This is a genomic window from Pseudomonas sp. PS01270, assembly GCF_029959775.1.
GTDB classification, from domain to species: domain Bacteria; phylum Pseudomonadota; class Gammaproteobacteria; order Pseudomonadales; family Pseudomonadaceae; genus Aquipseudomonas; species Aquipseudomonas atacamensis.
Genome location: NZ_JASCPT010000032.1, coordinates 1 through 46,099 on the forward strand (window position 1 = coordinate 1; position 46,099 = coordinate 46,099).

Below are 46,099 nucleotides of genomic sequence, written 5' to 3' on the forward strand. Positions count from 1 at the left end.
TTTGGGTGGGGGGGGGGGGGGGATTTTTCGGCCCCCGCCCCAGTCTTTTGTCCATCGCGGCGAACTACGCCATCTCGCCATTGGGCGAGAAGCGTTGCGCATACTCCTTCGGGCTTACGCCAATCCGCCGCACGAAGGCTTTTCTCAGGACATCCACGCTGTGGTAACCACTCCGACGCGCGACCTCTTCCATGGACCGTCCACCCAGTTCAATCGAGCGACAGGCAGCTTCTATTCGTACGTCCTCGACATACTTCGCCGGCGTGGTCTGCAACTCTCGTTGGAACAAGCGGATTAACGTCCTGACGCTGGTGGAGAACCTGTCCGCGAGTATTTCTACTGTCAGGTCCGAGTGCAGGTGCTCCGCAATCCACAGACACAACTCATCCAGATTGGAACCAGGAACATGCTGTGATTGAAGAGCAACGCTGAACTGCGCCTGCCCGCCAGGACGCCGCAGAAAGAGGACGAGATTTTTCGCGATCTCCATAGCCACTTCATCGCCCAAATCTTCGCTGACCAACGCAAGCGCAAGATCGATGCCGGCAGAAATACCGGCTGACGTGTATACGTTGCCGTCCTTGACCCAGATCGGATTAGGATCAACCTGCACCTGGGGGTAGCTATCGGCCAGGCTTCGCGCCATACGCCAATGAGTCGTCGCCCTGCGACCATCCAAAAGTCCTGTCTCAGCCAGAGCGAACGCCCCAACACAGATCGAACACACCCGCCGAACACTCGCGGACTTCGTTCTTATCCAATCAATAGCGGACTGGTCTACCTGCTCTCGAGCTTTCCAGCCCGACGTCACGATCAACGTGTCAATTGCTTCGTTGTCACTACGTTCTTGGTCAAGCGTCTTGTGTGCCATCAGCGCGATGCCCGTGCTGCTCTCCAGGTGCTCGTTGGCGCCTGCAGAGACCAGCTCGAGTAGATAGGGTGCGGTGTCACCGCGATGCAACCGATTAGCAAAGGCAAACACCTCAGCTGGGCCGGTCACATCGAGCGAGTCCACTGGAGGCAACCCCAAAATTACCACTCGCTTTTGCTTGGCACTGATAAGCGGATGGCTTGCTTTCGTTGACTTGCTCACGGCTATCTCCCCACACATACGAGATAAGCATATTGGCACAAAAAGACCGAAAATAGTCAATTACGCCAAGCAAAAATACCTAGACTGAATTTCGACCCGATTCAACGCTGAGGAAGCAATCATGAGTACACCAATCATCATCGGCGGCTTCAGTGCTCCAGACTCTGAACTCGCCCGTAAAGCGTCTGCCCTCGTCGAGCGCGTCCACACAAAGGCGCTTCTGCACCACGTGCACCGGACATGGTGGTTTGCCGAATTCCTGGGCCAACAACGTGGCATGAAATACGACCGTGAGACGGTTTACCTCGCCGCGCTTTTACACGATTTGGGACTGACAAACGAATTCTCTGCCGACCAACGCTTTGAAGTCGACGGCGCAGATGCCGCTAGCCGCTTCCTGCTTGAGAACGGTTATTCAAAGTCGAAAACTGAACTCGTGTGGGATGCAATCGCGCTTCACTCGAGTGCTGGCATCGCCGACCGCAAACAGCCGGAGATTGCCCTCATTTACCTCGGTGCCCATGTCGACGTTATGGGGCTGAACATTGAGCAGATCACGCCTTCGCTGATCGAAGATACGCTCGCGCTCTACCCTCGTATCGGGATGAAGGCCGCCTTTACCGAGGCAGTTGCCGAAGTCGCCCGGAAAAAACCTTTTACTGCCATCGGCACCGGGCTCGCTGACGTCGGACGTCGCCACATCCATGGATTCGATTGCCCGAACGTGTGCGACCTGATTGATAACGCCCCCTTCGACAGCTGACAAACGACGTTGCGCAGCAGCACGCTCTACGACACTTCAGTCTTGATAAGACCTGGCGCAGTGTCCTCCGCCGAGCAGCGTGCGTATCACCAACACCGGAGAATTTATCATGCAGCAACGTAAGTATCTCGTCACTGGGGCCACCGGAAAAACAGGCGTGCATACCATTCGCTATCTCCTCAACGGAGGGCACGCGGTTCGAGCTTTCGTTCACAAAAAAGACGGACGTAGCGAAGCACTAAAGAATGAGGGCGCCGAAATATTTGTTGGCGATCTCTTGGAGCATGACGACATCGTTCGGGCGATGGATGGGATCACAGGTGCTTATTTGTGTTACCCCGTTCGGCCAGGTTATATCCAGGCGACTGCCTACTTTGCAGATGCTGCTAAACGGGCAGGCGTCGAGGTCGTCGTGGAAATGTCGCAGATTTCTGCGCGTGAAGACTCGTTAAGCCTCGCAGCCCGCGACCATTGGATTGCCGAGCGGATTATCGACTGGTCTGGTGTGCCGACCGTCCATATCCGTCCGACGTTCTTTGCTGAATGGCTGATTTTCCCCTGGGTCCTTGATCAGATCGTTAAACAAGACAAGATCACGCTGCCATATGGTGGAGGAAGACACGCGCCGATTGCCGCTGAAGATCAAGCTCGATTTATCGCCACCGTTCTCACGCAGCCTTCTGGTCATATTGGAAAGACCTACCCACTTTATGGCCCGGTCGAACTGGACCACGAAGAGATTGCCGATGAAATAAGCAGCGTTATGGGCCGAACTATCACCTACAGCCCATCGACCATTGAAGAATATAGCGAGCACTTGGAGACCTATAACCTGCCGGACTTTTTGATCCAGCATTTCCTTGCCGTTGCTATCGACTACCAGAACGGAATTTTTGCCGGTGAAGATGGAGTGATTGGCCAGGTGACCGGGCAGCCTCCTCAAACAATAAGCGATTTTGTTCGTGCTAATAAAAAAGCGTTCGAGCCGTGAAGTTTTTTGGCGCATGCGTTGGGTGTTTGTTGTCTTCGCATGCGCCATTTTTAACTCCTGGAATGACGGTGTGCCGGCGTCCTCCGATTGGCTGCTAGCGTTACTTCACTTCCTGCAGCCAAACTCAATCAGGCAAGCGTGAATATATTCAATAAGGCTTTTTCCGACGAAAAATTTGTTAAACACAATTCTCCACAGAGGCACCTGCAATGAAAATCAGCGGCAATACTATATTTATTACAGGAGCAACTTCTGGCATTGGACGCGGGCTTGCCGAGGCCTTTCACAACAAAGGAAACAAGGTAATTATCGGCGGCCGCCGCAAGGCCCTGCTGGATGAAATCACCCAGGCCAATCTTGGTATGGATTCGGTAGAAATCGACGTGAGCAACCCGGCGCAGATCGCCAGCGTCGCGGCGGATCTCATCCATAAATACCCGAAACTTAATGTCGTCATCAATAACGCCGGCATCATGCCGTTTGACGATGTGACCGGCCCGCTTGACGACGCCCAAGCCACTTACCTGGTCGACACGAACCTGCTGGCACCGGTACGTATCAGTGGCGCGTTCATCGAACACCTGAAACGCCAGCCACTGGCGTACATCATCAATAATAGTTCCACGGCTGCTTTTATTCCGATGGCAATGTTCGCGCTCTATTCCGCGACCAAAGCCGCCATCCACTCTTATTCGCTTTCCCAACGCTTCGCGTTGCGCAACACCAGCGTGCACGTCCTGGAAATTGCGCCACCTTGGGTTGACACCGACCTCGTTTATAAAAGCGGTGACGAACGCGCCTTGCAACTGGAGCCCTTCATCGAGCAGACGATGGCGTTGCTAGAGACTGCGACAACCGAGGTCGTCGTTGATGCGGGCCGCCAACTGCGTAATAGCGCAGGCCCGGGCGAACACGATGTCGTGAACTATCTCAACCAAATGTTCATTGACCATCCACTTCCGAAACCTTGACCTCGGGTCGGCAGGCCATCAAGACATCGATGGCCTGCTGATTGCACCAACGTCAACATTCCACGCGGGAAATTTTACCTTGAGTCTTTTTAACGATTTCAAACTGGGCAACCTGGTTCTGAAGAACCGCTTTGTCATGGGCCCGATGACACGCTCCCGTGCTTTTCAAGACATCGCCACTGAACAAACGGCGCTGTACTACACCCAACGCGCCACAGCTGGCCTGATAGTTACCGAAGGTACGCCTATCTCGCGAGAGGGCCAGGGCTATCTGTTCAACCCAGGCATTTACACGCCAGAGCAAATTGCTGGCTGGAAACTCGCCACTGATTCGGTGCACAGCGTCGGCGGCAAAATTTTCGCCCAGTTGTGGCATGTGGGTCGCGTCTCCCACACCTCGCTTCAAATCGACGGCGCCGCCCCTGTCAGCGCAACCGGCAAGGCTGCAAATGGCGCTACGGCCTACGCCTACACCGAGAATGGTGAGCCAGGTTTTATGCCGACGTCCACGCCCCGTCCCTTGGCGACCGACGAAGTACGCCGCGTGGTCGACGATTTCGCCCAGGCCGCGGCCAATGCCATAGAGGCCGGCTTCGACGGTGTTGAGCTGCATGGCGCCAACGGCTATCTGCTCGAGCAGTTCCTCAACCCGCTGGTCAACGACCGCACCGATCATTACGGCGCGCAGAACCTGGAGAACCGCCTGCGTTTTGTTTTCGAAGTGGTGGACGCTGTGTGCGAGCGCATCGGCGCAGATCGTGTGGGCATCCGTATTTCGCCTTACGGCCAGTTGATGGACATGCCGCTCTACCCGGAAATCGACGAGACCTACATGGCCCTCTGCACAGGTCTGGGCAAACGAAATATTGCCTACGTGCACGTCATGGATCAAACACACTTTTTCCTGGCAGCCGAGAACTCGATAGCCCGCGAGGATGCACTGAAAGCACTCCTGCGCAGCTGCCGCAAAGGCCTGAACACGACCGCACTGATCCTGGCTGGAGACATGACACTGGAGCGCGCCCGCGAATTGGTCGAAGCCGATCTGATTGACCTGCCGGCGTTCGGCCAACCCTTTATCTCCAATCCCGACCTGGTGGCGCGACTGCAAAATGGCTGGCCGCTGACGCCGCCGGATCGCGGCACCTACTATCAGGGCGAAGCCGAAGGCTACATCGACTACCCGCCGTACGCGGGATAGGTTTGCCGCTTGGATGATTGAAATCCCCAGACCAGAGTGGGCGGTGAAAACCTACTCACTTTAGCTGGGGACATTGCGTATCGCGTTAATGGATAGGTGAGCCCAATGTCTGAACAAACCCTGGCTGTACACTCCCCTTACGATGGCACTGTCATTGGCAAAGTGGAAGTCTCTACCCTGGCAGATGTCGAGCAGGCGCTGGCCGTCGCGCATAGTATTTTCCGCGACCGTAACCAGTGGCTGTCAAAACCAAAGCGCATAGAAATCCTGCACCGCGCCGCCGAGTTAATCAGTGCGCGCAAGGTACAGATTGCGATCCAGGCCGCTAACGAAGGCGGCAAGCCGTTGAAGGACTCCATCACTGAAGTAGAGCGCGGCATCGACGGCATCCTCAACTGCATCGAAGTACTTCGCACTGAAGCCGGTCATGTTGTCCCCATGGGCTTAAACGCTACTTCCGCAAATCGTGTGGCGTTCACCCAATACGAACCTATCGGCGTGGTCGCCGCGGTCTCGGCGTTCAACCATCCCTTCAATTTGATTGTGCACCAGGTGATTCCGGCCATTGCTGTCAGCGCGCCAGTGATCGTAAAACCCGCAGCCAACACTCCGCTCAGTTGCCAGACCCTGCTCGATATTTTGGCTGAAGCTGGCCTGCCAAAAGGCTGGGCTCAAATGGTGCTGCCGACTGATAACGCTATTACCGGCAAGTTGGTTTCTGACCTGCGAGTAGGTTTCTTTAGCTTCATTGGGTCCGCCGCCGTCGGTTGGATGCTGCGTTCGACCCTTGCCCCTGGCACTCGTTGTGCACTGGAGCACGGCGGCGTGGCGCCGGTGATCGTCGCTGCCGACGCTGACCTTGACGACGCCCTGCCACGTATCGCCCGCGGTGGTTTCTGGCACGCTGGACAGGCATGTGTCAGCGTTCAACGTGTTTTCTGTCACCGCAGCATCGCCACACAGGTCGCGGTGCGTCTAGGCCATATAGGTAATGCTTTGATGGTCGGTGATCCAGCTAGCATCCATACCGACGTCGGTCCACTGATCGCCGAGCGCGAAGTTGAGCGAGTTGGCCAATGGGTCGATGAAGCCATAGCCGGTGGTGCACGTCTGATCTCAGGCGGTAGTTCGCTGAGTCACAACTGCTATGCGCCCACGGTGCTGTTAAATCCGCCGATCAACTCGAATGTGATGCAGAAAGAAGTGTTCGGGCCAGTCATCGCGGTGTACGCCTACGATGATCTGGCAGATGTAATTAAGTTGGCTAACGCCCTGCCATTTGCCTTTCAGGCCGCAGTGTTCACCCAAGATTTGGAAACCGCCATGCAGTGTTACCAGAACCTTGACGCCACTGCCGTCATGATCAATGAGAACACCCTGTTCCGAGTGGACTGGATGCCGTTCGCCGGAGCACGGTTGTCCGGTCATGGCGTAGGCGGGATCCCGCACACCATGAAGGAAATGCAAGTCGAGAAGATGATGGTCTGGCGCTCTCGGGCCGTACCCGGTTGAAAGCATGATGGTTGGCCAGACACGCTTCTGGCCGAGACTACCACCGCATAAACCGTCCATAGAAGCGAGGTACTCGCCATGAACCAAAGACTGAACAGAATCAAGGGGATTTTGGCTGCAGAAGCCAAGGCTATCAGCAGTGTTGAGATCGACGATCGTTATGACCAAGCCATTGAACTGATGAAAACCTGTGAGGGAAAACTGATCATCACTGGCATCGGCAAAGCGGGGTTTATCGCTAAGAAATTCGCGGCGACACTTTGTTCAACGGGAACCCCTGCCGTCTACATTCATCCCGCAGAGGCCGCTCATGGTGATCTCGGCGTCATCGAGGAAAACGACCTGGTTTTTGTGTTTTCTACCAGTGGCAAAACTCGAGAAGTCATCGAACTGATCAAGTTCAGCCGGCACCTTACTTCCGGGAAAGTGATCGCTATCACCTCTCATCCAGAAAGTGAGCTCAGGGACAACGCTGATCTGGTTCTCGATATGGGAATTATCGAAGAGCCTTGTTACTTAGGCCTGACTCCTAGCGCGAGCATCGCGGTCATGAGCGCGATTAGTGACGCGATTACGCTAACGCTGATGGAGGAAAAAGGAATCACGCGCCGCGATTATGGTATTCGCCATCATGGTGGTTACCTAGGCCATAAGGCCAGGCTGGACAATGAATAAAAACTTAAAGCGACCGTAACCAATGAATCGTAGCAATCTGTACGGTATCGATTTTAATTTGTTAGTCATTTTTGAAACGCTCTTTCACGAGCGAAGTATGGCTGGTACTGCAGAAAAGCTGTCGCTAAAACAACCGGCTGTCAATGCAGCGCTGAAGCGCTTACGAACTCTGCTTGACGACCCCTTGTTTGAGTACATTGGACGGAAGATGGAGCCCACAGCCAAGGCAATACGCGCGGCACATATGCTTACCCCTGCGTTGGATTCAGTCTGTACTGCAGTGAGTGCGATGAGCAACGTTAAGCCAATGATCAGCCCTGCTAAGTTTCACATCGGTATCAATCTTGACATTGCACCCGCTCCGCTCTTTACGTTGACCAAGAGAATCACGTCAGCGATGCCTAGTGTAGGGTTAGTCGTACGGTATACAAGTGCCGAACAAATGTCTGAGATGTTATTGTCTGGCGACATTTCAGTGGGGGTAGGCCACGCGCCCAATTTGGCGCCTGAACTACAGAAAACCGCACTCGGAAAAACTGCTATCTGTCTTGTTTGGCGCCGTGTAGATGAGTCTGATCCGGCCGAGGTCTGGCTTCGAAGTGAACTATTGAAATGTTTCAACGAGAAAACCTAAAACCCCATAGCCCTTACGAGATCAGAAAAGGAACGGATGGACAATGTCGATCTCAAGATCGATCACAGCACTGCACACGTTTATTCGCTCGTTCGCCATGATTGGCTGACCATCGGTAACATTGTCTTGTGGCGTGGGTGAAAGCACGACTCCTATTGTGTTTCAGCTAGTAGGAGCGCAATTTTCCGAGGACAGGCTACTGAATTTTAGCCACGTGTTTCAGCAAAGTACCGAATGGCATCGCCGTCGCCCCGACCTCGCATCCTGAGGCAGCGCGTGCCTAACCAAATCCCGCGCGAGGGAGTGTCTGATGAACGCTGTTATAGAGCTGTACGGCGCCCAAACCGGCAACAGCCTGAGGGCTGCAATCGCCTTGGAAGAAGCAGGTGTGCCGTACACGGCACGCCTATTGAATCTGCGGGCACATGAGCACCGCGACCCGGCGTACCTGGCGCTCAATCCCGCTGGAAAAGTCCCGACGCTGGTTGATAACACATCAGTACCGGCACGGATCATCAATCAATCAAACGCAATCATTCAATTCGCCGACGCTAGTGCTCCCGGCCGGCTAGCACCCGCACAACTTGGATCGGAACGTGATCGGGTTTTTGATCGGTATTTCTTTTTCGTGACTGACGTCATTGCGCCTAGCCACTCAGCTTTCTTCTTGCGCCAAACTGGACTTGACGATGCAGCGGCAAAGATCGAGCGGCTTGTCATCGAGCAACTGGTCTATTCGGAAAGTTTTCTTACCGACACCTTCATGGCTGGCGATCATTTCTCCATGGCGGATATCTCAGCGTTCACCATTGCTGCATCAGTACGTGACAAATTGAACTGGGCAACGCTGCCTCGCTTATCGCGGTGGTTCAATACAGTCGATGCTAGACCTGCCGTACAACGGGGAATAAGAGCTTTCGAGAATCCGTAGTCGCAATCTTGGGGAGCACTCCGACAACCAGCCTCTCGGCCCACGTGCAAATTCTAAATTTGGCAGGCTATCGCGGGGTTCGCAGCAGGATTGTCGCGCGAGATACTGCTGAGCTATCTGCCCGCGTTCTTTACAGGCTGCGTACTTTGCTTGATCGCTGCTATTGGCATATTGACGGTCAGACAGAAGGAAAAGAAGCTGCATTAGTCCAGAACGCGTGATGAATCATGCCTATGACTCCGAGGGAACTATAGGCTTGGACGGAGGCTGTCGTTCACGGAAGCAGAATGTGTGGAAGTTTAGGGTGACCGGTCGGAAGTCGTCCGGATCGACGTCGCCATAGACCCCAGCATATTGGCCGATGATTTTCTCGAGCCTGCTCGGTTCATGCCTCAGAAGGTAGGTTTGGGGGAATTGCTTGTCGGTGCTGGAGGCCGATATCAGCCGGACTCCGTCGGCTCGGTGCCTTTGCCTAAATGGTGGGAATACTCCATTGGGCTCAAACCAAAGCGGCGCGTAAATACCCTCCTAAGCACGTCGACGCTGTGGTAACCGTTTCGGCGACTGATGTCGTGCATCGATTTCTCGCCAAGCGCAAGCGAACGGCAGACCGCCTCCAGCCGGACGTTTTCGACGTATTTTGCAGGCGTGGTCTGCAATTCTCGCTGAAACATTCGTATCAACGTTCTGACGCTGGTTGAAACTCTGGCTGCCATTATCTCGACTGTGAGATCCATATGCAGATGCTCACTGATCCAGAGGCATAATTCGCTCAGACTTGAATTGTGCGCCTGCTGTGACTGAAGCGCGAAGCTAAATTGCGCCTGTCCGCCCGGACGATGCAAGTACAGAACCAAATTCTTCGCTATCTCCATGGCGAAGTCATTTCCAAGATCTTCACTTACCAGCGATAGCGCGAGGTCGATTCCGGACGATATGCCAGCCGACGTGTAGACATTGGCGTCTTTCACCCAAATGGGAGACGGATCGACCTGTACCTTGGGATAGCGCTCCGCCAAGCGTCGTGCCACGCTCCAATGAGTCGTCGCCCTGCGGCGGTCCAGAAGACCCGCGGCAGCCAACGCGAACGCCCCAACACATATAGAGCACACGCGCCGCACAGTCTTCGAGCGCGTTCGAAGCCACTCTATGGCTTCCTGGTCGATCTGTTCGAACGACCTGGATCCCATTGTCACAAGCAAGGTGTCAATGGGTTTGTTCGCACGCCGCTCTTGCTCGAGTGTGCTATGCCCTCTGAGTGCAATACCTGTTTCGCTCTCGAGGTGCACATCAGCAGCAGAGCTAACTAGTTCGAGTAAGTAAGGGGCAAGTCCACCGCGGTCCAGTTGATTCGCCCACGCGAATACTTCCGCTGGGCCGATCACGTCGAGCGCGTCTACCGGTGGCAAACCCAATATGACAATCCGCCTCTGCCTCACGTCTGCAGGCGGAGCGGCTGGTTTCGTCAATTTTTTCATTGGAGGTGGCCCCGTGCGTCCGGGCTTAGAGTGAACATTTGTGGCAGAAATAGTCTTGGATCTGTCACTTGTGCTCCGTCCGAACAGCATAGACTGAAATTCGCTGACCCTCGCATGCTTCGGCGAGCCTGCCATTCGTGAACTCGTAGATAGGCGCGGAGAACGGAAATGTTTGGCACTGGACACCTGTCACCACTCGAAAATTCCGAGGCAGTCGCAACAGCTATTCGCCAATTTATGCAACATCTGGGGACATAGCTCTAAGGAGATGCCTGAAGGGCTGTTCGCCCTATGACCGTCGCTTGTGGGCCAAGTGGACAGGCCGGTTGCTGCAGAGGCTTGTGGCATGAGTGGGAGTCAAGCGCACGAAAACGAACCTTAACCAATCGGGGTAAGACGGAACGAGCGAACCGAGCATTCGCTTTGCAGTGTCAGTGCTAACTATTTGTTTAGGAGGTAACGATGCGCTTCTTTCCGAAGGTAGTTGCTGCGCACAAGATTGATCCCGATAAGCGAGCGAGTGCAGTTGATTTCGTCAACCGAGTCAATTGGCTGTTCGAGACATGGGATCTCGAGGAAATGATCAGTTCATTTACTGCTGATGCGAAGGTCATTCATTTCAAGGGTGAAGTAAGCGGCGAATCCAACATCCGCCATTTTCTCACTGAGATCTATCCTTATCTGGTTCCAGGAATCAGTCGTTGCGGCTCGGGTCACATTGTTGATGAAGAGGAAAATGGACTCGTCGCAGTCCGATATCACAACCTTCTTGTACGCTACGCGGTACCGGAAGACGCTCCGAAAATGAGCGACGGCGAACTGACCGAGAGCGATTATCTACCGATGATCTGGATGTATTCGCCAATGCTTGATCGACTTCGCGAGACCGAAAACGGTTGGAGGATCGCCGAGCGCTACATCGGCGGCTCAACGACGAATCGCCGACTGACGCCGCCAGATATCTCCGCCGCTGCAATACGACCTTTCCTACCTGGTACTTAAGGAAAACCAAGAGCTGGCTGCTCGGGCTGGCCAGCACTGGACATCCCGAGCAAGGGCATTCGATCCTTCTGTTTCACTCCCCCCTGGAGTTTTGAATATGAAGATCAAGAATTCAGTCGTGTTCGTGACGGGAGCGAGTCGTGGGCTCGGCCTGGCATTTTCCCGCGAGGCACTCGCTCGCGGTGCTAAAAAGGTCTATGCAGGGATCCGCAATCCCGAAGACTTCGCCGAACCCGGCCTCGTTCCAGTCAAGCTCGACGTCACCGATCCAGAGTCCGTCATCGCGGCGGCAAGGATCGCATCCGATGTGACTCTGCTGGTGAACAATGCCGGGATTGCGGAGGTCACCGAGTCGCCGTTTTCCGAAGGCGCAGATGATCAAACGCGGCGAATCTTCGAAACGAATTTTTATGGCCTTATGCGAACGACTCGTGCGTTTCAGGCTTCCCTTCCCAGCAATGGCACGGGCGGCATCATAAATGTATTGTCCGATGTCACCTGGAGAAGCGTGCCAATACTTGCACCGTATTCAGCATCGAAGGCAGCGGCATGGAGCTATACCAACAACATCAGGGTGCATCTTAAAGAAAGAAGCATCCAGGTGGTCGGTTTGCATGTTGGCTTCGTGGATACCGACCTCACGAAGGATTTCGACGTGCCGAAGGCAAACCCGATGGACGTAGTCCGCCAAGCCTACGACGCCCTTGAGGCGGGCGAAAGTGAGGTTCTGGCGGATGAAGGTACTCGTGCATTGAAGCAAACGCTTTCGTCCAAGGTTCCAGCGTACATCGATCCTGAAATTCTCTAGTCGAGGGACGCATGAACTGAATCTCGCTCGCGATTCAGGCACTTTTCGATCAAATTCAGCTCATTAAAACTTTGAACCAGTCTCGCGCCATGTGCTGGTTGCACGTGCCGATAGTGAATGCTTCAGAAATGTCATTGAGGGCCCTGTCACCTAAGAGCATCAGAGGAATGAGGCACTGGGTGATTCGGAGACTCGATGGCTCAAGCTGAGCATCGTATAAGCGAGTGATCTGCCGACTCGCCTTCCTTATTGCGGAACAATTGCACTGATCGATACCTAGCGATTGGCTAGCCGGCAGCACCTCTATATTGACTCTCTGCTACTGATGATTGTTTAAGCATTTGCGTACTGGTTACGCATAGACATCTCGGTATTTTTCAATGAAAGCCTGCATGGACAGCGCGGGCGCGCCGGCACCCTTTCCACTACGTCATTCACAGCCGAGAAAACCCCCTCTTAGTAGTCCTGAGCGACTTCAACCAGATTCCGTACCAAGGCTGGCGGAAACTTGGAATCCTGCGTCAGGCCCGCTGTGCACCGGGGATCAAAAGCGTTCGAGAATCTATAACGCTGCCAGTTGAACTGTTGGACTCCGGGTTTTCTCCTGAGTAACGCATGGGTTTCGATCTTCGCAGCCGCCATCGACGAATGTGTTTCTTGAGATCGGCCGGTGGTGCTTGGCAGAGGCACGTGACCAGCAGTGAGAGTCGTGGGCCGCGTGTGGAGTGACGATTCGGTATGCCTAGAAGGCCAGAACAGATCCGCCTCAAAATTTGGCACAAATCATCCAGAAACAGTCAATTCTTACCTATGGAAAACACATAGAGTTGGTTTCGGCTGGTTCCCACTGGTGAATGCAAATATCCGGTATCCGTACCCTTCCCCAGCAGCGGCCGCCAGGGGAATCAGCCATACAGACCGACCTGTCGGGTTGGTTGAGAAGTGATCCAAATACGCTCACGGAGGAGGCTTTCGGGTCAGCCTAGCTCGGTGTGATACATCGCTTCACATGACGACAATAATTTAAATAAAACGCTCGCCATTGACCGTGACTAGGCTGGGTAGAAGTTCAAACCGAGGTAACGCGAGCGATGCCTTTTGCGGCAAGCACTCCGCTCAAAATCACCCGGTTGCGAAAAGAAGCAGCCAGTCCCGTCCGTAGCTGTATCGGGCGCAGGCTAGGAGCCGGCAGGCCGCTAGTTCTCCTGTTGTTCAGCGATGTTGAATACCTCGGTCGAATGAAGATTGACGAGTGATTCCTTGGAGCTTGAAACGCACGGTACGCGAGGCGAGAGCCGCTAAAAAGCTGTGGAACTCTTCGTTCGACAGCCCTCACTTTCTTGCAATCGTAGTGGCGATGAGTGCCACAAAAAAGGAGTACCTATGATTTCCGGATGGCTCTCGAGCGTTCTCGCCCGTCGTAACATTCACTACGGCTGGGCCATGATCGCGGTCACATTCCTAACCGCCCTGATCAGTGCTGCATCGGTAGGTGCTCCGGGTGTCTTCATCGTGCCGATGCAGATGGAGTTCGGCTGGAACACCGTGGAGATCTCCTCCGCCCTCTCGATCCGTTTCGTGCTCTTCGGGCTGATGGCTCCTTTTGCTGCTGCACTGATGAACCGATATGGCTTGCGCCATGTCACCCTCACTGCATTGACGATCATTGTGGTCAGCCTGCTGCTGTCGCTAGGAATGACGAAGGTTTGGCAACTCGTAGTCTTGTGGGGCGTCGCCGTCGGCATCGGTGCTGGCATGACCGCGTTGACGCTCAGCGCCACAGTCGCCTCGCGCTGGTTCAGTGCTCGTCGAGGCCTCGTCGTTGGCGTCCTCACCGCCAGTACGGCAACAGGACAGCTTATTTTTATGCCGATTCTCGCAAGCATCACCGACCAATGGGGGTGGCGTTGGGCTCTCGGCTTGATGTGCGTGATGTTGGTGATTGCCGCATTGGCGGTGCTGCTGGTAATGCGCGATCGTCCGAGTGACATGGGCTTGAGGCCCTACGGGGATGTCGGCACGGACCCGATCGCTGTACCGACATCAAGCAGTGCATCGATCATCGCCGCTTCAATCGGCGCCCTGCGCGACGCCGCAAAAACCAAGGTGTTCTGGATCCTGTTCGGAACATTCTTCATCTGTGGGGCGACAACCAACGGCCTGGTGCAAGTTCACTTGATCCCGATGTGCGGTGACTTTGGCATTTCGCAGGTGAAGGCTGCTGGCTTACTCGCCGCCATGGGCGTATTCGACCTTGTCGGTACCGTCGCGTCTGGCTGGCTGTCCGATCGCTTCGACAACCGCCACTTGCTGTTTTGGTACTACAGCCTTCGTGGTTTGTCGCTGATCGTGCTGCCTTTCACTGACTTCTCGATCTATGGCCTTTCATTGTTCGCTGTGTTTTACGGCCTTGACTGGATTGCGACCGTTCCTCCAACCGTGCGTCTTGCGGCCTCCCGTTTTGGTGCGGAGCGCGCGGGACTTGTGTTCGGGTGGATTTTTGCCGGGCATCAAATCGGTGCAGCCGCCGCTGCATTTGGGGCCGGTTGGTCACGGGTGACACTCCTGAGCTACCTGCCGGCGTTCTTCACAGGCGGCGCGCTTTGCCTGATTGCCGCGGTAGCCATCATGACCATCCGACAGCAGGAAAAGAAAGTCGCATCGACAGTCCAAGCTGCGAGTTGAGCAAAACGAGATAGGTCAATTCATGCGGTTGGTGGCTCCTTTCGCACCAACCGTTAGGGTTTCGAATTCTGAGGTTTTTCGTTAAATGCTTAGCTCAAGGAGGAGCACACACACTGAAATTCGGCAGCACATTCATCTTCAAATAGGCACCTGCACATGAATACGCTTTTAACTCGCCGCAACGTAATCGCAGGCATGGGTGTGCTCGGCCTGGGCATTCTCGCAAGCTTCAATAGCTCCGCTTCGACCTTTAAAAACGGCTGGGATTTGAGAGGTCAGGCTCGCGGACGTTCGTTCACCTTGAACGACACGAAAGGCAATCAAAAGACGCTGTCGAGCTATAAGGGCTCGGTCGCAATGATTTTTTTTGGTTTTACCCAATGCCCAGCCGTCTGCCCCATCACACTGTCCAAGGCGGCAAAAATCAAAAAACTTTTAGGTCCTGATGGCGACCGACTGAGGGTCGTCTTTATTACGTTAGATCCGGAACGCGATACGCCAGCCGTCCTGGACGCCTACGTAAAAACTTTCGATCCAACGTTTGAAGCACTGTATGGAAGCCTAGAAGCCACGGCGGCAACAGCTGCGGAGTTTGGCGTTATCTATGAAAAAGTCCCCCTCGGCGAGACCTACACCATTTCTCACACCGCGATGAGCTATGTCTATGACTCCAAGGGGACGCTGTGCCTTGGGTTGAGTCAGTCGCTCACGGAACAGGAATGCGCGGAAGATCTACTCACTGTCATGAAGGTCAGCTAATGAAATCTCAATCCAACAAAAAATCGCTCATCAAACCTCTGGGGCGAATCGCGCTACTTTTTTCTCTGTTGGGGATGGCCTGGCAAGCGAGCGCCCAGACCAAAATTGAAGACGCATGGATTCGGGCAACCGTGCCCGGGCAGCAATCGACCGGCGCGTTCTTAAAGGTCACGTCCAGTACGGACAGTAAACTGGTTAACGTCCAATCGCCGGCAGCAAAAATGGTCCAGATTCACCGAACGACCATGCAAAACGAAGTGATGCACATGGACCCCGTTGATTCGGTCGCTTTACCAGCTGGCAAAACCGTCGTCTTTGACCCAAGCGGCTACCACGTGATGTTCATAGGGTTATCCGCCCAAGTGAAAGACGGTGACAAAGTGCCTCTGACACTGATAGTGGAAGACGCTACCGGCAAGAAGGAATCAGTCAAGCTGGACGTCGATGCACGAGCACTGAACGCGTCTGACAGCGACGATATGAAGTAACCCCTCCCCCTCCCACTCGACGAAATTTGATCCTGGCAGTTAGGACGATTGCCAGGATCTGCGGCACAAAACCTTGTCATAAAGTAAAAACTGGACACTTACTGCGAATACTCAGCGTTAGTCGAAGCCCGTCTCACGCCCACGCCGCAGAGAGCGCTTTACGCCCCCCTTCAGCATCTAGGGCACAGTAGAGCAGCAACGCCAGCGAGTTTTCAGCAACAGCCCAAGGTTTTACTGCATCGATTAAGCGTTCTAACGCTACAGAAACGGCTGCACGATAAGTCAATGCGCGAGCTCCAAACCCTGTTAACCAGTTAAGAATGTCTAGGGGTAATCATGACCACACCACGAATCTCCGCCTGCGTGTTTGATGCCTACGGGACTCTTTTCGACGTACATTCGGCGGTCGCAAGACATGCCGATGAGCTGGGTCAGCACGCTCGCGAAATATCGATCCTATGGCGCACCAAGCAACTGGAGTATTCGTGGGTGCATACCCTGATGCGGCGCCATACAGATTTCTGGACGTTAACCGAGGCAGCACTCGACTATGCCCTGGCTTTTTACAATGTGAAAAATGAGCGGCTAAAACAGACGTTACTAACAAGCTACCTGACGCTGGACGCCTACGCTGAAGTCCCGGCGGCGTTGCACAGCCTTCGCGAAGCAGGCGTACGAACAGCGATCCTTTCGAATGGATCTCCCCGGATGCTGGAAAGCGCGGTTCGGTCTGCGGGTCTGGATAGTCTGCTTGATGAGTGCCTTTCCATTGAGCAGGTGCAAATCTACAAACCGGATCCGGCAGCCTATGAGATTGCGGTAGCAGCATTGAATGTGTCGTCGACCAAAGAGATCGCCTTTTTCTCATCCAACGCATGGGACGCCGTAGGGGCTCATGCGTTCGGTTTCCACGCGTTTTGGCTTAATCGATCCAGGCAGCCCGAGGAGTATGGGTTGTACGAGAAAGCAACGAAGCTCGAATCGTTGAACGGTGTAGCTTCATGTGTGACTGCACAGATCCGCTAACTGGCACGAAGGGGCCCCGGAGGAATCTGTCGGTGATCGTTGCGCCCGGGGTCGCCCTGGAAGGCAGCGCAATAATTCAGTCGTTCGATACGGCGCGCTCGATATCACCGACCACCACGGCAGCCAGTCCCTGCCGCAACGAGCTTACTTGTTCCGCGCCGTTCAATCGCTCAAATTGCCGTTGAGCCTCTTCCCAGAGCGGCGCCGTTCTTTCAAACAAGTCTCGCCCCGCCTCGGTTAATTCAACCAGGCGACTCCTGGCATCGGATGGCGAAGGACTGATCGAGATCAATCCATCGCGCTCCAACAGGCCGGTCATTTTCCCCATCGCCGTGCGTTCGATGTCGAGCCGCTCAGCAAGGGTATTGATTGCAGCACTTCCCAACTCATTAAGCGCTGCCAAGGCAAGGTACTGAGTAATGCGAAGCCCCGAAGGCTCGAGTTGCGCATCATAGAAACGGGTGATCTGCCGGCTCGCCTTCCGTATGGCGGAACAGTTGCAATGGTCGATCCCTAGGGGTTGTTTCACCGGCAGCATCTCTACTTCCTCTTCACTACTGTTTGATTTTTGGTGCCTTGGCTATTCAAGTCACACATACACGTCGCGGTACTTTTCCACGAAGGCCTGCACCGACAGAGCAGGCGTTCCAGTAACCTTCTCTACTATGTCGTTCACACCTGCGAAGACGCCTTCACGGTAGTTCTGAGCAACCTCGACCAAGTGCTGTACGAGAGCTGGTGGAAACTTGTACTCATGCTCCATCTTATGCTCGAACGCCTCAATTGATGTCGGTGCGTACTGGATTTCCGCGCCAAGCACTTCACTCATAGCGGCGGCTATTTCGGTATGGTTCATTTCGACCGGGCCATGAAGGTTGTAGATCTTTCCTTCGTGCCCCGTTGGGTTGGCCAGAATGTGGGCAATCACCCGGCCTTGGTCATCAGTAGCGATAGGCGCGTGACGGCCATTTTCAAAGGGGAACTCGATTTTTTTCGTAGCCCAGATTTCTTTTGCAAAGTGAGGATACGCCAGCCAGTCCGCAAAAAAAGTCGGGCGAAGGTGCGTCGTCGGTACGCCTGACCAGTCGAAAACGCGCTCCGAGATCCAGTGATCTTGCGCCAGGTGACTTTTGGAATCGCGGCGCGCGGAGATCTGCGACATGTTCACGATTGCCGTTACCCCAGCCTCCTTCGCTGCCTGGGCAAAATAGGCCGCACCTTCGACGATTCCAGGTGCCAGTGGATAAAGGAAATAGGCCGAGCGAATTCCTTCCATTGCCGCACGAATAGCATCGATGTCGGTGAAATCGCCGATTGCAATTTCAACTCCGCGCTTGCGCAAAGCCGCAGCCCTTTCGTCGTCCGAACGCACGTAAGCGCGGACGCTTTTGCCCAATTTAAGCAGCTCATCAATTGCCGCTGCGCCAGTCCGCCCGGTTGCACCACTTACAAGAATATCCGCTGCGCTCATGTTCGTAATCCTCTCAATTGGTTAGAGCAGATGCCCCTTAATTCACGATAGGAGCATATGCCCCTATGTGGAATTAAATATAGGAGCGTACGCTCCTATTGTCAATCGATGCTCATGACCGTTCAGCGGGTCGACCCGCTTAGGCGTCCACACGATACTCTCGCTGACCGGACGCGAAGCCTTGCATTACAAGGTGTAGACGCATATTGAGTGGCCGCTCGAATAGGTCTGCGGGCAGCAGGCGACAGCGCACGAAATCATGGATGTCAGTTAGGCAGTGCAAACGATGAGTGTCGATATCGACTCCAATTATGTCGATATCGACAATGGTTGAGACAACCCTCCCCCCGTATTCTCAGTCTCATGCGGGTAGCGCCAAAGCCCGCAGGTAGCTGTCGCAAAATCGGGGCGCAGACCCAGCGAGGTTCTCGGACCATTTTGCTTCGGCAGGACAGTAAAAAATCAATGCTACTTTCAGCACTTTGCTGAATTGCAATAAGTAGTAGTTGCAACACCGTGACGAAAACGTCCAGGAGTCAAGAATGAAGATTGTGTCTAGCTCAACAAGCGCACTCGATGTCTCAGTCGGATCCGTGGAATGGGGAGAATCCACCAAAGGCATTCTCCGTGAGAGCGAACAAGTTCAGCTCATCGAAAATTTGAAGTACATCTTTAGCCAAGAGAAGCTCGATGCAGAACGCCACCGACTTGGCCTTCTGAATCCAAAGTACATTTCCATCGATGACCTTTTACCGCCTGACACCAAAATGGTCAGAGAGTCCCTCGCCTATGTTCAGGACTTGTATAAGCCGACTTTGATGCGACACTGCTGGCGTACCTACTACTTCGGATCAATGATCGCGTTGCACGATGGCATCGAATTTGACCGTGAACTCGGTTTCGCCTCGGCCATGCTTCACGACCTCGGCTTAACACCCACAGCTGACCCGCGGCCGTGTGACTGTTGCTTCGCCGTCAACGGTGGCGTGCACGCACGAGACTTCCTGTTAGGCCAGGGCTTCGCGCGCGAGCATGCCGATACGGTGGCGCACGCCATTGCCGTGCACCTTAATTATCACGTTCCAGCTGAGGAACATGGCGCAGAGGCATTCTTGGTTACGCGCGGCGCTATCTGTGATGTCTTCGGCACCGGTGTGTCACGAATGTCTCAACAATCAGTAAAAGATGTGCTTGCCAAGTACTCCCGCGACGAACTCTACAGCGTCTTCAGCGCGACAGCATTTGAACACCTGGTCGGCACGCGATTTGAAGTTTCGTTCAAGGCCGTGACAAGTGGGCTGGTGGAAACAATTCCGCACGCACTTGATTTACCGCCTTTCGTTTAATCTGCTTACAGAATGTCCAGGCTGCGACTTACTTAGTTAGTAGTTCCCAGTCTGGCTTCTGCCCTTCCAAAATATCTTATAAGCCAACTGATGTTGTGGTGACATGGATCAGTGTTCCAAATACAAACGCGTTGGAGGCTTACAAAGAAAAGCTCTGTGGATACTTGTCGAGCATGCGATGAAACGGAGCGGAACGAGATCGTCAGCAGTCGGCTAAGGGAGAATACTGTAGCGAGTCACCTACCCAGACCTTCACGTGCGTGGCTTAGCAGGGACGAGATGTCAGGAGCTCATCGCGCGGGGGGCATCGATCGCCGGAGACGGCTTACCAATTAAGTAGATAGTTTAAAGCTGCCGACCTCCGTACGAGAGCCAGCAACGGCCGCACCGCCATTATTGGGCGGTCAAGGGGTCTCTTCAACGAACGACGTGCCGCCACCTGGGGGCTGAAGCCCATATCCAACGGCATGCAAAATGCGGCGACCACCACTGTCAGTCGCCGCTCTGAAATCAAGCCTCGGCCTGGTCAGGAATGTCGCTCACTACCTCAGTCAGCTCCAGCGTGTCGATATTGTAGAAGAAGCCGTAGATCTCGACGTTCGCTGGCACCCCCGGATTTGCTCGAACAACTCCAACATCGTATTTGAGCGAGGTCTCGAAATCCGAAATGCAGATGCTGTCATGGTCAAACGCCGAGGAAATATCGCTGCCGTGCTCATGTTTGAACGCGTCAATGATGCCTTCATTGGTGAACGACGTCGCACCGCAGAATGAGTGGTGCACAACCACAACCCTTTTGATGCCGAAGAGATGGACCATCGTCGCAATTGACTGCACACCTGCGACGGCACGACCACCAGCGACAGACACGGGGAATAATGTCGTCGTATGTCCTACCCGATTTCCAGCTTCATCGAGAACGTTTTCGCCCGGGTAGACCTCGCCAAAATGCTTGGCAACAACGGCCGGTATTTCCGAAGCACGTGGATCGAAGCAGTGGATGACGATGGTATTGAGACTCACCGCCTTGGCGAAGAGCGGGCGGAACTCCGCTTCGTTGTACCAAGGCTGTGCTTTGAACGAGAAATCATTGAAGTTGGGCATTTTGTGTCTCCAGCGCTCTTGAATATTTTGTGACTGGGCCAAGCCAGTCAGCAAAAAGTACACAGATCTGTCTACCTTTTCAAGAAAAAAGTAGACAGATCTGTGTACCCTTGGTAGGGTGCAGGCTGGAGAATTTCTATGACGAATTTTGCTTCTAGTTTCAAAGACCTTCGCTTTGAGGACATTGCATCTCTCAAGCCCCGGGATCGTATATTAAAGACGGCAATCGTCCTCTTTAATGAACGCGGTGTGCACACTGTCGGAATTGATCGAATTATTGCTGAGAGTGGTGTGTCGAAGAGAACTTTTTATAACTACTTCCCTTCTAAAGCGGATCTTATTGCCGCCTATTTGGATTTTTGGCACTGGCTGCGATTTACGAACCTTGACAAGTACGCTGCGCGAGTTTGCGGCGATCCAAAAGCCGAGCTGCTGGCAATTTTTGATTTCCTTGAGTATTGGTTTTCCGAACAAGATTTCAGAGGCTGTGCATTTGCCCGAGGCCTGAATGACTTTAATGATGACGCATCGCAAATTCTGCGCGCCAAAGTTAGTGTGCACTTCGATGAATGGGCCAACTTCATTATGAAGCGGTTATCCCAGCTCGTGGAACCTGAAAAGGCGGACATCATCCTCCCGCAGCTTCTAAGCCTAATTACCGGAACAACCGTAGTTGCCCACGCCTCAGGCAACGTAAAAATCGCGCAACTGAATAAGAACATAGCTGAAGCACTCTTAAGTGGTCGAGTAATCTAATCTCGAAGATTAATTAGTGCATAATAGCCAACTCGAAAGCGCAATATAAACTGACTCATAGTCGCGGTAATATTTAAAATCTCGGATACGGACCGCCTACCATCCTGCAAGGGCGTGGTTTAATTTTACCTAACCAACGGTAAGCTGAACGAAACGATGAGAATAAAGTACACAGGCTCAGTACCTATGGTTAGGTCCGAACCGAGGTTAAGATGCAATATTTAATACCATAAACGTAGTGCTGAATTTATAAACCATCTCAAATGGAGCATTGTGGTAATGGAAATAGAAAATATCCTGAAGCTTTTAAGTCCTGTGGGTGTAATAGCAGGTGTTGCAAAGATCATCTACGAACACTCCTCCAGCAGCAAACACAAATTAAGGGACGACTACCGCTTTGCTAAGGATTTTCTTAAAGACATGGAACACCCTGACGGCCTTCACCATCTTGCCGTTCAGCGAGGCTATTATGCATTGGCGGGTACAACATCCATAAACGTGACTGACATTGCTTATCTTATCTCTCTGGAAAACCCAGACAAGTCGTTGAAAGATTACGCTCTAGCAAGGAATTATGTTGAGTTCAATGCGAAACTGAATCGAGTGGTCTACAGACCTAAGGTAAAAAGTAAATTTTCCAGAAGGTGGCGACAGACTGCGCATTTTAGCGCCTATTTTATATTCGCTTATTTATCCATATCACCACTCATTCTCCCTAGCTACTATAATCTCGGCTCACACTTCATGTGGTTGGCAATAGCCACTTTCCCTGTGTTTGGTTTTTTTGCGTTCCAAACACTGCGCAGTTTTATCAGAATTCAAAGAGGTGAAGCTTTGGTCAATGAGCAGAAAAAACACACCACACTGATTATTATAGAAAAAAAATAAGCGCAGCTATAATCGACTTCTGGGCTGGTGGCCACTTGCTGAGATAAGCGTTAATCAAAGTATCGTCCGCGCAGATCTTCGGCAAGACTAACGCCAGTGACTAACAGCGGATTGACAGGACGGCGCAAAGACAGTCCAGCAGATGATTTAAGGGAGCATCGACATAAATGAGGATGAAGTCAGGGACGGCAAGCGACAAGAAATACCTGATCATCACCAAGTACAGTACAAGACAGAATGACCAAGAAACCCAATAGACGGCTCGTCCCGAACCGATGGGATTCTCCACCAGTCGTTTCCAGTCCGTATCCGACATGAAGCTATACAGCTTTTTCCGCCAGTCCCGTCGGCTGTTATCTGCCAGGTTGTTGAACCTCAAGCTGGAGACAGTGCTGACCAAGATACTCAGGAACAACAACACAGCGACACCAAGCTGGAGAACCTTCATAGAAGCGTCTGGAATGGCGTTGGGTAATACGGGGGCTTTAAGCGCAGCTACGACGCCTGCTACGGCAAAATCTCGCCAAAGCGCCGAAACCAAGTCCCGGGTTGCGGTTTGGGTTTTGTTGACCTCTTCTTGCAAGCCTTTTCGGAGATCTCCCAGGCTCTTGACGGCCTCTTTACTTTGTTCTTGAAGATGGAAAGCGAAAGCTTCCTTCGCGCCGGCAAAACTATTAGGCAAAACATCATTGGTCCCGGACGGCCAGGTTTCCGCAGCGCTCCAGTTGATGCCGACATGGTTATTTAGCAGCTGAAACTTCGTTTCTGCCTCGCGAGGCGTGGCATAGACCCACTCACAGACATCATGGATCAGTTCAAAATTGATCTTGTCCCAGCACGTGTGTTTTTCGATAGGAATCGGTAGGGATCGCCCTCCACGAAAGAATACCTGGGCATCTTCCCCTTCGGACCTGATTTCCGTCGGCAGACAATAAATCAATTTTTGAACGGCGACGCTCGACCACGTTCGAAACGACTCGCTTGACTCCTTGGGCTTGTCATTGAGCAACCAGGCATCGATGTATTGCGGAGTGAATCGTTGCGTGAAATCACGCACCAGCTTGCCAGGCTTTTCGGGGGCTTGTTTGAATTCGGATAATGCCCACTCACGCCCAAACGGTTTCACGGAAAACAGAAAAGTTGAAAACTCAGAAAAATCGCCAGTGACCTCGATGCACTTTTGATTTTTGAGGCTTTGACCGCTGACCGAAAGCCCTTCCAGCCAACCTTTGAAACCCTTCTGACTGAAGAAAAGACACCGATCATCCTGGGTGGTCTTTTCTAGGACGATCGTCAGGCTCTCGCCTTCAATATCATCCCATGCCACGTTGGCAATCCGGAGCCGACCTGCAACCTCGGCGAATAATTCCAGCTCACCCAACCCGAGGTCTTCGACCTGACTGGCTATCGCCTTTAGCTCGACAACCAGCTCCGGAGCGTGATGAGTCACATTATCGATGCGGACGCTCTGAATCGACTCGGTCAGTGTTGACCCAGGTAGATGCGCGAGCTTTCGAAAAAAGCCGCTGATCTCGTCTCCAGTTTGTTTGCTCATAGTTCCTGCAAGCGACTCGTTCGAATGGTGACGATGGTTCCGTCATCCGTGTGCTGAACGTCAAGCAGGCCTTTAGCCCTCGCCGGCATGATTATTCGAATCCCCTCAGAGGTCATGTATTTCTTGTCCTCACTCAGGGGAAGTTCATCCTCGTCGTATGCAAAGGATTCGCCTGTCAGCTTGAGGCTGTCCAGCTCTTTATCAAACGTTTGACGAATGTCCTCACTGGCTTTGACGCCAAAAAAATCGATGAAGAATGCCTCGACCTCAAACTCCTTTCTGGCTTTCGCGATTTCCACAATCTTGTCTGAGACCTTGGACGTAATAGCTCGGGGCAATTCCTCGGCGTGAGCCTTTACCGTTTTCCTGACGGCCTTAACAAGATCGCCTGTCATCTCCTTCGGATTACGCAGTCGCTCAACCCCGAGGAAATTCTTATAGAAATCGCTGATGCCAGCGCGACTCATGCGATCAATGATCACGACCTCGGCGTCATCGGCTTTAAGGTCTATCAGCGCCGACTTCTGCAGTGCCTTGGGTGATTCGGTAAAGTTGTTCGTTACCGCCTGGAGGATGGCCTTGGCACCTTCGCGAGTAAAAGTGACGACTTTCTCGGAGTCGTACTTGATCAGCGAATACAGCTTTCTGTCATTCACTTTCAATCCGATGACGATCAGGACACCCGTTTTCATCCGTTTGTCGCCCACGCGATGAAACTGGCGAGCCAGATTTTTAGAGATGTCTACAAAGGTATGCTCCCCTCTTTCCCAACTTTCGAGCTTTTCCTTGACCTGAGAATTCACCTTAAAAAGAAATTTGTTGCCCTTGAGCGTTTCTTTGATGCGGTCGATAAAAAACTGCTCAAAAGTCGCGAGGGGGGTGTCGTCGAATAGGATCGGGTCATCCGCTCCGTGGTGAACCACGTGGAATATAAAATTCTCGATCTTTAGCGCATTAACTTCGGCAGTCGTGAGAGTGGCCAAGCGATATCCTCGATGCGGGCAGAAAGATAGCTAAACGCCATCAACAAATCATCTAACCACCTTTTTTGTCGGATGCACAGCTCGTAGAATCCAAATCCACATCCGTATTTTACTGTACAAATATACACCCATAATTTGGCTACGCCAGTTCTCTCTAAGCCGTGCGCCAAGTCAAAACGACGCTGCCACGCGAGAACTGCCGATCCGGGTGAAACCGCGGCCACGCCGGCTACCAGGCGAACCTGGCCATATCTCCGTAAGCCTCCGCTCTCTTTTCGACCAAAATATCGAACGCGCCCATCCCATGCGACCAAGTAGCGTCGGCCGCTGCACTCACCAGTCAGCACTAGGCAGGCGGACACCTGCGCGTGCTGTTGTGCTCGACGCACTTCGCCTACCAGTGGCACGACGGCGCTTTTTGCCCTCCATTTTAATGATTTGCAGGGGACTGGGACGTACCTCTTCCATCAGTGAACTCAGTCTCTCCAGCTCGCCGATTGCCCGCAAAACAGCAATCAGGTTGATCAAGGTACCTTTCCCCTGATTAAGCAGCAGGTGCAATGTCTGACGGCTAATCGCCGCGTTCTCTGCCACCGTTTCGAGACTGATGTTCCTCTTTAACCGCAGCGTTTTCAGGCGCTCCCCAACGGTGAGTGCGAGGACTTGATCCGTTTGAACACGAAATCGCATAGCGTCTGCCTTCCTAGACATTAATCGGGTTAATCAGAGTTTACGTCAGCAATTCTAGACAATACAGTGCGATAAATTCCCACGCTGCTGCAATCAAGAACGCCCCCCTCCCCCATGACCTGCGTCGGCCACGCTCATGAGCTGCGCTGAGCAACCGAATCAGCTGTTTTTACCCTTCGCGTACCGTTTTAGTGGCCTCCTTAACGCCCAAGCGCCGCTGAGGTTTGAGAAACTTGCATTCACAAACCTCATTATTCGCCCGCTTGTTAAATAAATGCTGCCGCTTTACAGGTGTAATTACATGGCCCTTATCTCGTTACGAAATCGTCCATCGAGGAGTCATTTCGACTCGGACGTGCCGGCGCGTCGCCAGTCACCAAAAGGTTCGTTGGCGCCGACATAGCGCATCGCCGTGTGCACGTCGCGCCAACCGACATACTTCATCAAATCTTTCGGGCTCCATTGGTTGCGCGTGGCCCAGGTGGCAAACCCACGGCGCAGCGAATGGCCACTGTAGCGCTACCCGGCGACACCGCCGCGCGTTAACGCCCGGCGCAACACCCGGGACACGCTGTACGGATGTAACGCGGTCGGGGCCAGATGCCCCCAGCGATCAATGCTGCAAAACACCGGTCCAGCCTGCAATTGACTGAGCGCCAACCAGTCTTCAACGCCTGCACCAGAGATAGTCGTTTTAGCGCCGGCACACTGACGGTACGGCCCTGATGCTCAGGGTCGGTTTTACTGCTGGATAGAAACAGGCTCAGCCCTTCGCCCGGCAGCAATGGGTTGGTTACAATCAGCAGCCGGCACAAGTCGTGCAGCGAAAGGCCCGCCAAAAATCCAGCAAAAGCAAGGTCCAATTGCCACCAGCGCGTAGACGCACGACCAAGTCGAGCAATGTTGCCTCCAACTGCAGTGCCTTCTCGCATTGTTCCAGTTCGCGCGACTGCAAAAATCAAAACGAAGCAACCAAAATCATTCAACAATTTTAAAGTTTTTCTTTATTGTGTCTCTAAGTCTAGCAATTTCCAGTCCACCTTCACGAATCCGCGATTCTTGTTTAGTACTATAGTCAGCTAGCCTTTGTAATTTCAAATTCAGATCAGCTAATTCCTCCTTCAGTTGCAGGGTACGATGAAACCAGGAACCAGCTACATACCTCGCTTTCTTCAAACGCTTTTGAAGTTCTTTGAGCTCGTAATCTTTAGAAATTGATTGTTCTTGATGAACCACGACTACAGCAGTATCGCGATGTTTTTTGATGTCCCTCAATTCGGAGAATGGCCAACCCTCATTGATATCAAGCACCTCAGCATGGCTGGCGTTAATAAGAGAGTTTCTAGCTCTGAACGTCAAAGTGTTGCGATGAACCCCTGCCAATCGAGCTAGGTTTGATTTCGTCGCAGGTTGGGCCGGATCACTCCTAATTTCTTTCAGCGCCGACTCTATCGACTCTGTAATCTGCTCAAAGTCTTGGGCATTTCTAGCAGAAAAAGGAAGATTTTCAGTCGTCATCTAGTTTTACCTCCAGAACATTGCAAACTCGTTTTGCCTCCTCCGCGGCGGCCTCGAAATGGTCTTTAGCATATGCAAAGCGCGGATCTTTGGCTCTGCTACGACTTTCAGCCAACATCGCTTTCCACGCGGGACCATGGACCTCTTTAGTAATTATACTGTTAGAACACGCGGAGGGATTGCATTTTAGCTGTCCTAAGCAGGGAGGCTGTTCGCCACCGATCTTTTCGCTTTTCACTCCTGTACAGTATGCAAGACCCACATTTACCAAACTGATACTGTTGTCCACTAAGGTTTCGATCAGCCGATCCCTTTCAAAACCAGCATCAGTCATGCCTTTAAAAAAACTTATCCTTCTTTCATCTATTTCACCTGCCGCACCACCATAGATTTTTTGATTTGGATCAAAAACTCCCAAAGCCATATTCTTTTTTAATTCGCGGAAAAATTCGCTCGACTGCTGCGACTGAATAAGCTTAGCAGCGTTACCGTACGACAAAGTGACGTCTGAGGGCAATGAGACAACACGACTATATAGGTGCTTCATCTGAAAGCTAATATACGGCAAGCCCAACTTTACCCTAACAAGCTGTCGAGACAAGGAGTGCTTAAATTGATGGGTAGTGAATTCAACGCCATCAAAAACCCCATCATCATTAATGTTTTTTAAAAAACCATTAACTGCCCCAGACAGAGACTTATCTAAATAAGGTTGGTTTTTTCCTGTCACACAATTGCAAGGCGCGAATAAATAATTATTGTTCTTGAGAGGAGCTAGACATTTGAGAACTGCAATGGCGTCTTCCACTGCCGGTATTGCAACCCATGTATCGTCATATAGCTGATGGTCCCCGCGTTTTTTTGATACTCGACCTACCACACAGGGCACCCCCATGCGCTCCTCTAAACAATCAACCGTCATTGAAGCCATTTCCGAGTATCTTGGCCCGAGATATAGTCCTAACACACACAGCGCAGCACTATTGATCTGTGTAGTGTACTCCCGCATCGCGCCTGCAGGCCTTATTAGCGTTTTCTTGAGCTTCTCATACTCACTACGATGCTCCTTAGAGTAACCAAGTCCTCGAAGCCGGATATATATATCAAAGTCGTCAGCGAATGACTGGACTACCGTGCGGATTTTATCTGGCGCTTTGTAGAAACTATCATTATCGATATCTGCCTTTTGCAAACCGTACCGATCCATAAAATCATGTACACGACCGATAGATCTCTGGCTTAAAGCAGCAAATTGTTCATCTGAAAAAAAGCGTAGATCATCGACTGGTTTTCCGGCGGCAGTACTGCCCAATCCCTCATTTTTAAAGACCAAACTATCTAAATCATTTTGCGTTAGTGAAAATTTACGTTGCACCAAAATTGCAGAACGAAAGTGAAATGCCACCCTGAGACCACGCCGAATATCATTGACACTTCGGCAACCATGAGTTTTGGCAACAGAGAACAAGTCTACAAGCTGAAGCTCCGCGATACTCGATACCGATACTGGATCGGGAAAACGCTGAACAACTACAGCTGAAATAAAATCTAAAGCTCGCTTGATCTTCGGCATCAACGAATAAATTTTTGCATATCCGGGCCGCTCTGCCCCTTTGGAAAATACAAAACTACTAGGAGACAATATATATATACCGAATATAGTTTGCAATTCATGCCGGAGGGCATTACCAAAGGGATAGCCGTCCCAATTCAAAGTATACCTTGAACTCGATATTGACCGCGGAGCCCCTTTGACGTCGTCAGCAAAGTCCCAAAAGCTCTGAAAAATAAGAGACTTAGTGGAAACACGCAATCTAGAGAGATCGACCGTGTGCTCAAGAGCACCCTCAATAAGTGACGGAGGTGATATTAATACTTTTGCCATTACATCACCGATCGCAAAACGATAGTGTCAACAATACTATTAACATTCAACGATGCTCTTTCGGCCTCTAATAAGTCCTCTATTGCCCAGTCACTAGTTTCAGAATCCAATAGCCCATTTAGTATATGCAAATTCTGCTGTAATGCAGCACGATGAGGAGTTGAAGATACTCCCTGTTCGAACGCTACTAGATACTGCGCTCGCAGAGCAAATAAGCTTGGTAAATTTTCTCTGAATATCAACACATTCGGGCAACGTAAGCACATATTGAATATCGTACAAGCGCAACCATCCCCGATGCCGGCAGCTTTACGAATATTATTAGGTGGACTGAAAACATTTTTGCACATACTTAGTGGCGTAGAAAAAATCACATCATTGCGGCGTGAGGAATCCAACGCAATTGGTTTTGGGTTAATTTGAAAATCCCTTGCATTATCCCGAATCATGGACAATGCTGCTTTCACCTCCTTCCGCGCGATCGGATTAAAGTCATGAGAATCAATATACCGAAATGTCGTCAATATACTGGCATGCCCCAAAATATCTTTGACGATATAAACGTCGACTCCACGCCTTAAAAGCTGAGAAACTAAAGATGGCCTAAAGCGGGGAAGTGTCACATTCAGAGGTTCTCCCGTACGCCCAACAAGTTTGTAACGGCGTGAAAAATCGTTAGACCAGACAGTCAAACACTTATTGGGCATTAAATAATCCCTCTCCCGATATTTCCCACTCTTGCTTTGGTAAACAAACAGGAAGTTTCGGCTTTGAGTTGGTAACTTTTCTCGAAAGCGGCTTGTTAAATCAAGCAATTCCCCCCAAAGTTTTTTTATCGTTTTATTCTGATACCCATCCAGCGCCTGAATATCAGACTGAAAAAGCCCCAAATGCATCTCTGCTTCGCCACTCCCTCTAAGCTTCGAGTAGCGAAGATACGGCCGACCTGTAATTGGGTGACACTCTTGGTAACTGTCGATCTGCAAATTCAACGCTACCGAAGTATTCAGACCTGTGATAGATACAATTTTGAAGAGATAGGGCAAGATGTGCTCATAACCAATTCTTGAAGTTACACCCCATCGTTTATATAACTCATTTAGTCCTCCGTGATAATTCGTAGCCGAGGAAAAAAAATTTCGATGTTCAACACGTGTCTCAGGCAAGTTCTGCAGTGGTACACATTCAAGAATGTTTTCAAAATACCACCTCATATTATCTTCGTCGCGCCACCAGCCATGGAGGACAGATTTCCTTTTACCCTCCACACTTCTATTTTCAGGAGCAACTCCTAGACCAGTGACTTTGTAAGGCAACAAAAACCTTCTTACATTTCTAATATCACTATCCAGAGCATTCTCAATTTGTTCCATTTCACCTAAATCGTAAGGCAAACGAGCATCAGTTCCCCGCCCAGAACTAGCAACTGCTGAATCCAAATAATCTGTAATGCCTACGTGTTTCTCATCAATCGCCAAATTTATGACTTGCCGAAATGTAGATATCAAAGTGCCTAGATTATTGTTTGAAACACCAATATCTTCCAGAAATGCGCGAAACCTAATAAGACTGTATTCATCAATCCCTTTTCCAAGCAAATATAGTCTATCAACGCCATATCCAAGTCCCTCACTAGCCCACCTAATCACTTTGTTTAAGCACTGGGTGTAAGCATTTTTTGCGGACCTCGATGGGTTCACTCCCAATTTTTTGCTGAAGATCCACTTTATTTGAGCATAAGGATCATCCGTACTCGGCTCCGGTATAATCTCTAAGGAAAATGCATTCATAACTGCGCTCTTCTTTTTTTTGGCCGACCACGCCGTTCCACGCAAAGCCTTATGGGCAAGTACGTTTTGGTATATATATCTTGAGCTTCTTCAAACCTACTTTTTAACCCCCGCTCTTTGAGTTTGGAAAACATAGCAGCTGGTAGATGAGTATATTGCTCGGTAGACTTTATCGAAGAATGACCAAATTGAGTCTGAATTAAGACCATTTTCTCAATATAATCATTCCCCCACTCGCCCTGGAGTATAGAAAGTGCTGTACCATGACGTAAGCGATGTGGACTAATGATGCCCGCCGGAAAGCCTGCACGCTTCCGGGCGTCTGATATCATCTTCTGAACTGCCTTGGCAGTTAACGGTTTTTTTTTGATATTTAGAAACGCAGGCTTTACTGCATTTCCGCCTGAAAATCTGTATACAGCCGTATTATGGTAACGCTGTATTCTCGAAAATACAGCCCGAGAAATAAGCGAATAACGCTCTTTAATATGGTCCTTCCCAGAACCCTTGCTTCCTCTAATCAACAGAGGCAAATATTCGAATGTCTCATCAAAGCATTGTAATAGGTCGATATCGTGCTTCATGATTCGAGGTACTTCCGAAACCCTCACCCCCGTCTCGTACATGAAGTGCAGAACACACCTCTGTGACTCATGATTGAGTGCGCAGGCCAATTGGATAAACTGATTTTTCGTGATGAAGCGGGGCATTTTGCGTCGCGGCCTCCTCGTCATGTACCGACGTGACCAGCCACTTTCTGTCCTAATATGACCCGCCTGAGCAGTTGTCAGCCAAACAAAGAACTCCTTTAAGCTGACTTCTCGGTTCCTGACCGTACTGTCTGCAAAACCATCGTTCTGGAGCGACTTAAAGTACTTCTCGAGCCCGAGAGTGCTAATGGAGGTCAATAGCACGTCAATGGGAATTCGACTGTGCAGCTCAGAACTTCGCAAGTACTCGCAGAAATATTTGAGATTATTCCCGTACAACTCAATAGATTTCGGAGAATAATTTCTGGGACTTTCCACCAGTGAGCGGAGCCACGCTGAGGCGAGCTCAACAACTTCCCCTTGGTCATCAAATAGGGTCGGCCGCGAGGGTCTATTGCGCGACGGCTGAATCATGAAGAAATCCATCGTATGAACCCCTACAGATTGCTCCTGAATCAGTATGGGTGGGCACGACGATATGTCAAATCGTACTGTGCATGTTCATCATCCTCGCTAGCACTGGCAATACTGAAAAATAGGGCTACCCCTTATACTGTGCAAAAAAAAATTAGTGGTTTAAAAGAATGAAATCGGTGCGGATTGCGCCTTTGATCTTGTCCTTTTCGTACGCCACCAGATCGGTGGCCGGGTCAGCGACGGCTTCGGTCAGCTGCGCATGCCCGGCTTCGTCTTCCTCTTTGCTGTGCAGAAACTTGTGCGCGAGCTTCTCGAAACCCTCGAAGCACAGGTACGCGCCGCCGACCATCAACAGTGGTGTCACCAGCCACGGTACGAAAGCGCTGATCGCCAATGCCGACGGCACGAGGATCAGTTTGTTGACGAACGAGCCCTTGGCCACCGCCCACACCACGGGAATTTCCCGCTCGGCGCGCACGCCCGATACCTGCTGGGCATTGAGCGCCAGATCATCACCGAGCACTCCGGCGGTCTTCTTCGCGGCCATCTTGGTCATCAATGCAACGTCATCCAGAACGGTGGCGATGTCATCGATCAGCACCAGCAAACTGCTTCCTGCCATGAATCCTGTTTCCTTCTGTGTATGAATGTTGCCAAGCATAACGCGACCGCCGGCCACAGGCTGCATTGTTGAGCGCCGCTCAAGGCCGGTGCTACCATGCGCCACCGCCAGAACAGGCAAGGAACCACCGGGTTTATGAGCACAATCCGCGAGCGTAACAAAGAACTGATCCTGCGCGCCGCCAGCGAAGAGTTTGCCGACAAGGGCTTCGCGGCGACCAAAACCAGCGACATCGCCGCCAAGGCGGGATTGCCCAAGCCCAACGTCTACTACTACTTCAAATCCAAGGAAAACCTCTACCGCGAGGTGCTGGAAAGCATCATCGAGCCGATTCTGCAGGCCTCGACCCCGTTCAACCCGGACGGCGTGCCGAGCGAGGTGCTGAGCGGCTACATCCGCTCGAAGATCCGCATCTCCCGCGACCTGCCCTACGCCTCCAAGGTGTTCGCCAGCGAAATCATGCACGGCGCCCCGCACCTGAGCGCCGACCTGGTCGAGCAGCTAAATGCCCAGGCCAAGCACAACATCGCCTGCATCCAGAGCTGGATCGACCGCGGCCAGATCGCCCCGATCGACCCCAACCACCTGATGTTCAGCATCTGGGCCGCGACCCAGACCTACGCCGACTTCGACTGGCAGATTTCCGCAGTGACCGGGAAAGACAAGCTTGATGAAGCCGATTATGAAGCGGCGGCGCAGACGATTATCCGGTTGGTGTTGAAGGGGTGTGAGCCGGATCGGTGAGATCGGGGGAACCGCTTCGCGAGCAGGCTCGCTCCCACATTTGGACCTATGGTGCTCTCAAATCACCTGTGGGAGCGAGCTTGCTCGCGAATGGAGCGACTCGGTCTGCCTATCAGCCCAAATCGCATGCCACAGCGGATAATCGCTAAACCTTTGCACTAAACCTGCCCGCAACGGGTTAGCCACAACATATCGAGCCATTTGCACCAAATCATCCTCCCGCCGCAGTGCGCGATCGTGAAACCCATGCTGCCAGAGGGTGCCTTTTCTACCCGCAGCCGTGTTCACAGCACGCGCGCTTAAGGACTTTGTCCTTTGCATCAGTTCACTCAAGGAACCCTGCTTCAAATCGATCAACCAGTGAAAGTGGTCGGGCATAACCACCCATGCCAACGAGTCGGCAAACCCCAGTTCCTCGGCGTTTCGAAATTGGTCACCGACTAACTTACCTAATGCAAAATCGCGGAAAACAGGTTCGCGATGAAGTGTGTTGGCGGTCAGTAGATATAAGCGGTTAGGTTCGTCGTAACGGCCAATGCGCAGGCGATGCGAGGCTGATAGTTTTGGCATTCCTTTGCCCCTTTCATGAGAAGACTCGAAAGATTAGATCCAAAGCACAGACAGGAGGCGGACAGACGTTGGCTAAATGTGTCTGTTAAATCGCCTTCGCGAGCAAGCTCGCTCCCACAGGGGTTTTCGGACACTGAACATTTCATGTACACCTCCTAACCCAATGAGCGAGCCTGCTCGCGAAAGCGGTTATTCAGACACTGACATTCAAACAGCCACCCCGCCATCCGCCCGCAAATCCAGCGCCTCCACGGCTTTAATTGCCACCTGCTCATCCACATCCGACAAATCCCCACTGATCCCGATCGCGCCTAGCACTTCACCCGCCTGGTTGCGAATCAATACGCCACCCGGTGCCGGCACTACGCTGCCCTGCCCCATGCTGTTCAACGAAGAAAAAAACGCCGGGCGTTGTTGAGCGTCCTGGGCGAGCAGGCGTGAGCCTTTACCCAAGGCGATGGCACCCCAGGCTTTGCCGATGGCGATGTCGGGGCGCAGCAGGCTGGCGCCGTCTTCGCGTTGCAGGGCGATCAGGTGGCCGCCGTTATCGAGTACCGCGATGGTCAGCGGTGCGGCGTTCATGCCGCGTCCTGCGTTGATGGCTTCGCTGACCAGGTTGACTGCGACTTTCAAGGTTAAAGCGCTCATGGTGCCGTCCTCATTTTGTTATAGGGAAAGTCGTGGGACTGCGCGTTTGTGCCGCAGTCCGATGACACAAATAGAACACAATGAGTTATTTTTTTGTATACAATAATTCTCGAAAAGCGCCACATGCGACGAAAAGCCACAGCACAGCGGGCTTCCGACGAATGAAACAGACGCTTGAGAAAATGGATTGACCTGCGCCGTCCGCCGTGAATACACTCTGCGCAAAGCCACTTGTATACAATTACAAAACGTAAAGAGGCACAAAACCATGAGCAAAATGAGAGCAATCGAAGCCGCCGTTCTGGTGATGCGCCGTGAAGGGGTTGATACCGCTTTTGGCATCCCGGGCGCAGCGATCAACCCGCTGTACTCCGCCTTGCAGAAGGTCGGTGGCATCGATCACGTCCTTGCTCGCCACGTTGAAGGCGCCTCGCACATGGCCGAGGGCTACACCCGCACCAAGGCCGGCAACATCGGCGTGTGCATCGGCACGTCCGGCCCTGCCGGTACCGACATGGTTACCGGGCTCTACAGCGCCTCGGCCGACTCGATTCCAATCCTCTGCATCACCGGGCAAGCACCCCGCGCCCGTATGCATAAAGAAGACTTCCAGGCAGTCGACATCACCAGCATCGTCAAGCCAGTGACCAAGTGGGCGACCACGGTTCTGGAACCGGGCCAAGTGCCTTACGCGTTCCAGAAAGCCTTCTATGAAATGCGCTCCGGCCGTCCAGGCCCTGTACTGATCGACCTGCCGTTCGACGTGCAGATGGCCGAAATCGAATTCGACATCGACGCTTACCAACCGCTGCCATTGGCCAAACCGACCGCAACCCGCGTACAGGTCGAGAAGGCTCTGGCCCTGCTGGATCAGGCCGAGCGTCCATTGCTGGTCGCAGGCGGCGGCATCATCAACGCCGACGCCAGCGACCTGCTGGTCGAGTTCGCCGAGCTGACAGGTATTCCGGTCATCCCGACCCTGATGGGCTGGGGCACCATCCCTGACGACCACCCGCTGATGGTCGGCATGGTTGGTCTGCAGACTTCGCACCGTTACGGCAACGCCACCATGCTGAAATCCGACGTAGTGCTGGGCATTGGTAACCGTTGGGCCAACCGCCACACCGGTTCGGTTGACGTGTACACCGAAGGTCGCAAGTTCATTCACGTCGACATCGAAGGCACGCAGATCGGCCGCGTGTTCACCCCGGATCTGGGCATCGTTTCCGACGCCGCCGCAGCACTGACCGTGTTCATTGAAGTCGCCCGTGAATGGCAAGCCGCCGGCAAGCTGAAAAACCGCAGCGCCTGGCTGCAGGATTGCCAGCAGCGCAAGGCCAGCCTGCATCGCAAGACCCACTTCGACAACGTGCCGGTCAAGCCGCAGCGCGTTTACGAAGAAATGAACCAGGTTTTCGGCAAGGACACCTGCTACGTCAGCACCATTGGTCTGTCGCAGATTGCCGGCGCGCAGTTCCTGCACGTCTACAAGCCGCGTCACTGGATCAACTGCGGTCAGGCCGGCCCGTTGGGCTGGACCATTCCGGCGGCGCTGGGCGTGGTGAAGGCCGATCCGAACCGCAAAGTCGTGGCCCTGTCGGGGGACTATGATTTCCAGTTCATGATCGAAGAACTGGCGGTCGGCGCTCAGTTCAAACTGCCGTACATCCACGTTGTGGTGAACAACTCGTACCTGGGCCTGATCCGTCAGGCCCAGCGCGGGTTCGAAATGGACTACTGCGTGCAGCTGTCCTTCGATAACCTGAATGCGCCGGAACTCAACGGTTACGGGGTTGACCACATCGCAGTCGCCGAAGGCCTCGGCTGCAAGGCACTGCGTGTGTTCGAACCGTCGGAAATCGCCCCTGCCCTGCGCAAGGCCGAACAGATGATCGAAGAGTTCAAGGTGCCGGTGATCGTCGAGATCATTCTGGAGCGTGTGACCAACATCTCCATGGGTACCGAGATCAACGCGGTCAACGAGTTCGAAGACCTGGCACTGGTCGGCAATGACGCGCCGACCGCGATTTCGTTGCTTGACTAACTGCTGACCGCTCTCCCTGCGGGAGCGAGCCTGTGTGGTGAGGGGATTTATCCCCGTTAGGGCGCGAAGCGGCCTCAAAACCTGAAACCGCGGCGTATCAGGTACACCGCATACAATGGTTTACGACTGCTTCGCAGCCGAACGGGGATAAATCCCCTCGCCACAGCTCGCTCCCCCAGGGGATCCTCACAAGATTTACGGGAGACCACCATGCCGCGTTTCGCAGCCAACCTGTCCATGCTGTTCACCGAACAGGATTTCCTTGCCCGTTTCGACGCCGCCGCCAAGGCCGGTTTCAGTGGCGTGGAATACCTGTTCCCGTACGACTTCAGCTCGGCTGAAATCAAGGCAAAACTCGAGGCCAACGGGCTGACCCAAGTGCTGTTCAACCTGCCGGCCGGTGACTGGGCCAAGGGCGAGCGCGGTATTGCCTGCCTGCCGGATCGGGTCGAAGAGTTCCGCGCCGGGGTCGATCTGGCGATCGCTTACGCACAAGTGCTGGGCAACACCCAGGTCAACTGCCTGTCCGGCATCCGCCCGCAAGGCGTTGACGATGCCACCGTGGAAAAGACCTTCGTCGCCAACCTCAAATACGCCGCCGACAAGCTGCAAGCGGCGGGCATCAAACTGGTGATGGAAGCGATCAACACCCGCGACATTCCCGGTTTCTACCTGAACAACACGGCGCAAGCCCTGTCGATTCGCGAGCAGGTCGGCAGCGCCAATCTGTTCCTGCAATACGACATCTACCACATGCAAATCATGGAAGGCGATCTGGCCCGCACCCTGCAATCGCACCTGGGCGAGATCAACCATGTGCAACTCGCGGACAACCCGGGGCGCAACGAGCCGGGCACCGGTGAGATCAACTACCGCTTCCTGTTCGAACACCTTGATCGCATCGGTTATCAGGGTTGGGTGGGTTGCGAGTACAAACCGCTGACCACCACCGAAGCGGGCCTGGGTTGGTTGAAATCACACAACGCAATTTGATTGACCACGCATTGCAAAAAATCTGGGGCAGCTGCGCTGCCCAACGGGGATAAATCCCCTCGCCACAAAAGCTCACCAGCCATGGGTTGGGGGCACGACAAAAACAAGAGGATTTTCTCATGGCTAAAATCGGATTCATCGGCACCGGCATCATGGGCCACCCAATGGCGGCGAACCTGCAGAAAGCCGGTCACAGCCTGTTCCTGTCGCAACACCACGACGCGGCCCCGGCCGATCTGGTCGCCGCTGGCGCCGTCGCCCTGGCCAACCCGCGTGAAGTGGCGCAGGAAGCCGAATTCATCATCGTCATGGTTCCGGATACCCCGCAGGTCGATGACGTGCTGTTCCGCGCCGACGGTGTTGCCGCCGGTATCGGCAAAGGCAAAGTGGTCATCGACATGAGCTCGATTTCGCCGACCGCCACCAAAGCCTTCGCCGCCAAGATCAACGAGAAAGGCGCGCAGTACCTCGACGCGCCAGTGTCCGGCGGTGAAGTCGGTGCCAAAGCCGCCACCCTGAGCATCATGGTCGGTGGCGACGCCGAGGCCTTCGAGCGCGCCCTGCCGCTGTTCCAGGCCATGGGCAAGAACATCACCCTGGTCGGCGGCAATGGCGACGGCCAGACCGCCAAAGTGGCGAACCAGATCATCGTCGCGCTGAACATTCAGGCTGTCGCTGAAGCCCTGCTGTTCGCTTCGAAAAACGGCGCCGATCCGGCCAAGGTGCGTGAAGCGCTGATGGGCGGTTTCGCTTCTTCGAAGATTCTCGAAGTACACGGCGAGCGCATGATCAAAGGCACCTTCGATCCGGGCTTCCGCATCAGCCTGCACCAGAAGGACCTGAACCTGGCCCTGCAAGGCGCCAAGGAGCTGAACATCAACCTGCCGAACACCGCCAATGCCCAGCAGGTATTCAGCACCTGCGCGGCCATCGGTGGCAGCAACTGGGACCACTCGGCGCTGATCAAGGGCCTGGAACACATGGCCAATTTCTCGATTCGCGACAATAAATAAAGCCTGCCCCGTCGCTCGTTCCCACGCTCCGCGTGGGAATGCAGCCCGGGACGCTCCGCGTCCCTGCCGAAGCGGACGCAGAGCGTCCATTGAGGCATTCCCACGCAGAGCGTGGGAACGATCATCAGCATTAACCAAGAACAATAAGATTGGGAGCCCGCCATGTCGGTCGATCCGCAACAACTGCTGCGCGAGCTGTTTGCCACAGCCATCGACGCGGCCCATCCGAACCAAGTCCTCGAAACCCATTTGCCCGCCGATCGTACCGGCCGGGTGATCGTCATCGGCGCCGGCAAAGCCGCTGCTGCCATGGCGCAAGTGGTCGAGCGCTGCTGGGAGGGTGAAGTCACCGGCCTGGTGGTGACCCGCTACGGCCACGGCGCTCCGTGCGAAAAAATCGAAGTGGTCGAAGCCGCACACCCGGTGCCGGATGCGGCGGGTCTGGCCGTGGCCAAACGTGTGCTGGAGCTGGTCAGCAACCTGACTGAAGACGACCGCGTTATCTTCCTGCTCTCCGGCGGCGGCTCTGCCCTGCTCGCCCTGCCAGCCGAAGGCATCACCCTTGCCGACAAGCAGTCGATCAACAAAGCCCTGCTCAAATCCGGCGCGACCATCGGCGAGATGAACTGCGTGCGCAAGCACCTCTCGGCGATCAAGGGCGGCCGCCTCGGCAAGGCCTGCTGGCCGGCGACGGTTTACACCTACGCGATTTCCGATGTGCCGGGCGACCTCGCCACCGTCATCGCCTCCGGCCCGACTGTGGCCGATCCGAGCACTTCGGCCGAGGCGCTGGCGATCATCAAGCGCTACGGCATCGACATTCCCGCCTCCGTGCGTACCTGGCTGCAAAGTCCGGAATCGGAAACGGTCAAACCCGGCGCCCCAAGCCTGGCGCGCAGTCATTTCCAGTTGATCGCCCGCCCGCAGCAATCGCTGGACGCGGCGGCGGTGAAATGCCGGCAGGCCGGTTTCAGCACCTTGATTCTCGGCGACCTCGAAGGCGAATCCCGTGAAGTGGCGAAAGTCCACGCCGGCATCGCCCGACAGATCATCAATCACGGCCAGCCACTGGCGGCGCCGTGCGTGATTCTCTCCGGCGGTGAAACCACGGTAACCGTGCGCGGCAATGGCCGTGGCGGACGCAATGCCGAATTCCTCCTCAGCCTGACCGACAGCCTCAAAGGCCAGCCCGGCGTCTACGCGCTGGCCGGCGACACCGATGGCATCGACGGCTCGGAAGACAACGCCGGCGCGATCATGACCCCGGACAGCTACGCCCGCGCCGCCGCACTGGGTCTGAGCGCCAGCGACGAGCTGGATAACAACAACGGCTACGGCTACTTCCAGGCGCTCGATGCACTGATCGTCACCGAGCCGACCCGCACCAACGTCAACGACTTCCGCGCCATTCTGATCCTTGAGAACTGCAAATCATGACGCCTGATAAAAAGGTCAAAATCCTCGCCACCCTCGGCCCCGCCGTCGACGGTATCAACGACATCCGCGAGCTGGTCGAGGCCGGGGTCAACATCTTCCGCCTGAACTTCAGCCACGGCGATCACGCCGACCACGCCAAGCGCTATCAATGGATCCGCGAAGTCGAGCGTCAGCTCAACTACCCGCTGGGCATTCTCATGGATCTGCAAGGACCGAAACTGCGTGTCGGCAAATTCGCTGATGGCAAGGTGCAGTTGCATCGCGGTCAGGCGTTCCGTTTGGATCTTGATACGACAGCGGGCGATGAACGCCGGGTCAACCTGCCGCATCCGGAGATCATTGCCGCGCTGGAAGCCGGCATGGACCTGCTGCTCGACGACGGCAAGCTGCGTCTGCGCGTGGTCACCAAGTACGCCGATGCGATCGACACCACCGTGCTCAACGGCGGCGAACTGTCTGATCGCAAAGGTGTGAACGTGCCGCAAGCGGTGCTCGACCTCAGCCCGCTGACCGCCAAGGATCGCCGCGATCTGAGCTTCGGCCTGGAACTGGGGGTGGATTGGGTCGCGCTGTCGTTCGTGCAGCGCCCGCAGGACATTGTCGAAGCCCGCGCATTGATCGGCGACAAGGCGTTTCTGATGGCGAAAATCGAGAAGCCTTCGGCGGTCGAGCAACTGCGTGAGATTGCTGAGTTGAGCGACGCGATCATGGTCGCGCGCGGCGATCTTGGTGTGGAAGTGCCGGCGGAGAGCGTGCCGCAGATTCAGAAAAACATCATCACCACCTGCCGCGCGCTGGGCAAACCGGTGGTGGTGGCGACACAGATGCTCGAGTCAATGCGCTTCTCCCCTGCCCCAACCCGTGCCGAGGTGACTGACGTCGCCAACGCCGTGGCCGAAGGCGCCGATGCGGTGATGCTCTCGGCGGAGACCGCGTCCGGTGAGTACCCGCTGGAAGCCGTGCAGATGATGAGCAAGATCATCCGTCAGGTGGAGAACGGCCCGGATTATCAAACCCAGCTCGACGTCAGCCGTCCGAAAGCCGAGGCGACGGTTTCCGATGCGATCAGCTGTGCGATCCGCCGGATCAGCAACGTGCTGCCGGTGGCGGTGCTGGTCAATTACAGCGAGTCCGGCGCCTCGACGTTACGCGCATCGCGCGAGCGGCCAAAAGCACCGATCCTCAATCTGACGCCGAACCTGCAAACCGCGCGGCGCTTGAGCGTAGCGTGGGGCATTCATTCGGTGGTCAATGATCGCCTGCGTCAGGTCGACGAAGTCTGCTCGACCGCACTGGAGATTGCTCAGGCGCAAGGCATGGCCGAGCGTGGCGACACGCTGCTGATCACCGCCGGCGTGCCGTTCGGGCAGCCGGGGTCGACCAATTCGCTGCGGATCGAAACGTTGATTTAACCCCCCACCATGATCGTTCCCACGCTCTGCGTGGGAATGCAGCCCGGGACGCTCCGCGTCCCAAGAGCAGACGCAGAGCGTCCATTGAGGCATTCCTTTGCGGCGCGTGGGAACGATCTGCACCGAATGAACTGCCATGCCTGCCAATCACTTCAACACCCACTGCCCCGACTGGGCCGAGGCTTTGCTCAACGGTTTCAGTCAGATTTTCTTTCAGCGCCATCCGCTGTGCGGCCTGCTGTGTCTGTTGGCGATTCTGCTGACCGCGCCGGTACTGTTCGCCGGGGCGCTGCTCGGTGGCGTTGCCGGTCTGCTCACCGCGCAGCGGCGCAACTACGCCAAGGCCGATCGCCAGGCCGGGTTGTTCAGCTACAACGGCGTGCTGCTCGGCCTGCTGCTGAGCCTGTATTTCCCTTGGTCGCCACTGCTGCCGCCGTTGATTCTTGCAGCGGGCGGCTTGAGTGCGATGCTCACTCAGCAATGGCTCAAACACGTGTACCACAGTCGCGCCATACCGGCGTATACCTCGCCGTTCGTGGCGCTCAGCTGGGTGCTGCTGGTGTTCGCCGAGCCGTCCACACCGGCGGCATCGGTCGACCTGAACACGACGAATCTGCTGGCCGCTGAACTGCGCGGATTCGGCCAGGTGATGTTCCTCGACCATCCATTGGCCGGGGCGTTGATCGTCAGCGGTTTGCTGCTCGCCGATCGCCGCGCGTTCTGCTGGGCGCTGCTGGCGTCGGCGATCGGCCTCGGCTCGAGTCTGCTGCACCACGAAACGTCCGCCGCACTGCTCGGACTCGGTGGCTACAACGCCGTACTCGCCGCCCTCGCCTTCAGCGCTCAACGGCAACATCCGTGGCTGCCGCTGCTGGCAATTGTCCTGGCACTGCTGGTGACGCCGCTGTTTGCTGCCCTTGGATTGGCGACGCTGACCGCGCCGTTCATCCTCGCCTGCTGGTTGATTCGTGCCGGCATTCAAATGCTTGGCAAAGCGTCGCTTGCGCATGAGTCTTGCGCTCACGAGGAGAATCACCCTAGGCTGCGCTGATCTTCGATTCAGGCGTTATCCATGGACAGCAGCAACAATTGGCGCGAACGGCTTTACGTCATGATCTTCCAGAGCGACACCCCGGCCGGGCGTCGCTTCGACGGCATCCTGCTGGTGATCATCCTCGCCAGCCTGGTGATCGTGATGCTCGACAGTATCGACAGCATTCACCGTAATTACGCCGACGTTCTGGCCTATATCGAGTGGGGCTTCACGGCGATTTTCCTCGGCGAATACATCCTGCGTCTGTACTGCTCGCCCAAGCCGCTGCGCTATGCCTTCAGCTTTTATGGCCTGGTGGATCTGCTGGCGATCGTGCCGGGCATCCTCGCGCTGTATTACAGCGATGCGCAGTATCTGCTGATCATCCGCATCATTCGGATGCTGCGGATTTTCCGCGTGCTCAAGCTCAGCCCGTATCTCAAGCAAGCCAACTATCTGATGTCGGCGCTGCGTGGCAGCAAGCAGAAAATCGTCGTGTTTCTGGTCAGCGTGTGCACGCTGGTGACGGTGTTCGGCACGCTGATGTACGTGATCGAAGGCCCGGAACATGGCTTCACCAGCATTCCCAAAGGCATCTATTGGGCGATCGTGACCTTGACCACTGTGGGCTTCGGCGACATCGTGCCGAAGACGCCGCTGGGCCAGGTGATTTCTTCGCTGGTGATGATCACCGGTTACTCGATCATAGCCGTGCCCACAGGGATTTTCACCGCTGAGCTGGCCAACGCCATGCGCGGCGAACAGCTGCAACATGACTGCCCGGGCTGTCAGAAAAAGACCCACGAGCAGAGCGCAGCGTTCTGTTCCCGCTGCGGCAGTCAGCTGTTCAAGAAAGTGGAATAAGCACAGAGCTTTTTAATCTTTAAGCGACTATGCGAGGCCCGCTATAGTCGCTGGCAAATCGCCTCATTTTTGACACGACACCCCACAGAACAAGGAATGCGCAGTGAAAAAACTCTTTGGCGCCTCACTTCTCGCCGTCGGCCTGGCCTTGGCCAACATCGCCCAGGCAGCACCGACGCTGCTCAACGTTTCCTACGACGTGATGCGCGATTTCTACAAGGACTACAACACTGCGTTCCAGAAGCACTGGCAAGCCGAGCACAACGAAAACATCACCGTGCAGATGTCCTTCGGCGGCTCGAGCAAGCAGGCGCGTTCGGTGATCGACGGCCTGCCGGCTGACGTCATCACCATGAACATGGCCACCGACATCAACGCCCTCGCCGACAACGGCAAACTGGTCCCGGACAACTGGGTCACGCGCCTGCCGAACAACAGCGCACCGTTTACCTCGGCCACGGTGTTCATCGTCCGCAAGGGCAACCCGAAAGCCTTGAAAGACTGGCCGGACCTGCTCAAGGACGGCGTTCAGGTCATCGTGCCCAACCCGAAAACTTCCGGTAATGGCCGCTACACCTACCTGTCAGCCTGGGGCTACGTGCTGAAAAACGGCGGCGATGAGAACAAGGCCAAGGATTTCGTCGGCAAGCTGTTCAAGCAGGCGCCGGTGCTCGACACCGGTGGCCGCGCCGCCACCACCACGTTTATGACCAACCAGATCGGCGACGTACTGGTGACCTTCGAAAACGAAGCGGAAATGATCGCCCGCGAGTTCGGTCGCGATCAGTTCGAAGTCATCTACCCGACGGTCTCAGCGGAAGCCGAGCCACCGGTTTCGGTGGTCGACAAAGTGGTCGACAAGAAAGGCTCCCGCGCTGCGGCTGATGAGTATCTGAAGTACCTGTGGTCGCCGGAAGGTCAGGAAATTGCGGCGGCCAACTATCTGCGTCCGCGTGACCCGGCGGTGCTGGCGAAGTACACCGATCGCTTCCCGAAAGTGGATTTCCTTTCGGTGGAGAAGACCTTTGGTGACTGGCGCACGGTGCAGAAAACCCACTTCAATGATGGTGGCGTGTTCGATCAGATTTATACCGGGCAGTAAGGCTTGATCTGAAAAAATCAAAAGGCGACCCACCGAGGTCGCCTTTTTGTTGCGTGGGAATACCGGTCATTACACTGCGTAATACCAGTTATCATCCGAAAACGTCTTCTGCCAGTCCACGTTGTCCATTAGCCTCAGCCCTTTCCTGTGCCCGACCCGAGATCCCCTATGACCACCACTCCTCACGCAATGACCCGAGGCATGGTCCTGCTGTTCGCGTTCTGCTGCGGCGCCATCGTTGCCAACATCTACTATGCACAACCGATCATCGGCCTGATCGCGCCGGACATCGGCCTCTCCGACACCATGGCCAGTTTCATCGTCTCGCTGACGCAGATCGGCTATGCGTTGGGCCTGTTCTTTCTGGTGCCATTGGGGGATCTGCTGGAAAACCGGCGGCTGATGATCATCACCACGGTCGTGGCGATTGCCAGTCTGCTTGGCGCAGCGTTTACCGAGCAGCCGAACGTGTTCCTGCTGATCTCGTTGCTGGTCGGCTTCAGCTCGGTGTCGGTGCAGATCCTGATTCCGCTGGCCGCGCATCTTGCGCCGGAAGAATCCCGTGGCCGGGTGGTGGGCGGGATCATGGGCGGTTTGCTGCTGGGCATTCTGTTGGCGCGACCGGTGTCGAGTGTGGTCGCCGATCACCTCGGCTGGCGCGCCATGTTCATGATCGCCGCAGCGTTGATGGCGGCAATCAGCGTGGTGCTGGCACTGACCGTGCCCAAGCGCCAGCCGGATCACAGCGCCACCTATGGCCAGTTGATCGGTTCGCTATGGACACTGCTGCGCCAGCAACCGGTGCTGCGTCAGCGGGCGTTTTATCAGGGCTGCATGTTCGCCACGTTCAGCCTGTTCTGGACCGCCGTGCCGCTGGAGCTGGCACGCAACCATGGCCTGTCGCAAAGCGAGATCGCGATCTTCGCTCTGGTGGGCGCCATCGGTGCCATCGCCGCGCCAATCAGCGGCCGCCTCGCCGATGCCGGCCACACACGCATCGCCTCGCTGCTGGCCATGCTCTTCGCCAGCCTGAGCTTCCTGCCCGCCTTCATCCATCCGGCCTACAGCGTCATCGGCCTGGCCGTGACCGGCGTGGTGCTGGACTTCTGCGTGCAGATGAACATGGTCCTCGGCCAACGCGCGGTGTACTCGCTGGACGCGAAAAGTCGTGGCCGTTTGAACGCGCTGTACATGACCAGCATCTTCATCGGCGGCGCCTTCGGCTCCTCGGTGGCCAGTGCGGTGTACGAGCATGGCGGCTGGTTGTGGATCGTGATTGTTGGTAGCGTCTTTCCGCTGTTGGCGTTGTTGCGGTTTCTGAGTGTTTCACGACGCGCTTCATTGGCCACGGCTTAAGGCTTCAAAAGCTTCGCGAGCAAGCTCGCTCCCACAGGTTTTGGGTGACCTTCGAATCACTGCAATGCACAAAACCAGTGTGGGGGCGGGCCGGCGCGCCACGCCGGGTGGGAGGCCCCACAAACTGGCGG

General features: G+C 54.4%; 41 protein-coding genes and 2 pseudogenes. 27 read left to right on the forward strand and 16 right to left on the reverse strand.

The genetic code is table 11. The features are described from left to right. Positions 1 to 64 precede the first annotated feature (64 nt). Entirely contained in the window at positions 65 to 1,093 is a 1,029-nt protein-coding gene (locus QMX86_RS12005) for a helix-turn-helix domain-containing protein (protein ID WP_177325572.1), read from the reverse strand. 121 nt (positions 1,094 to 1,214) lie between these two features. Here QMX86_RS12005 and QMX86_RS12010 point away from each other — a divergent pair, with 121 nt between their 5' ends. From QMX86_RS12010 to QMX86_RS12045, 8 genes are all read left to right on the forward strand, one after another. Then, a complete protein-coding gene (locus QMX86_RS12010; protein WP_008433942.1) occupies positions 1,215 to 1,856 on the forward strand; it encodes an HD domain-containing protein in 642 nt (213 codons plus the stop codon). Between the two features lie 109 nt (positions 1,857 to 1,965). Then, positions 1,966 to 2,847: an NmrA family NAD(P)-binding protein gene (locus tag QMX86_RS12015; protein ID WP_008433939.1), complete on the forward strand. Its 882-nt coding sequence runs from the start codon at positions 1,966 to 1,968 to the stop codon at positions 2,845 to 2,847. Positions 2,848 to 3,056: 209 nt separating this feature from the next. Next, positions 3,057 to 3,818, forward strand: coding sequence for an SDR family NAD(P)-dependent oxidoreductase (locus QMX86_RS12020; RefSeq protein WP_008433938.1), 762 nt, complete (start codon positions 3,057 to 3,059; stop codon positions 3,816 to 3,818). 79 nt (positions 3,819 to 3,897) lie between these two features. Continuing rightward, a complete protein-coding gene (locus QMX86_RS12025; RefSeq protein WP_008433936.1) occupies positions 3,898 to 5,019 on the forward strand; it encodes an alkene reductase in 1,122 nt (373 codons plus the stop codon). 105 nt (positions 5,020 to 5,124) lie between these two features. Beyond that, entirely contained in the window at positions 5,125 to 6,531 is a 1,407-nt protein-coding gene (locus QMX86_RS12030) for an aldehyde dehydrogenase family protein (protein WP_008433934.1), read from the forward strand. A 78-nt stretch (positions 6,532 to 6,609) separates the two neighbouring features. Then, the gene (locus tag QMX86_RS12035) at positions 6,610 to 7,206 is read left to right on the forward strand and encodes an SIS domain-containing protein (protein WP_008433932.1); all 597 of its coding nucleotides are present in this window, start codon (positions 6,610 to 6,612) and stop codon (positions 7,204 to 7,206) included. Between the two features lie 22 nt (positions 7,207 to 7,228). Beyond that, positions 7,229 to 7,840 carry a LysR family transcriptional regulator gene (locus tag QMX86_RS12040; RefSeq protein ID WP_008433931.1) on the forward strand — a complete coding sequence of 204 codons (612 nt, stop codon included), beginning with the start codon at positions 7,229 to 7,231 and terminating at the stop codon, positions 7,838 to 7,840. Between the two features lie 310 nt (positions 7,841 to 8,150). After that, positions 8,151 to 8,771, forward strand: a complete 621-nt coding sequence (locus QMX86_RS12045) for a glutathione S-transferase family protein (protein WP_008433929.1) — start codon at positions 8,151 to 8,153, stop codon at positions 8,769 to 8,771. Positions 8,772 to 9,211: 440 nt separating this feature from the next. Here the strand turns inward: QMX86_RS12045 and QMX86_RS12050 are convergent, their stop codons facing one another. Beyond that, positions 9,212 to 10,249 carry a helix-turn-helix domain-containing protein gene (locus QMX86_RS12050; protein WP_008433927.1) on the reverse strand — a complete coding sequence of 346 codons (1,038 nt, stop codon included), beginning with the start codon at positions 10,247 to 10,249 and terminating at the stop codon, positions 9,212 to 9,214. Positions 10,250 to 10,711: 462 nt separating this feature from the next. On the opposite strand from QMX86_RS12050, the gene QMX86_RS12055 reads away from it, so the two are divergent. From QMX86_RS12055 to QMX86_RS12080, 6 genes are all read left to right on the forward strand, one after another. Then, the gene (locus QMX86_RS12055; protein WP_008433925.1) at positions 10,712 to 11,251 is read left to right on the forward strand and encodes a hypothetical protein; all 540 of its coding nucleotides are present in this window, start codon (positions 10,712 to 10,714) and stop codon (positions 11,249 to 11,251) included. Positions 11,252 to 11,348: 97 nt separating this feature from the next. Then, complete coding sequence (locus tag QMX86_RS12060; RefSeq protein ID WP_008433922.1) at positions 11,349 to 12,059, forward strand: SDR family oxidoreductase; 711 nt, start codon at positions 11,349 to 11,351, stop codon at positions 12,057 to 12,059. A 1,383-nt stretch (positions 12,060 to 13,442) separates the two neighbouring features. Then, positions 13,443 to 14,744, forward strand: a complete 1,302-nt coding sequence (locus tag QMX86_RS12065; RefSeq protein ID WP_008433919.1) for an MFS transporter — start codon at positions 13,443 to 13,445, stop codon at positions 14,742 to 14,744. A gap of 156 nt (positions 14,745 to 14,900) precedes the next feature. Then, positions 14,901 to 15,503 (forward strand): SCO family protein, encoded by a 603-nt coding sequence (locus QMX86_RS12070; protein WP_008433916.1) that lies wholly within the window; start codon positions 14,901 to 14,903, stop codon positions 15,501 to 15,503. Next, positions 15,503 to 15,991 carry a copper chaperone PCu(A)C gene (locus QMX86_RS12075; RefSeq protein WP_008433915.1) on the forward strand — a complete coding sequence of 163 codons (489 nt, stop codon included), beginning with the start codon at positions 15,503 to 15,505 and terminating at the stop codon, positions 15,989 to 15,991. The genes QMX86_RS12070 and QMX86_RS12075 overlap by 1 nt, the downstream gene beginning before the upstream one ends. A gap of 336 nt (positions 15,992 to 16,327) precedes the next feature. Beyond that, the gene (locus tag QMX86_RS12080; RefSeq protein WP_008433912.1) at positions 16,328 to 17,017 is read left to right on the forward strand and encodes a haloacid dehalogenase type II; all 690 of its coding nucleotides are present in this window, start codon (positions 16,328 to 16,330) and stop codon (positions 17,015 to 17,017) included. A 76-nt stretch (positions 17,018 to 17,093) separates the two neighbouring features. On the opposite strand, the gene QMX86_RS12085 is transcribed toward QMX86_RS12080, so the two are convergent. Beyond that, positions 17,094 to 17,555, reverse strand: coding sequence for a MarR family transcriptional regulator (locus tag QMX86_RS12085; RefSeq protein WP_008433911.1), 462 nt, complete (start codon positions 17,553 to 17,555; stop codon positions 17,094 to 17,096). A gap of 51 nt (positions 17,556 to 17,606) precedes the next feature. Beyond that, positions 17,607 to 18,488 carry an NmrA family NAD(P)-binding protein gene (locus QMX86_RS12090; RefSeq protein ID WP_008433909.1) on the reverse strand — a complete coding sequence of 294 codons (882 nt, stop codon included), beginning with the start codon at positions 18,486 to 18,488 and terminating at the stop codon, positions 17,607 to 17,609. A 542-nt stretch (positions 18,489 to 19,030) separates the two neighbouring features. Between QMX86_RS12090 and QMX86_RS12095 the strand changes: the two genes are divergently transcribed. After that, entirely contained in the window at positions 19,031 to 19,834 is an 804-nt protein-coding gene (locus QMX86_RS12095) for an HD domain-containing protein (RefSeq protein WP_008433906.1), read from the forward strand. Positions 19,835 to 20,344: 510 nt separating this feature from the next. On the opposite strand, the gene QMX86_RS12100 is transcribed toward QMX86_RS12095, so the two are convergent. Further along, on the reverse strand, positions 20,345 to 20,938 hold the full coding sequence (locus QMX86_RS12100; protein WP_008433904.1) for a hypothetical protein: 594 nt from the start codon (positions 20,936 to 20,938) through the stop codon (positions 20,345 to 20,347). A 138-nt stretch (positions 20,939 to 21,076) separates the two neighbouring features. On the opposite strand from QMX86_RS12100, the gene QMX86_RS12105 reads away from it, so the two are divergent. Next, complete coding sequence (locus tag QMX86_RS12105; protein ID WP_008433902.1) at positions 21,077 to 21,694, forward strand: TetR/AcrR family transcriptional regulator; 618 nt, start codon at positions 21,077 to 21,079, stop codon at positions 21,692 to 21,694. 279 nt (positions 21,695 to 21,973) lie between these two features. After that, complete coding sequence (locus QMX86_RS12110; protein ID WP_008433900.1) at positions 21,974 to 22,582, forward strand: hypothetical protein; 609 nt, start codon at positions 21,974 to 21,976, stop codon at positions 22,580 to 22,582. Positions 22,583 to 22,682: 100 nt separating this feature from the next. Here QMX86_RS12110 and QMX86_RS12115 read toward each other — a convergent pair whose 3' ends face one another. From QMX86_RS12115 to QMX86_RS12155, 9 genes and pseudogenes are all read right to left on the reverse strand, one after another. Further along, complete coding sequence (locus QMX86_RS12115) at positions 22,683 to 24,137, reverse strand: hypothetical protein (protein WP_008433898.1); 1,455 nt, start codon at positions 24,135 to 24,137, stop codon at positions 22,683 to 22,685. After that, positions 24,134 to 25,120 carry a nucleoid-associated protein gene (locus QMX86_RS12120; RefSeq protein WP_008433896.1) on the reverse strand — a complete coding sequence of 329 codons (987 nt, stop codon included), beginning with the start codon at positions 25,118 to 25,120 and terminating at the stop codon, positions 24,134 to 24,136. The genes QMX86_RS12115 and QMX86_RS12120 overlap by 4 nt, the downstream gene beginning before the upstream one ends. Positions 25,121 to 25,453: 333 nt before the next feature. Beyond that, complete coding sequence (locus QMX86_RS12125) at positions 25,454 to 25,810, reverse strand: transcriptional regulator (RefSeq protein WP_008433891.1); 357 nt, start codon at positions 25,808 to 25,810, stop codon at positions 25,454 to 25,456. A gap of 339 nt (positions 25,811 to 26,149) precedes the next feature. Next, positions 26,150 to 26,314, reverse strand: a pseudogene (locus tag QMX86_RS12130) (hypothetical protein); the annotation flags it as partial. Between the two features lie 474 nt (positions 26,315 to 26,788). Continuing rightward, complete coding sequence (locus tag QMX86_RS12135) at positions 26,789 to 27,328, reverse strand: hypothetical protein (RefSeq protein WP_008433889.1); 540 nt, start codon at positions 27,326 to 27,328, stop codon at positions 26,789 to 26,791. Continuing rightward, positions 27,318 to 29,213, reverse strand: a complete 1,896-nt coding sequence (locus tag QMX86_RS12140) for a tyrosine-type recombinase/integrase (protein ID WP_083853198.1) — start codon at positions 29,211 to 29,213, stop codon at positions 27,318 to 27,320. The genes QMX86_RS12135 and QMX86_RS12140 overlap by 11 nt, the downstream gene beginning before the upstream one ends. Then, the gene (locus QMX86_RS12145; protein WP_083853197.1) at positions 29,213 to 31,003 is read right to left on the reverse strand and encodes a site-specific integrase; all 1,791 of its coding nucleotides are present in this window, start codon (positions 31,001 to 31,003) and stop codon (positions 29,213 to 29,215) included. The genes QMX86_RS12140 and QMX86_RS12145 overlap by 1 nt, the downstream gene beginning before the upstream one ends. Next, entirely contained in the window at positions 31,000 to 32,139 is a 1,140-nt protein-coding gene (locus tag QMX86_RS28345; protein WP_008433886.1) for a tyrosine-type recombinase/integrase, read from the reverse strand. Before QMX86_RS28345 ends, QMX86_RS12145 begins: the two co-directional genes overlap by 4 nt. Positions 32,140 to 32,293: 154 nt before the next feature. Next, positions 32,294 to 32,752: pseudogene (locus QMX86_RS12155) on the reverse strand (DUF808 family protein); the annotation flags it as partial. A gap of 135 nt (positions 32,753 to 32,887) precedes the next feature. Between QMX86_RS12155 and QMX86_RS12160 the strand changes: the two are divergent. After that, positions 32,888 to 33,496, forward strand: coding sequence for a TetR/AcrR family transcriptional regulator (locus QMX86_RS12160; RefSeq protein ID WP_041479604.1), 609 nt, complete (start codon positions 32,888 to 32,890; stop codon positions 33,494 to 33,496). Between the two features lie 57 nt (positions 33,497 to 33,553). Here QMX86_RS12160 and QMX86_RS12165 read toward each other — a convergent pair whose 3' ends face one another. Both QMX86_RS12165 and QMX86_RS12170 read right to left on the reverse strand, forming a co-directional pair. After that, a complete protein-coding gene (locus QMX86_RS12165) occupies positions 33,554 to 34,066 on the reverse strand; it encodes a transposase (protein WP_130930087.1) in 513 nt (170 codons plus the stop codon). Positions 34,067 to 34,273: 207 nt separating this feature from the next. Beyond that, positions 34,274 to 34,714 (reverse strand): heme-binding protein, encoded by a 441-nt coding sequence (locus tag QMX86_RS12170; protein ID WP_282383617.1) that lies wholly within the window; start codon positions 34,712 to 34,714, stop codon positions 34,274 to 34,276. Positions 34,715 to 34,982: 268 nt separating this feature from the next. Here QMX86_RS12170 and gcl point away from each other — a divergent pair, with 268 nt between their 5' ends. From gcl to QMX86_RS12215, 9 genes are all read left to right on the forward strand, one after another. Beyond that, complete coding sequence (gcl, locus tag QMX86_RS12175) at positions 34,983 to 36,758, forward strand: glyoxylate carboligase (protein WP_042607573.1); 1,776 nt, start codon at positions 34,983 to 34,985, stop codon at positions 36,756 to 36,758. Positions 36,759 to 36,968: 210 nt separating this feature from the next. Next, positions 36,969 to 37,751: a hydroxypyruvate isomerase gene (hyi, locus tag QMX86_RS12180; protein WP_282383615.1), complete on the forward strand. Its 783-nt coding sequence runs from the start codon at positions 36,969 to 36,971 to the stop codon at positions 37,749 to 37,751. Positions 37,752 to 37,870: 119 nt separating this feature from the next. Beyond that, the gene (locus QMX86_RS12185; protein ID WP_282383613.1) at positions 37,871 to 38,764 is read left to right on the forward strand and encodes a 2-hydroxy-3-oxopropionate reductase; all 894 of its coding nucleotides are present in this window, start codon (positions 37,871 to 37,873) and stop codon (positions 38,762 to 38,764) included. Between the two features lie 162 nt (positions 38,765 to 38,926). Continuing rightward, positions 38,927 to 40,201, forward strand: a complete 1,275-nt coding sequence (locus tag QMX86_RS12190; RefSeq protein WP_282383611.1) for a glycerate kinase — start codon at positions 38,927 to 38,929, stop codon at positions 40,199 to 40,201. Further along, positions 40,198 to 41,613, forward strand: coding sequence for a pyruvate kinase (gene pyk, locus QMX86_RS12195; protein WP_110601122.1), 1,416 nt, complete (start codon positions 40,198 to 40,200; stop codon positions 41,611 to 41,613). Before QMX86_RS12190 ends, pyk begins: the two co-directional genes overlap by 4 nt. A 136-nt stretch (positions 41,614 to 41,749) precedes the next feature. Beyond that, positions 41,750 to 42,664, forward strand: coding sequence for an urea transporter (locus QMX86_RS12200; RefSeq protein WP_282383606.1), 915 nt, complete (start codon positions 41,750 to 41,752; stop codon positions 42,662 to 42,664). Between the two features lie 21 nt (positions 42,665 to 42,685). Further along, positions 42,686 to 43,510, forward strand: a complete 825-nt coding sequence (locus QMX86_RS12205; protein WP_016771032.1) for an ion transporter — start codon at positions 42,686 to 42,688, stop codon at positions 43,508 to 43,510. A 103-nt stretch (positions 43,511 to 43,613) separates the two neighbouring features. Next, on the forward strand, positions 43,614 to 44,612 hold the full coding sequence (locus QMX86_RS12210; RefSeq protein WP_282383604.1) for a sulfate ABC transporter substrate-binding protein: 999 nt from the start codon (positions 43,614 to 43,616) through the stop codon (positions 44,610 to 44,612). 168 nt (positions 44,613 to 44,780) lie between these two features. Continuing rightward, the gene (locus tag QMX86_RS12215) at positions 44,781 to 45,968 is read left to right on the forward strand and encodes an MFS transporter (RefSeq protein WP_122704692.1); all 1,188 of its coding nucleotides are present in this window, start codon (positions 44,781 to 44,783) and stop codon (positions 45,966 to 45,968) included. The last annotated feature ends 131 nt before the right edge of the window (positions 45,969 to 46,099 follow it).

Coding starts and splice junctions, on each gene's coding strand:
- QMX86_RS12115 (WP_008433898.1), bottom strand. CDS start 24,137: ATGAGCAAACAAACTGGAGACGAGATCAGCGGCTTTTTTCGAAAGCTC.
- QMX86_RS12085 (WP_008433911.1), bottom strand. CDS start 17,555: ATGCTGCCGGTGAAACAACCCCTAGGGATCGACCATTGCAACTGTTCC.
- QMX86_RS12050 (WP_008433927.1), bottom strand. CDS start 10,249: ATGAAAAAATTGACGAAACCAGCCGCTCCGCCTGCAGACGTGAGGCAG.
- QMX86_RS12065 (WP_008433919.1), top strand. CDS start 13,443: ATGATTTCCGGATGGCTCTCGAGCGTTCTCGCCCGTCGTAACATTCAC.
- QMX86_RS12145 (WP_083853197.1), bottom strand. CDS start 31,003: ATGAATGCATTTTCCTTAGAGATTATACCGGAGCCGAGTACGGATGAT.
- QMX86_RS12165 (WP_130930087.1), bottom strand. CDS start 34,066: ATGCCAAAACTATCAGCCTCGCATCGCCTGCGCATTGGCCGTTACGAC.
- QMX86_RS12205 (WP_016771032.1), top strand. CDS start 42,686: ATGGACAGCAGCAACAATTGGCGCGAACGGCTTTACGTCATGATCTTC.
- QMX86_RS12015 (WP_008433939.1), top strand. CDS start 1,966: ATGCAGCAACGTAAGTATCTCGTCACTGGGGCCACCGGAAAAACAGGC.
- QMX86_RS12185 (WP_282383613.1), top strand. CDS start 37,871: ATGGCTAAAATCGGATTCATCGGCACCGGCATCATGGGCCACCCAATG.
- hyi (WP_282383615.1), top strand. CDS start 36,969: ATGCCGCGTTTCGCAGCCAACCTGTCCATGCTGTTCACCGAACAGGAT.
- QMX86_RS12010 (WP_008433942.1), top strand. CDS start 1,215: ATGAGTACACCAATCATCATCGGCGGCTTCAGTGCTCCAGACTCTGAA.
- QMX86_RS12215 (WP_122704692.1), top strand. CDS start 44,781: ATGACCACCACTCCTCACGCAATGACCCGAGGCATGGTCCTGCTGTTC.
- QMX86_RS28345 (WP_008433886.1), bottom strand. CDS start 32,139: ATGGATTTCTTCATGATTCAGCCGTCGCGCAATAGACCCTCGCGGCCG.
- QMX86_RS12055 (WP_008433925.1), top strand. CDS start 10,712: ATGCGCTTCTTTCCGAAGGTAGTTGCTGCGCACAAGATTGATCCCGAT.
- QMX86_RS12035 (WP_008433932.1), top strand. CDS start 6,610: ATGAACCAAAGACTGAACAGAATCAAGGGGATTTTGGCTGCAGAAGCC.
- QMX86_RS12110 (WP_008433900.1), top strand. CDS start 21,974: ATGGAAATAGAAAATATCCTGAAGCTTTTAAGTCCTGTGGGTGTAATA.
- QMX86_RS12125 (WP_008433891.1), bottom strand. CDS start 25,810: ATGCGATTTCGTGTTCAAACGGATCAAGTCCTCGCACTCACCGTTGGG.
- QMX86_RS12040 (WP_008433931.1), top strand. CDS start 7,229: ATGAATCGTAGCAATCTGTACGGTATCGATTTTAATTTGTTAGTCATT.
- QMX86_RS12190 (WP_282383611.1), top strand. CDS start 38,927: ATGTCGGTCGATCCGCAACAACTGCTGCGCGAGCTGTTTGCCACAGCC.
- QMX86_RS12060 (WP_008433922.1), top strand. CDS start 11,349: ATGAAGATCAAGAATTCAGTCGTGTTCGTGACGGGAGCGAGTCGTGGG.
- QMX86_RS12095 (WP_008433906.1), top strand. CDS start 19,031: ATGAAGATTGTGTCTAGCTCAACAAGCGCACTCGATGTCTCAGTCGGA.
- QMX86_RS12090 (WP_008433909.1), bottom strand. CDS start 18,488: ATGAGCGCAGCGGATATTCTTGTAAGTGGTGCAACCGGGCGGACTGGC.
- QMX86_RS12070 (WP_008433916.1), top strand. CDS start 14,901: ATGAATACGCTTTTAACTCGCCGCAACGTAATCGCAGGCATGGGTGTG.
- QMX86_RS12160 (WP_041479604.1), top strand. CDS start 32,888: ATGAGCACAATCCGCGAGCGTAACAAAGAACTGATCCTGCGCGCCGCC.
- QMX86_RS12030 (WP_008433934.1), top strand. CDS start 5,125: ATGTCTGAACAAACCCTGGCTGTACACTCCCCTTACGATGGCACTGTC.
- QMX86_RS12140 (WP_083853198.1), bottom strand. CDS start 29,213: ATGGCAAAAGTATTAATATCACCTCCGTCACTTATTGAGGGTGCTCTT.
- QMX86_RS12100 (WP_008433904.1), bottom strand. CDS start 20,938: ATGCCCAACTTCAATGATTTCTCGTTCAAAGCACAGCCTTGGTACAAC.
- QMX86_RS12105 (WP_008433902.1), top strand. CDS start 21,077: ATGACGAATTTTGCTTCTAGTTTCAAAGACCTTCGCTTTGAGGACATT.
- gcl (WP_042607573.1), top strand. CDS start 34,983: ATGAGCAAAATGAGAGCAATCGAAGCCGCCGTTCTGGTGATGCGCCGT.
- QMX86_RS12135 (WP_008433889.1), bottom strand. CDS start 27,328: ATGACGACTGAAAATCTTCCTTTTTCTGCTAGAAATGCCCAAGACTTT.
- QMX86_RS12020 (WP_008433938.1), top strand. CDS start 3,057: ATGAAAATCAGCGGCAATACTATATTTATTACAGGAGCAACTTCTGGC.
- QMX86_RS12170 (WP_282383617.1), bottom strand. CDS start 34,714: ATGAGCGCTTTAACCTTGAAAGTCGCAGTCAACCTGGTCAGCGAAGCC.
- pyk (WP_110601122.1), top strand. CDS start 40,198: ATGACGCCTGATAAAAAGGTCAAAATCCTCGCCACCCTCGGCCCCGCC.
- QMX86_RS12200 (WP_282383606.1), top strand. CDS start 41,750: ATGCCTGCCAATCACTTCAACACCCACTGCCCCGACTGGGCCGAGGCT.
- QMX86_RS12080 (WP_008433912.1), top strand. CDS start 16,328: ATGACCACACCACGAATCTCCGCCTGCGTGTTTGATGCCTACGGGACT.
- QMX86_RS12045 (WP_008433929.1), top strand. CDS start 8,151: ATGAACGCTGTTATAGAGCTGTACGGCGCCCAAACCGGCAACAGCCTG.
- QMX86_RS12075 (WP_008433915.1), top strand. CDS start 15,503: ATGAAATCTCAATCCAACAAAAAATCGCTCATCAAACCTCTGGGGCGA.